The sequence below is a fragment of the Streptomyces sp. NPDC014882 genome (assembly GCF_043081325.1).
In the GTDB taxonomy this organism is placed as follows: domain Bacteria; phylum Actinomycetota; class Actinomycetes; order Streptomycetales; family Streptomycetaceae; genus Streptomyces.
Genome location: NZ_JBIBWL010000016.1, coordinates 76,059 through 132,358 on the forward strand (window position 1 = coordinate 76,059; position 56,300 = coordinate 132,358).

At 74.7% G+C, this 56,300-nt stretch carries 53 protein-coding genes, 1 pseudogene and 1 riboswitch (2 of these 55 cut by a window edge); of the genes and pseudogenes, 22 read left to right on the forward strand and 32 right to left on the reverse strand.

All coding sequences use genetic code 11. The annotated features are described in order from the left end of the window. From ACF09K_RS29275 to ACF09K_RS29290, 4 genes are all read right to left on the reverse strand, one after another. A protein-coding gene (locus ACF09K_RS29275; RefSeq protein WP_392248301.1) for a sensor histidine kinase crosses the window boundary here: on the reverse strand, positions 1-992 show its 5' portion. Its footprint begins 310 nt before the window's first position; only the first 992 of its 1,302 coding nucleotides appear in the window; its start codon is at positions 990-992; its stop codon lies off the left edge, out of view. Further along, positions 989-2,011 (reverse strand): hypothetical protein, encoded by a 1,023-nt coding sequence (locus ACF09K_RS29280; protein WP_392248303.1) that lies wholly within the window; start codon positions 2,009-2,011, stop codon positions 989-991. Before ACF09K_RS29280 ends, ACF09K_RS29275 begins: the two co-directional genes overlap by 4 nt. A gap of 111 nt (positions 2,012-2,122) precedes the next feature. Continuing rightward, positions 2,123-2,593 carry a GNAT family N-acetyltransferase gene (locus ACF09K_RS29285; RefSeq protein WP_392248305.1) on the reverse strand — a complete coding sequence of 157 codons (471 nt, stop codon included), beginning with the start codon at positions 2,591-2,593 and terminating at the stop codon, positions 2,123-2,125. A 3-nt stretch (positions 2,594-2,596) separates the two neighbouring features. Then, the gene (locus ACF09K_RS29290) at positions 2,597-3,370 is read right to left on the reverse strand and encodes an IclR family transcriptional regulator (protein ID WP_392248307.1); all 774 of its coding nucleotides are present in this window, start codon (positions 3,368-3,370) and stop codon (positions 2,597-2,599) included. A 144-nt stretch (positions 3,371-3,514) separates the two neighbouring features. On the opposite strand from ACF09K_RS29290, the gene ACF09K_RS29295 reads away from it, so the two are divergent. The 4 genes from ACF09K_RS29295 to ACF09K_RS29310 all read left to right on the forward strand — a co-directional run bounded on the left by ACF09K_RS29295 (position 3,515) and on the right by ACF09K_RS29310 (position 7,879). Next, positions 3,515-5,044, forward strand: a complete 1,530-nt coding sequence (locus ACF09K_RS29295; RefSeq protein WP_392248309.1) for an aldehyde dehydrogenase (NADP(+)) — start codon at positions 3,515-3,517, stop codon at positions 5,042-5,044. Positions 5,045-5,095: 51 nt separating this feature from the next. Next, positions 5,096-5,704 carry a DUF1349 domain-containing protein gene (locus ACF09K_RS29300; RefSeq protein ID WP_392248311.1) on the forward strand — a complete coding sequence of 203 codons (609 nt, stop codon included), beginning with the start codon at positions 5,096-5,098 and terminating at the stop codon, positions 5,702-5,704. Between the two features lie 253 nt (positions 5,705-5,957). After that, on the forward strand, positions 5,958-6,674 hold the full coding sequence (locus ACF09K_RS29305) for a DsbA family oxidoreductase (RefSeq protein ID WP_392248313.1): 717 nt from the start codon (positions 5,958-5,960) through the stop codon (positions 6,672-6,674). A 152-nt stretch (positions 6,675-6,826) separates the two neighbouring features. After that, positions 6,827-7,879 (forward strand): aminotransferase class V-fold PLP-dependent enzyme, encoded by a 1,053-nt coding sequence (locus tag ACF09K_RS29310; protein ID WP_392248315.1) that lies wholly within the window; start codon positions 6,827-6,829, stop codon positions 7,877-7,879. Between the two features lie 102 nt (positions 7,880-7,981). Here the strand turns inward: ACF09K_RS29310 and thpD are convergent, their stop codons facing one another. From thpD to ACF09K_RS29340, 6 genes and pseudogenes are all read right to left on the reverse strand, one after another. Beyond that, positions 7,982-8,884 carry an ectoine hydroxylase gene (thpD, locus tag ACF09K_RS29315; RefSeq protein ID WP_392248316.1) on the reverse strand — a complete coding sequence of 301 codons (903 nt, stop codon included), beginning with the start codon at positions 8,882-8,884 and terminating at the stop codon, positions 7,982-7,984. A 7-nt stretch (positions 8,885-8,891) separates the two neighbouring features. Next, positions 8,892-9,296, reverse strand: a complete 405-nt coding sequence (locus tag ACF09K_RS29320; protein WP_392248318.1) for an ectoine synthase — start codon at positions 9,294-9,296, stop codon at positions 8,892-8,894. A gap of 51 nt (positions 9,297-9,347) precedes the next feature. Continuing rightward, positions 9,348-10,619: a diaminobutyrate--2-oxoglutarate transaminase gene (gene ectB, locus ACF09K_RS29325; protein ID WP_392248319.1), complete on the reverse strand. Its 1,272-nt coding sequence runs from the start codon at positions 10,617-10,619 to the stop codon at positions 9,348-9,350. 131 nt (positions 10,620-10,750) lie between these two features. After that, on the reverse strand, positions 10,751-11,260 hold the full coding sequence (gene ectA, locus ACF09K_RS29330; RefSeq protein WP_392248320.1) for a diaminobutyrate acetyltransferase: 510 nt from the start codon (positions 11,258-11,260) through the stop codon (positions 10,751-10,753). Between the two features lie 294 nt (positions 11,261-11,554). Beyond that, positions 11,555-11,680 (reverse strand): annotated as a pseudogene (locus ACF09K_RS29335) (DUF664 domain-containing protein); the annotation flags it as partial. Between the two features lie 66 nt (positions 11,681-11,746). Next, the gene (locus ACF09K_RS29340) at positions 11,747-12,847 is read right to left on the reverse strand and encodes a pyridoxal-phosphate-dependent aminotransferase family protein (protein ID WP_392248403.1); all 1,101 of its coding nucleotides are present in this window, start codon (positions 12,845-12,847) and stop codon (positions 11,747-11,749) included. Positions 12,848-13,021: 174 nt separating this feature from the next. Here ACF09K_RS29340 and ACF09K_RS29345 point away from each other — a divergent pair, with 174 nt between their 5' ends. From ACF09K_RS29345 to ACF09K_RS29365, 5 genes are all read left to right on the forward strand, one after another. After that, a complete protein-coding gene (locus tag ACF09K_RS29345) occupies positions 13,022-13,873 on the forward strand; it encodes a transporter substrate-binding domain-containing protein (protein ID WP_392248322.1) in 852 nt (283 codons plus the stop codon). Next, positions 13,870-14,706 carry an amino acid ABC transporter permease gene (locus ACF09K_RS29350; protein ID WP_392248324.1) on the forward strand — a complete coding sequence of 279 codons (837 nt, stop codon included), beginning with the start codon at positions 13,870-13,872 and terminating at the stop codon, positions 14,704-14,706. The genes ACF09K_RS29345 and ACF09K_RS29350 overlap by 4 nt, the downstream gene beginning before the upstream one ends. Next, positions 14,703-15,494, forward strand: a complete 792-nt coding sequence (locus tag ACF09K_RS29355) for an amino acid ABC transporter ATP-binding protein (RefSeq protein ID WP_392248326.1) — start codon at positions 14,703-14,705, stop codon at positions 15,492-15,494. Before ACF09K_RS29350 ends, ACF09K_RS29355 begins: the two co-directional genes overlap by 4 nt. Before the next feature lie 29 nt (positions 15,495-15,523). Beyond that, positions 15,524-16,621 carry an amidohydrolase family protein gene (locus ACF09K_RS29360; RefSeq protein WP_392248328.1) on the forward strand — a complete coding sequence of 366 codons (1,098 nt, stop codon included), beginning with the start codon at positions 15,524-15,526 and terminating at the stop codon, positions 16,619-16,621. A 122-nt stretch (positions 16,622-16,743) separates the two neighbouring features. Beyond that, positions 16,744-17,691 carry an SCO1860 family LAETG-anchored protein gene (locus ACF09K_RS29365; RefSeq protein ID WP_392248329.1) on the forward strand — a complete coding sequence of 316 codons (948 nt, stop codon included), beginning with the start codon at positions 16,744-16,746 and terminating at the stop codon, positions 17,689-17,691. Positions 17,692-17,933: 242 nt separating this feature from the next. On the opposite strand, the gene cobC is transcribed toward ACF09K_RS29365, so the two are convergent. From cobC to cobM, 6 genes are read right to left on the reverse strand one after another with little or no spacing between them, the layout of a single operon-like run. Next, a complete protein-coding gene (gene cobC, locus ACF09K_RS29370) occupies positions 17,934-18,992 on the reverse strand; it encodes an Rv2231c family pyridoxal phosphate-dependent protein CobC (protein ID WP_392248330.1) in 1,059 nt (352 codons plus the stop codon). After that, positions 18,982-19,926: a sirohydrochlorin chelatase gene (locus tag ACF09K_RS29375; protein ID WP_392248331.1), complete on the reverse strand. Its 945-nt coding sequence runs from the start codon at positions 19,924-19,926 to the stop codon at positions 18,982-18,984. The genes cobC and ACF09K_RS29375 overlap by 11 nt, the downstream gene beginning before the upstream one ends. Beyond that, the gene (locus tag ACF09K_RS29380; RefSeq protein ID WP_392248332.1) at positions 19,923-20,537 is read right to left on the reverse strand and encodes a precorrin-8X methylmutase; all 615 of its coding nucleotides are present in this window, start codon (positions 20,535-20,537) and stop codon (positions 19,923-19,925) included. The genes ACF09K_RS29375 and ACF09K_RS29380 overlap by 4 nt, the downstream gene beginning before the upstream one ends. Then, complete coding sequence (gene cobJ / locus ACF09K_RS29385) at positions 20,534-22,216, reverse strand: precorrin-3B C(17)-methyltransferase (RefSeq protein WP_392248333.1); 1,683 nt, start codon at positions 22,214-22,216, stop codon at positions 20,534-20,536. Before cobJ ends, ACF09K_RS29380 begins: the two co-directional genes overlap by 4 nt. Continuing rightward, positions 22,213-23,478 carry a precorrin-6y C5,15-methyltransferase (decarboxylating) subunit CbiE gene (gene cbiE, locus ACF09K_RS29390; protein WP_392248334.1) on the reverse strand — a complete coding sequence of 422 codons (1,266 nt, stop codon included), beginning with the start codon at positions 23,476-23,478 and terminating at the stop codon, positions 22,213-22,215. Before cbiE ends, cobJ begins: the two co-directional genes overlap by 4 nt. Further along, on the reverse strand, positions 23,475-24,293 hold the full coding sequence (cobM, locus tag ACF09K_RS29395) for a precorrin-4 C(11)-methyltransferase (RefSeq protein ID WP_392248335.1): 819 nt from the start codon (positions 24,291-24,293) through the stop codon (positions 23,475-23,477). The genes cbiE and cobM overlap by 4 nt, the downstream gene beginning before the upstream one ends. A gap of 95 nt (positions 24,294-24,388) precedes the next feature. On the opposite strand from cobM, the gene ACF09K_RS29400 reads away from it, so the two are divergent. Further along, positions 24,389-25,117, forward strand: coding sequence for a ZIP family metal transporter (locus ACF09K_RS29400; protein WP_392248336.1), 729 nt, complete (start codon positions 24,389-24,391; stop codon positions 25,115-25,117). Between the two features lie 29 nt (positions 25,118-25,146). On the opposite strand, the gene cobI is transcribed toward ACF09K_RS29400, so the two are convergent. From cobI to ACF09K_RS29445, 9 genes are all read right to left on the reverse strand, one after another. Further along, on the reverse strand, positions 25,147-25,896 hold the full coding sequence (cobI, locus tag ACF09K_RS29405) for a precorrin-2 C(20)-methyltransferase (RefSeq protein WP_392248337.1): 750 nt from the start codon (positions 25,894-25,896) through the stop codon (positions 25,147-25,149). Further along, positions 25,893-27,431, reverse strand: coding sequence for a cobyrinate a,c-diamide synthase (locus ACF09K_RS29410; protein ID WP_392248338.1), 1,539 nt, complete (start codon positions 27,429-27,431; stop codon positions 25,893-25,895). Before ACF09K_RS29410 ends, cobI begins: the two co-directional genes overlap by 4 nt. After that, on the reverse strand, positions 27,428-28,036 hold the full coding sequence (cobO, locus tag ACF09K_RS29415) for a cob(I)yrinic acid a,c-diamide adenosyltransferase (RefSeq protein WP_392248339.1): 609 nt from the start codon (positions 28,034-28,036) through the stop codon (positions 27,428-27,430). The genes ACF09K_RS29410 and cobO overlap by 4 nt, the downstream gene beginning before the upstream one ends. Next, positions 28,036-30,042, reverse strand: a complete 2,007-nt coding sequence (locus ACF09K_RS29420; RefSeq protein WP_392248340.1) for a putative cobaltochelatase — start codon at positions 30,040-30,042, stop codon at positions 28,036-28,038. Before ACF09K_RS29420 ends, cobO begins: the two co-directional genes overlap by 1 nt. Continuing rightward, a complete protein-coding gene (gene cobN / locus ACF09K_RS29425; protein WP_392248341.1) occupies positions 30,039-33,695 on the reverse strand; it encodes a cobaltochelatase subunit CobN in 3,657 nt (1,218 codons plus the stop codon). Before cobN ends, ACF09K_RS29420 begins: the two co-directional genes overlap by 4 nt. Continuing rightward, positions 33,692-35,317 (reverse strand): cobyric acid synthase, encoded by a 1,626-nt coding sequence (locus ACF09K_RS29430; RefSeq protein ID WP_392248342.1) that lies wholly within the window; start codon positions 35,315-35,317, stop codon positions 33,692-33,694. The genes cobN and ACF09K_RS29430 overlap by 4 nt, the downstream gene beginning before the upstream one ends. Continuing rightward, a complete protein-coding gene (locus tag ACF09K_RS29435; protein ID WP_392248343.1) occupies positions 35,314-36,282 on the reverse strand; it encodes a cobalamin biosynthesis protein in 969 nt (322 codons plus the stop codon). Before ACF09K_RS29435 ends, ACF09K_RS29430 begins: the two co-directional genes overlap by 4 nt. Positions 36,283-36,382: 100 nt before the next feature. Further along, positions 36,383-36,515: riboswitch (cobalamin riboswitch) on the reverse strand. Between the two features lie 158 nt (positions 36,516-36,673). Further along, positions 36,674-36,895, reverse strand: coding sequence for a hypothetical protein (locus tag ACF09K_RS29440; RefSeq protein ID WP_366060508.1), 222 nt, complete (start codon positions 36,893-36,895; stop codon positions 36,674-36,676). A gap of 34 nt (positions 36,896-36,929) precedes the next feature. Then, positions 36,930-38,171, reverse strand: coding sequence for an anion permease (locus ACF09K_RS29445; protein ID WP_392248344.1), 1,242 nt, complete (start codon positions 38,169-38,171; stop codon positions 36,930-36,932). Positions 38,172-38,392: 221 nt separating this feature from the next. Here ACF09K_RS29445 and ACF09K_RS29450 point away from each other — a divergent pair, with 221 nt between their 5' ends. The 3 genes from ACF09K_RS29450 to ACF09K_RS29460 all read left to right on the forward strand — a co-directional run bounded on the left by ACF09K_RS29450 (position 38,393) and on the right by ACF09K_RS29460 (position 42,425). Further along, a complete protein-coding gene (locus ACF09K_RS29450; protein WP_392248345.1) occupies positions 38,393-39,085 on the forward strand; it encodes a class II aldolase/adducin family protein in 693 nt (230 codons plus the stop codon). Between the two features lie 594 nt (positions 39,086-39,679). After that, on the forward strand, positions 39,680-40,807 hold the full coding sequence (locus ACF09K_RS29455) for an alpha/beta hydrolase (protein ID WP_392248346.1): 1,128 nt from the start codon (positions 39,680-39,682) through the stop codon (positions 40,805-40,807). Positions 40,808-40,988: 181 nt separating this feature from the next. Then, positions 40,989-42,425: a hypothetical protein gene (locus ACF09K_RS29460; protein ID WP_392248347.1), complete on the forward strand. Its 1,437-nt coding sequence runs from the start codon at positions 40,989-40,991 to the stop codon at positions 42,423-42,425. A 322-nt stretch (positions 42,426-42,747) separates the two neighbouring features. Here ACF09K_RS29460 and ACF09K_RS29465 read toward each other — a convergent pair whose 3' ends face one another. Beyond that, the gene (locus ACF09K_RS29465; protein WP_392248348.1) at positions 42,748-43,638 is read right to left on the reverse strand and encodes a neutral zinc metallopeptidase; all 891 of its coding nucleotides are present in this window, start codon (positions 43,636-43,638) and stop codon (positions 42,748-42,750) included. Positions 43,639-44,165: 527 nt separating this feature from the next. Here ACF09K_RS29465 and ACF09K_RS29470 point away from each other — a divergent pair. From ACF09K_RS29470 to ACF09K_RS29480, 3 genes are all read left to right on the forward strand, one after another. Beyond that, on the forward strand, positions 44,166-45,764 hold the full coding sequence (locus ACF09K_RS29470) for an ABC-F family ATP-binding cassette domain-containing protein (protein ID WP_392248349.1): 1,599 nt from the start codon (positions 44,166-44,168) through the stop codon (positions 45,762-45,764). 334 nt (positions 45,765-46,098) lie between these two features. Next, positions 46,099-46,320 carry a helix-turn-helix domain-containing protein gene (locus tag ACF09K_RS29475; RefSeq protein WP_392248350.1) on the forward strand — a complete coding sequence of 74 codons (222 nt, stop codon included), beginning with the start codon at positions 46,099-46,101 and terminating at the stop codon, positions 46,318-46,320. A 117-nt stretch (positions 46,321-46,437) separates the two neighbouring features. Next, positions 46,438-47,241 carry an enoyl-CoA hydratase/isomerase family protein gene (locus ACF09K_RS29480; protein ID WP_392248351.1) on the forward strand — a complete coding sequence of 268 codons (804 nt, stop codon included), beginning with the start codon at positions 46,438-46,440 and terminating at the stop codon, positions 47,239-47,241. Between the two features lie 58 nt (positions 47,242-47,299). On the opposite strand, the gene ACF09K_RS29485 is transcribed toward ACF09K_RS29480, so the two are convergent. After that, complete coding sequence (locus tag ACF09K_RS29485) at positions 47,300-48,034, reverse strand: nucleopolyhedrovirus P10 family protein (RefSeq protein WP_392248352.1); 735 nt, start codon at positions 48,032-48,034, stop codon at positions 47,300-47,302. A gap of 87 nt (positions 48,035-48,121) precedes the next feature. Between ACF09K_RS29485 and ACF09K_RS29490 the strand changes: the two genes are divergently transcribed. The 5 genes from ACF09K_RS29490 to amaP are packed head-to-tail and all read left to right on the forward strand — an operon-like array spanning position 48,122 to position 50,464. After that, the gene (locus tag ACF09K_RS29490; RefSeq protein WP_392248353.1) at positions 48,122-48,607 is read left to right on the forward strand and encodes an Asp23/Gls24 family envelope stress response protein; all 486 of its coding nucleotides are present in this window, start codon (positions 48,122-48,124) and stop codon (positions 48,605-48,607) included. 42 nt (positions 48,608-48,649) lie between these two features. Next, positions 48,650-48,835, forward strand: a complete 186-nt coding sequence (locus ACF09K_RS29495; protein WP_392248354.1) for a hypothetical protein — start codon at positions 48,650-48,652, stop codon at positions 48,833-48,835. Beyond that, positions 48,832-49,215, forward strand: a complete 384-nt coding sequence (locus ACF09K_RS29500) for a hypothetical protein (RefSeq protein WP_392248355.1) — start codon at positions 48,832-48,834, stop codon at positions 49,213-49,215. Before ACF09K_RS29495 ends, ACF09K_RS29500 begins: the two co-directional genes overlap by 4 nt. Further along, on the forward strand, positions 49,212-49,880 hold the full coding sequence (locus ACF09K_RS29505) for a DUF6286 domain-containing protein (RefSeq protein WP_392248356.1): 669 nt from the start codon (positions 49,212-49,214) through the stop codon (positions 49,878-49,880). The genes ACF09K_RS29500 and ACF09K_RS29505 overlap by 4 nt, the downstream gene beginning before the upstream one ends. Next, positions 49,877-50,464: an alkaline shock response membrane anchor protein AmaP gene (amaP, locus tag ACF09K_RS29510; RefSeq protein WP_392248357.1), complete on the forward strand. Its 588-nt coding sequence runs from the start codon at positions 49,877-49,879 to the stop codon at positions 50,462-50,464. The genes ACF09K_RS29505 and amaP overlap by 4 nt, the downstream gene beginning before the upstream one ends. A gap of 32 nt (positions 50,465-50,496) precedes the next feature. On the opposite strand, the gene ACF09K_RS29515 is transcribed toward amaP, so the two are convergent. The 5 genes from ACF09K_RS29515 to ACF09K_RS29535 form a co-directional block, all read right to left on the reverse strand. After that, positions 50,497-51,252, reverse strand: coding sequence for an SDR family oxidoreductase (locus ACF09K_RS29515; RefSeq protein WP_392248358.1), 756 nt, complete (start codon positions 51,250-51,252; stop codon positions 50,497-50,499). A 5-nt stretch (positions 51,253-51,257) separates the two neighbouring features. Next, positions 51,258-53,048: a glycoside hydrolase family 15 protein gene (locus ACF09K_RS29520; protein WP_392248359.1), complete on the reverse strand. Its 1,791-nt coding sequence runs from the start codon at positions 53,046-53,048 to the stop codon at positions 51,258-51,260. 167 nt (positions 53,049-53,215) lie between these two features. Beyond that, complete coding sequence (locus ACF09K_RS29525; protein ID WP_392248360.1) at positions 53,216-54,010, reverse strand: SURF1 family protein; 795 nt, start codon at positions 54,008-54,010, stop codon at positions 53,216-53,218. Positions 54,011-54,059: 49 nt separating this feature from the next. Beyond that, positions 54,060-54,293 (reverse strand): hypothetical protein, encoded by a 234-nt coding sequence (locus ACF09K_RS29530; RefSeq protein WP_392248361.1) that lies wholly within the window; start codon positions 54,291-54,293, stop codon positions 54,060-54,062. Positions 54,294-54,429: 136 nt separating this feature from the next. Continuing rightward, a complete protein-coding gene (locus tag ACF09K_RS29535; protein WP_392248362.1) occupies positions 54,430-55,413 on the reverse strand; it encodes a DEDDh family exonuclease in 984 nt (327 codons plus the stop codon). Between the two features lie 211 nt (positions 55,414-55,624). Here ACF09K_RS29535 and ACF09K_RS29540 point away from each other — a divergent pair, with 211 nt between their 5' ends. After that, on the forward strand, positions 55,625-56,300 hold the 5' portion of the coding sequence (locus tag ACF09K_RS29540) for a VIT family protein (RefSeq protein ID WP_392248363.1). 35 nt of this gene lie beyond the right edge of the window; only the first 676 of its 711 coding nucleotides appear in the window; it begins with the start codon at positions 55,625-55,627; its stop codon lies off the right edge, out of view.

Sequence of the window (56,300 nt, forward strand, 5' to 3'; positions counted from 1 at the left end):
ACGATGCGGTAGGCCTCGCGGGACACCGGCGGCGGCAGCGTCGCGACGTCGGCCGTGACCGTCGCGGTGATGCGGGGCCCGGCCGCGCGGGTGCGCCGCAGCAGGCCGTCCAGGTCGGCGGCGAGGGTCGGCGCGGGCGCGGTGCCGGTGGGGTCGCCGTCCCGCAGCACGCCCAGGACGGCGTCGAGTTCACCGACGGTGCGCCGGGTGGTGTCCTCGATCGCGGCGAGCGCCTCGCGCACGAAGCCGGGGTCCGTGTCCAGGACCCGCCGGGCCGCGCCCGCCTGGAGCATGACCGCGCTCAGCGCGTGCCCCACGGAGTCGTGCAGCTCGCGCGCCAGCCGGTTGCGCACGGCGAGGTCGGCGGCGCGTGCCTCGGCCGCCGCCAGCCGGTCCCGGGCACTCGGCCCGAGCAGGGCCGGCGCCCACCGGGCGAGCAGGGCACCGCCGCCGGCCGCGCACCCGGCGAGCGCGACCAGCAGGGCGGCGCCGGCCACCGGGGCGAGCGCCAGGACCCAGCCCTCCCCCCACACCTCCGGCATCCCGAACCGGCTGTGCCGCAGCCCCGCGGAGAACGGCAGCGCCATCAGCACCACGGCGAACGGCGGCACCGCCAGGGACAACCCGGCGACGATCGCGCCGATCCCCAGGTGCAGCGTGAACCAGGCGGCCGTCCGGCCCTTCTCGCCCCGGGTGCGGGCCGGGCCGTACGCCAGCAGACCCGGCCCGACCCCGCACAGCCAGCGCACCGCGCCCGCCTCCAGCGGTCTGACCGGCGGGAACAGGGCCGTGACGGCGGCGACCGGCAGGCCCGTCGCGAACGCCGCGAGTTGCAGGGGCAGCGAACCGAGGACGTCCGCCCAGCCGGTGACCGGCCCGAGGACGACCTCACCGGCCAGCACGTACGGCACGGCGAGCGCGCCGCCGAGGACCAGGTGGAGCCAGCGCAGCCGCGCCCGCCGGCCGAACAGCGGCCGGAGGAAGGCCGTCACGGCCCCGGCCGGCGCCGCGCCGCCGGGGCGGACAGCGAGCGGGCGTGGCGGACGGCGACGGTGGCGACCAGGATCCCGACGATCATCTGGCCAGCGTAGGTGAGCAGCGTCGACGACGTGGGCCGGTCCGCCGGATCGTCGGCGACGAGGACGGCGAGGGCCATCCAGCCGCCCCAGCACGCCACGGCACCGGACCCCGTCCAGGCGAGGGCGAGCGGCACCCGCACCGGCAGCCCCGGGCACCGCCGGAACGCCAGCAGCCAGCCGCCGGTGACCGCGACCAGCAGGAACACGACGTACAAGGACTCCAGGACGTGGAAGTCGCTGCTCCGGCCGGCGATCTGGCTCTCGCTCAGTCCGGTCGTGCCGCCACAGGCCCACAGCAGCCGCAGGGCCAGCGGGAACAGGGCCACCACGGCGGCGGCCACGGCGGCCGCCCGGTGCCGCGTGCCCATGAGGCCGGCCGGCAGGTCCCCCGTCCGGCCGCGCCACACGTGCCCCCAGCGGTCCCGCGCGTACAGCAGGCCGAGCGCGCCCAACGCCAGCCCCTGCACGATGAACCCGGCGTACACGAGGACGAACACCCACTCCCGCAGGAAGGGTTCGTCCGAGCCGCCCGAGGTGCCCCCGGCGCTGCCGCCGAACGCGCGCACCAGCATCTGGAGCGGATAGCCCGTCATGATCGGCGCGAGCAGCCCCGACGCGGCCCACAGGGGCGGCACGAGCAGCCAGGCCGGCACCCGCAGTCCCCACGGCCGGGTCAGCAGCAGGGCCAGCACGATCACCGCGCCGTCCATGAGGACGGTGAGGAGGTTGGCGGCCACCATGGCGGTCGGATGCTCCAGCAGCGGGCTGCCCGCCGGAATGCCGAGGCGCCCGCCGGCCACCCAGACGACCTTCAGGGTCAGGTACGGCAGACAGGCGGCGATCGTGACGGCGCGCAGCAGCCTGCGCGTACCCGAAGGCGTGGACCGGGCGGCGGGGTGCGCGACGGGGCGCGGGGTGAGCGACTGGGTCATGCCGCCACGCTCGCGCACGGACCGTCCCCGGCACATCGAGCGCGATGAGGATCAGCCTCCGCCGCGCGGGGGAGGAGCCCTCCTCCCGGAGGACGGCCCCCCTCCCGCGGGTCAGCCCTCCAGCACCAGGACGACCTCGTCGATCTCCGCACCGCGCGCCTGGGCGAACCCCGTGGCCCGCGCGGTCATCCGGAAGCCGCACTTCTCCAGGACGCGCCGGGAGCCGGCGTTGTCGTCGGCCGCGCGCGCGTACAGCGGGCGTTCGGGGACCTCGGCGAGGAGCACCCGCAGCGCGGCCGTGGCGATGCCGCGCCCCCAGTGGGAGCGGTCCACCCAGTACGTCACCTCGCGCTCGCCCGGTTCGCCGTAGACCGACGCGCTGCCCACCACGTCGCCGTCGGCCAGGATCGCGCGCACCACGGCGGTGGAGGCGCGGATCCGCTGCCAGTGGGCGTCGAAGGCGTCCCGGTCGGCCGGGTCCTTCGGGGTGAACGCGGCCATCCGCAGGGACTCGGGATCGTTCATCTGCCGGTAGAACACCGGCAGATCGCTGTCGTGGACCGGGCGAAGGGCGATCTCCATGCCTCAGAGCCTACGGGTCGCCAGTGTCAGCCGGTCGCGCGCGTCGAACAACGCGTCCTTCACCAGCTGCTCGTGCGCCGGCGTCAGCCGGGCCACCGGCACCGAGCAGCTGATCGCGTCGCGCGCGGGGGTGCGGTACGGGATCGCGACGCCGAAGCAGCGCAGCCCCAGCGTGTTCTCCTCCCGGTCCACGGCGAAGCCCTGCTCGCGGACCTGGTGCAGCTCCTCGATGAGCTTCTCGCGGTCGGTGAGGGTGTGCTCGGTCAGCGCGGGCAGCGTCTCCGGGAGCAGCTTGCGCACCTGCTCGTCGGTGTACGTGCTCAGCAGCGCCTTGCCCAGGGAGGTGGAGTGGGCGGGCAGCCGGCGCCCGACCCGGGTGAAGGGCCGCAGGTAGTGCTGGGACTGGCGGGTGGCGAGGTACACCACGTTGGTGCCGTCCAGCCGGGCCAGGTGGATCGTCTCGGTGGTGTCGTCCGACAGCCGGTCCAGCGTGGGGCGGGCGGCCGCGACCACCTCGTCGCCGTCGATGTAGGACGTGCCGACCAGCAGGGCCCGCACGCCGATGCCGTACCGCGTGCCCGTCGCGTCCGTCTCCACCCAGCCCAGCTCCACCAGCGTGCGCAGCAGCATGTAGAGGCTGGACTTGGGATAGCCGACGGCCTCCTGGACCGACGCGAGGGAGTGCATTCCGGGGCGGCCGGCGAAGTATTCGAGCAGTTCAACCGTCCGCACCGCGGACTTGACCTGCGCCCCGCCCCCCGTCTCGCCAGCCGACATCGCCCTTGACCCCTTCGTTCGACGGGAAATAGTCTCCGACAGCATATTCATCATCGGAGACAGCGTTCAGTATATCGAACATCCCTGGTGGTGAGGTAGAGACAGCGGCATTGCGATGCGGCGACGAACGTGGAGGGACCCGCGGTGGCAGCAGCACCAGTCTGGAGTGTCGACCCCCGAACCGGGAAGCAGCGTGAACAGGTCGCGGTGGAGGCCACGGCCCAGGAGGTGGACTCCGTCGTCCGCGCCGCGCACGACACCCGCGCGGCCCTCGCCGACCGCACCGTCCGCACCGCCTTCCTGCGCACCGCCGCGGACCGGCTGGAGGCCGCCAGGGACCAGCTCGTCGAGGTGGCCGACGCCGAGACCGCCCTCGGCCCGGTCCGGCTGACCGGCGAACTCGCCCGCACCTGCTACCAGCTGCGCGCCTTCGCCGACATCGTCGAGGAGGGCGCCTTCCTCGACGTCGTCATCAACCACCCCGACGACACCGCGACCCCGCCCGTGCCGGACCTGCGCCGCTACAAGGTGCCGCTGGGCGTCGTCGCCGTCTACTCGGCGTCCAACTTCCCCTTCGCGTTCTCCGTCGCCGGCGGCGACACCGCGAGCGCGCTGGCCGCGGGCAACCCGGTCGTCGTCAAGTCCCACCCCGACCACCCGGGCCTGTCCGAGCTGGTCGCCAAGGTGGTCCGCCGGGCCGCCGCCGAGCACGGCGTCCCCGGCGACGTGCTGGGCCTCGTGCACGGCTTCGAGGCGGGCGTCGAGCTGATCGGGCACCCGCTGATCGCCGCCGCCGGCTTCACCGGCTCGATCCGGGGCGGCCGCGCGCTGTTCGACGCGGCGGCCGCACGGCCCGTGCCGATCCCCTTCCACGGCGAGCTGGGCTCGCTCAACCCGGTGGTCGTGACCGAGGCCGCCGCCGCCGAGCGCGCGGAGGCCATCGGGACCGGCCTCGCCGGCTCCATGACGCTGGGCGTCGGACAGTTCTGCGTGAAGCCGGGCCTGGTCCTCGTCCCCTCCGGCGCGGCCGGCGACGGCCTCGTGAAGTCCCTGACCGACGCGGTCAGCGACACCGACGCGGGCGTCCTGCTCGACCACCGCATGCGCGACAACTTCCTCGCCGGCGTCACCGAGCGGGCGCAGCTGCCCGAGGTCGAGACGCCGGTCACCCCCGGGGCGGGCGGCGAGCACACCGTGAGCGCGGGCTTCCTGACCGTTCCGGCCGGGAAGCTCACCGAGGAGGGGGCGTACGACCTGCTCCTGGAGGAGTGCTTCGGCCCGGTGACCGTGGTGGCGCGCTACGACGACGACGACCAGGCGCGGTCCGTCCTCTCGCGGCTGCCCGGCAACCTCACGGCCACCGTGCACCTGTCGACGCGGGAGGCCGCCGGCGAGGGCCGCGGCGCCGAGATCCTCGCCGAACTCACCCCGCTCGCCGGCCGCGTGCTGGTGAACGGCTGGCCGACCGGTGTCGCCGTGGCCCCCGCGCAGCACCACGGCGGCCCCTACCCGGCGACCACCTCCACCTCCACCTCCGTGGGCGGCACGGCCATCGAGCGCTGGCTGCGCCCGGTCGCCTACCAGAACGCCCCCGAGGCCCTGCTGCCGCCCGAGCTGCGCGACGACAACCCGCTCGGCCTGCCGCGGCGCTTCGACAACCGCCTCGAACGCTGACCGGCGCCGGGTGACGGCCCGGCCGACACAAGGATCGGGAAGACTCCCCGCATGGACCTCGAACTGCCCGAACTGCCCTTCCCGCTGCGCACCTACGGGCCCGACGGGCACTGGAGCCACGAGGACGGGGTCCTCACCGCGTGGGCCGGTCCCCGCCAGGACCGGTTCGTGCCGCCCACCGCGGAGGCGCTGGACCCGGCCGGCGACGCCCCCAGGCTGCTGGGGGCGCCCGAGGGCGACTTCCAGCTCATCGCCCGGGTGACCGTCGGCTTCAACGGTGCCTTCGACGCCGGGGTGCTGTACGTCCACGTCGGCGAACGGGCCTGGGCCAAGCTCTGCCTGGAGTACTCCCCGGACGTGCCCACCGTCTGCACGGTGGTCACCCGCGGCCACTCCGACGACGCCAACTCCTTCACGGTGGAGGGTGGTTCGGTCTGGCTCCGGGTGAGCAGGACCGGCCGGGCGTTCGCCTTCCACGCCTCCCGCGACGGCAAGCGGTGGATCTTCGTCCGGCTGTTCACCCTGGGCGACGAGACGGAGACGGGCGCGGCCCTGGTCGGCTTCATGGCGCAGGCGCCGATGGGGGAGGGGTGCGTCGTCACCTACGACCATCTGGAGTTCCGCCCGAAGTGGCCGGACGACCTCCGCGACGGCAGCTGACCGGGGACCGTCACGGCCGCACCGGGCGGAGCGGGGCCGTGACGGTCCGGGCGGAGCGGGGCCGGGCGGGGCCGCGACGCAGCGGAGTCGGGCGGGGCGGGGTCCGGCGGAGCGGATTCGGACAGGACGGGCCGGACCGGCCGGACCGGCCGGACCGGCCGGGGCCGGGCGGGGAATGAACCGAACCGCTTGAACGTTCACGCAGTCGCCGGAGGGAGTCTCCGTACCCGCACGACCTGGAGAGAGCCGAGACATGCGCGTCGAGATCTGGAGCGACATCGCCTGCCCGTGGTGCTACGTGGGCAAGGCCCGCTTCGAGAAGGCGCTCGACGCCTTCCCGCACCGCGACCAGGTCGAGGTCGTGCACCGCTCCTTCGAGCTGGACCCCGGCCGCGCCAAGGGCGACGTCCAGCCCGTGCTGGCCATGCTCACCAAGAAGTACGGCATGAGCGAGGCCCAGGCCCAGGCCGGCGAGGACAACCTCGGCGTCCAGGCCGCCGCCGAGGGCCTCGACTACCGCACCCGCGGGCGCGACCACGGCAACACCTTCGACATGCACCGGCTGCTGCACCTCGCCAAGGAGCGGGGCCGCCAGGACGAGCTGATCCAGCTCCTGTACCGGGCCAACTTCGCCGAGGAGCGCTCCCTGTTCGACGAGGGCGACGAACGGCTCGTGGAACTGGCCGTCGAGGCCGGCCTCGACGCCGACGAGGCGCGCGCGGTCCTCGCCGACCCGGCCGCCTACGCCGACGAGGTCCGCGCCGACGAGCGCGAGGCCGCCCGGCTCGGCGCGAACGGCGTGCCCTTCTTCGTCCTCGACCGCACGTACGGCGTCTCCGGCGCCCAGCCCGCCGAGGTCTTCACCCAGGCCCTGACGCAGGCCTGGGGCGAGCGCTCCCCGCTCCGGCTCGTCGACCAGGGCGACGCCGAGGCCTGCGGCCCGGACGGATGCGCGGTACCGCAGCACTGAAGGGACCGAAGCACCGGAGAACCGGAGGGGCGGGCGCCCGGGCGCGGCCGGGGCCGAAAGACCAGCTCAAGCCCGACTCATAAGCGTTCCTTGGGGAAACCGGGCAGAAAGACGCGATGGACGTGGACTTCGCGGCACCGCACAGTGGAGCCATGGAGACCTTCGAGAACCTCGTCCGCACCGAGTTCGCCCCGAAGAACACCTACCTCAACACCGCGAGCAACGGCCTGCTGCCCGCCCGTACCGTCACCGCCCTGCACGAGGCGGCGCTGCTGCGGGCCGAGGGCAGGCCGCTGACCTCGCTCCACGCGGACGTCGAGGCGAGCCGGGCGGCCTATGCCCGGCTCGCCGGCGTCCCCGTCGGCCGGGTCGCGGCCGGCGCCTCGGTCGCCGCGCACACCGGCGTGATCGCCGCCGCACTGCCCGCGGGCGCCGAGGTCCTCACCGCGGAGGACGACTTCACCTCGGTGCTGAACCCGTTCCACGTCCGCGGCGACCTCAAGGTCCGCGCGGTCCCGCTGGAGCGGCTCGCCGAGGCCGTCCGCCCCGGCACCGCGCTCGTCGCGGTCAGCGCCGCCCAGTCCGCCGACGGGCGGATCGCGGACCTGCCCGCCCTGCGCGAGGCGGCCCGCGCCCACGGAGCGCGCACCTACGTCGACTTCTCCCAGTCCGCCGGCTGGCTGCCGATGGACGCCGGCGCGTACGACTACTCCGTGTCCGTCTCCTTCAAGTGGCTGCTCGGCCCGCACGGGGCCGCCTTCCTCGTGGTCCCGGAGGACTTCGGCGGACTCACCCCGCTGCTGGCCGGCTGGGTCGCCGCCGAGGCGCCGTGGGACAGCTGCTACGGCCCGGTCGCCGAACTCGCCCACTCGGCACGGCGGTTCGACCTGAGCCACGCCCTGTTCACCTACGCGGGGCTGCGCCGGTCCCTCGAACTGATCGAGGAACTCGGCGTCGCCGCCGTACGGGCCCACGACCTGGCCCTCGCCGACCGGTTCCGGGCCGGGCTCGCGGCGCTCGGCCACGAGCCCGTGCCCGCGCCCGGTTCGGCGATCGTCTCGGTGCCCGGCCTCGGCGTCCGGCAGCCGGAGCTGAGCCGCGCGGGCATCGAGGTCTCCGACCGCGCGGGCAACCTGCGCGCGGCCTTCCACCTGTTCAACACGGCGGCGGACGTGGACCGGCTGCTGGACGCGCTGTCGGGCTGAGCCCGCCGCCCGGAGGTCCGGTGGGCGGGCTCGGTCCGACGGCGGGTGGCGGCGTCGGCGCACCGGAGGGCGGTGGCGTCGGCGCACCGGAGGGCGGTGGCGTCAGCGCACCGGCGTGAAGTCGCGGGCGCCGATGAACTCGGGCCGCCGCACCGGCGCCGCGAACGGCTCCACCGCGGCGTTCTCCACGCTGTTGAACACGATGAAGACGTTGCTGCGCGGGAACGGCGTGATGTTGTCGCCGGACCCGTGCATGCAATTGCAGTCGAACCAGGTCGCCGAACCGGCCCGCCCCGTGAACAGCCTGATGCCGTACGCGGACGCCATCTCGGTCAGCGCCTCGTCGGAGGGCGTGCCCGCGTCCTGCATCTGGAGCGACCGCTTGTAGTTGTCCTTCGGCGTGGCGCCGGCGCAGCCCAGGAACGTCTTGTGCGAACCCGGCATGATCATCAGGCCGCCGTTGGTGTCGTGGTTCTCGGTCAGCGCGATCGAGACGGACACCGTCCGCATCCGGGGCAGCCCGTCCTCGGCGTGCCAGGTCTCGAAGTCGGAGTGCCAGTAGAAGCCGGAGGCGCCGAAGCCGGGCTTGACGTTGATGCGCGACTGGTGGACGTACACGTCGGAGCCGAGGAGCTGGCGGGCCCGCCCGACGACCCGCTCGTCGCGCACCAGCCGGGCGAAGACCTCGCTGATCCGGTGCACCTCGAAGACGGACCGGATCTCCTTCGACTTCGGCTCGACGATCGACCGGTCGTCGGCCCGGATCGCCGGGTCGGCCACCAGCCGGTCCAGCTCCCGCTTGTAGACGGCGACCTCGTCGTCGGTGAGGAGCCGGTCGACGGTGGCGAAGCCGTCCCGCTCGAACGACTGGAGGTCGAGCGGCTCGAACGGGCCGGGTGCGTCCGGGGCGCCCCAGACGACCGGGTCCTGGCGGGGGACGGTCACCTCGGTGGCGCCGCGGCTGGGGTAGAGATCGGTGACGGTGGTGCCGGTGACGGTGGTCATGGGGATGTCACACCTCCTCGGGCTCGGTGAGCAGGGGATAGACGCCGTTCTCGTCGTGGTCCTCCCGTCCGGTGACGGGCGGGTTGAACACGCAGATGCAGCGGAAGTCCTCCTTGACGCGGAGCGTGTGCCGCTCGTGCCCGTCGAGGAGGTACATGGTGCCGGGCGTGACGGTGTGCGTCAGCCCGGTCTCGTGGTCGGTGAGTTCGGCCTCGCCCTCCACGCAGACGACGGCCTCGACGTGGTTCGCGTACCACATCGACGTCTCCGTGCCGGCGTAGAGGACCGTCTCGTGCAGCGAGAAGCCGACCCTCTCCCTGGCGAGGACGATGCGCTTGCTCTCCCAGGTGCCGGACGCCGACTTCACGTGCCGGTCGGTGCCTTCGAGTTCCTTGAACGAACGGACGATCACGGTGGTGAGATGCCTCCCGGGTAGGGGACGGTGGTTTTCGGTGACGGACCGTCAGGCGGTCTCGCGGACGGCGCGGGCCAGGGCGCTCATGCCCTCGTCCACCTCCTCGGGCGTGACGGTGAGCGCCGGCAGCAGCTTGACGACCTCGCTCTCGGGCCCGGACGTCTCGATCAGCAGCCCGAGTTCGAAGGCACGGGCGGCGACCCGTCCGGCGCGGGACCTGTCGTGGAACTCCAGGCCCCACACCAGGCCGCGGCCCCGGTACTCCTTGACGTCGGCGAGGTTCTCCTCGGCGATCGAGACCAGCCCCTGCTCGACCTGCTCGCCGCGCTGACGGGTCTGCTTCTCCATCGCCGACCCGTCGGCCCAGTAGGTCTCCAGGGCGGCGGTGGCGGTGACGAAGGCCGGGTTGTTGCCGCGGAAGGTGCCGTTGTGCTCGCCGGGCTCCCACACGTCCAGTTCGGGCTTGAACAGGCACAGCGACATCGGCAGGCCGTAGCCGCTGATCGACTTGGACACGGTGACGATGTCGGGGGTGATGCCCGCCTCCTCGAAGGAGAAGAAGGCCCCGGTGCGCCCGCACCCCATCTGGATGTCGTCGACGATCAGCAGCATGTCCTGCCGCTCGCACAGCTCGGCCAGCGCTCGCAGCCACTCCGGGCGGGCCACGTTGATGCCGCCCTCGCCCTGCACCGTCTCGACGATCACGGCGGCCGGCTTGTTGAGGCCCGAGCCCTGGTCCTCCAGCAGCCGTTCGAACCACAGGAAGTCCGGGACCCGGCCGTCGAAGTAGTTGTCGAACGGCATCGGCGTGCCGTGCACCAGCGGGACGCCCGCCCCGGCCCGCTTGAAGGCGTTCCCGGTGACGGCGAGCGAGCCGAGCGACATCCCGTGGAAGGCGTTGGTGAACGACACGATCGCCTCGCGCCCCTTCACCTTCCGCGCCAGCTTCAGCGCGGACTCCACGGCGTTGGTGCCCGTCGGGCCCGGGAACATGACCTTGTACGGCAGGTCCCGCGGCCGCAGCACCAGGTCCTGGAAGGTCTGCAGGAAGGTCCGTTTGGCGACGGTGGACATGTCCAGCCCGTGGGTGACGCCGTCGCGCATCAGGTAGTCGATCAGCGCCCGTTTCAGCACCGGGTTGTTGTGCCCGTAGTTGAGCGACCCGGCACCGGCGAAGAAGTCCAGGTAGGAGTGGCCGTCCTCGTCGTGCATGCGGCTGCCCCGCGCCCGGTCGAAGACGACGGGCCAGCCGCGGCAGTAGCTGCGCACCTCGGACTCGAGGGTCTCGAACACGCTGAGGTCGGGCTGGGTGATGGTCACGGCGAAACGCTCCTCGATGCGGTGGGGTCGTACGGAGGGAGTCGTGCGGGGGAGTCGTGCGGAGGCCGGCGACGCGGGTGCCCGTGTCGCCGGGTGATCGTGCGGCCGGTGTCGCGTGCGGCCGGGGTGACTCAGGTGAGGGTCAACGGGCCTATGCGGTAAAGCACTTCGGGGTCGTGGGGGCCGTCCGGGAACAGGTCGGTGCCGAACAGGACCTCACGCGTGACGTCCGCGCCGTGCCGGGCGGCGTAGGAGGTGAACAGCCTCTCGGAGGCGGTGTTGCCCGGGGTGATGGTGGTCTCGACGGTGGTGAGGGGGCGCTCGGCGGCCACCCGGGCGGTCAGCCCGTCGAGCAGCGCGGCGGCCAGGCCGCGGCCGCGGTACGCGTCGTCGACCGCCACCTGCCAGACGAGCAGCGTCCGCGGCGCCTCGGGGCGGACGTATCCGGTGACGAACCCGACCGGTTCGCCACCCCCGGCGCGCGCCACCGCGGAGGTGTCGGCGAAGTCCCGGCACCACAGCAGATAGCTGTAGGAGGAGTTCAGATCGAGGTTCCCGGATTCCTTCGCGATACGCCAGAGAGCGGCCCCGTCCGCCACCGAAGGGCGGTCGATCCGCAGGTCTGCTTGTGTGGCAGTCATGCGCATTGAACTTACCGAGGGAAATTAAAAAATGCATGGAGAGGCAGCGGCGATTTCGTGATGCCCCCGTGTGTGCCTTCCGTTCTGTCCCGTTATGCACCGCGCATAACGGGACAGAACGCCAGCCCTGTGCAATGCGTCACGCGCCCGTAATGTGCTCGAAAAATCTCTGCGTTTAAGCCCTGGATGTGCGGGCAGGAGAACCAGGAAAAGTCATCCGGGGAATAGAGAGGGAAAAGGGGCAGGGAAAGGCGCCCGTAAAAGACGACGGGAAAAGGTCGTCATCGCCCGTGTTCAGGCTCCGGTGACTCCGTCGATCCGCTCCCGCAGAACGTCCGCGTGGCCGTTGTGCCGCGCGTACTCCTCGACGAGGTGGATCAGCACCCAGCGCAGACCGACCTCCGCGCCCGCCGCCGGGCCCGCCCGACCAGCCGCCGCCGGGCCCGCCCGACCGGCCGTCGCCGCCGGGCCGTCCCCCGGCCGCCCTCACCGCCAGGCCTGCTCCGCCGCCCGCAGCGCGCCTGTCAGGTCCACGTCCAGGCCCTTCTCGGCGAGTGCCGCGCCCAGGGCCGTGAGGCTGCCGCGGACCGCCCCCGGCGTCGCGTCCGCCCCGTAGTGGTTGACCCGGATCATCTCCTCGGCCAGCGCGCCCCCGCCCGCGGCCAGCGGCACCGCGGGGTCGCTCGCCAGCGCCCGCGCCACCAGTTCCGACGCCACCACGCCCGAGGGCGCCCTGAGCGTGGTGGCGACGGGCGCCGCCTCGCGCGCCTCGTGCACGTACGGCTCCAGGCCGCCCCCCAGCGCCAGCGCCCCCGCGCGCGTCGCGGCGGCGGCGGACGCGTGCCGGGCCATCACGGTCTCCAGGCCCTCCGCCTCGATCCGCTCCACGCACGCCTCGAGCGCCAGCATCTCCAGCTGCGCCGGCGCGTGCAGCAGGGCCTTGCGGCCGCCGTCGATCCACCGCTCCTTCCAGTCCAGCAACGACAGGTAGGAGCGGCGCGGCGCCCGCGGGTTGGCGGCCATCCGGGCCCACGCCCGCTCGCTCACCGACACCGCCGACACGCCCGCCGGCCCGCCCATCGCCTTCTGCGCGCCGATCACGCACAGGTCCACGCCCCAGGCGTCCGGCAGTACCGGCTCGGCGCCCACGGAGGCCACGGCGTCCAGGTAGAACAGCGCGCCGTGCTCCTTCACCACCTCGCCGATCTCCGCGACCGGGTTGGTGTTGCCGGTGGCCGCCTCGGCGTGCACCAGCGACACGAAGTCGATCCCCGGGTGCTCGGCGAAGGCCGCGCGGACCTGCTCGGCGGTGACCGTCGTGTGGAAGGGCACCGCGAGGTCGATCACGGTGGCGCCGCAGTCGCGCAGCCAGTCGCCGAAGGTCTGCCCGTACGGGCCGGTGATCACGTTCAGCGCGGTCGTGCCCGGTCCGGCCGTCCCGCGGATCGCGCCCTCCAGCGGCAGCAGCGCCTCGCCCTGCGTGATCACGACGTCCTGCCGGGTGTCCAGCAGCCGGGCCACCCGGTCCTCGACGGAGGCGAACCGGGCGGCGGTCAGCGGAGCGAGATCCAGGAAGGGGTGCGTCACGGCGGTGCTCTCTTCACTCACGGGGTAGGGGTGACGAGGGTAACCAACGTGACCCCCGTCCCCCTGACCGGCGACTTCTTAGGCGGAACGACCCGGCTGCCAAGGGTTTGATTTGAGAGCCTCAAACTTCTCCTTATAATCGGAACCTCCAGTTCCCCCACAGGAAGGCCCGCCGTGAACACGCTCCTCGGGCGTCGCACCCGTGTCCTGGCCGCCACCACCGCTGCGGCCGGGCTGATGCTCGTGGCCGCCTGCACCTCCAGCGACGACGGCGGCAGCGGGTCCAAGACCGCCGCGGGCGGTGTGGAGCTGGTCAAGGCGGGGCAGCTCACCACCTGCACCCACCTGCCCTACCCGCCGTTCCAGTCGGAGATCGACGGCAAGGTGCAGGGCTTCGACGTCTCCCTGATCGACCTGGTCGCCAAGGACCTGGGCGTCGAGCAGGAGATCCGCGACACGCCGTTCGAGAACTTCAAGACCGGCGCCTTCCTCAACTCCGGCGAGTGCGACCTGGCCGCGGCCGGCATGACCATCACCGAGGAGCGCAAGAAGAACGTCGACTTCTCCGACCCCTACTTCGACGCCACGCAGGCCGTCCTGGTCGCCAAGGACGCCGGGGTGGACTCCCTCGCCGAGATCAAGTCGAAGAACGTCAAGCTCGGCGCGCAGGCGCAGACCACCGGCGAGGACTACGTGACGAAGCAGGGCTTCGACCCGGTCTCCTTCGAGTCCTCCGACGCCGTCCTCAACGGCCTGCGCACCGGCCAGGTCAAGGCCGTCGTCATCGACTACCCGGTCGTCCAGGGCTGGCTGAAGGACAAGGCCACCGCGGACGCCTTCGAGGTCGTCGACAACCTCAACACCGGCGAGCAGTACGGCTTCACGGTGAAGAAGGGCAACACGAAGCTGGTGGCGGCCATCGACAAGGCGATCGCCGACGCCAGGGCCGACGGCACGTACAAGAAGCTCTACGAGCAGTGGATCGGCCCGTACGACGCCGCCGCGGCCTCCCCGTCCGCCTCATGAGCGACGCCACGAAGCTCGAAGTCCCGCCCCGGCGCAAGGGGCTGACGCGGACCCAGAAGCGCAGGCTCTCGCGGGGTGCCCAGTACGTCGTCTTCGTCGCCGCCCTGGTCGCGTTCGCGCTCTCGGCGGACTGGGGCCGGCTGAAGAACCAGTTCGCGCAGGCGGACATCGCCGAGCAGATGTTCCCGGACGTCATCACGCTGGCGCTGAAGAACACCGTGCTCTACACGCTGTCCGGCTTCGCCGTCGGGCTGGCCCTCGGCATGGTCATCGCGCTGATGCGGCTGTCCTCCGTCGGCCCCTACCGCTGGCTCGCCGGGATCTACATCGAGATCTTCCGCGGTCTGCCCGCCCTGCTGATCTTCATCTTCATCGGCGTCGCCGTGCCCCTGGCCTTCCCCGGCACGGAGATCGTCGGCGGCACGTACGGCAAGGTCGCCCTGGCCCTCGGCCTGGTGGCGGCGGCGTACATGGCCGAGACCATCCGCGCGGGCATCCAGGCGGTGCCCAAGGGGCAGCTGGAGGCGGCCCGCTCCCTGGGCTTCTCGCCCGCCCGCGCGATGGTCTCGATCATCATCCCGCAGGCCTTCCGCATCATCCTCCCGCCGCTCACCAACGAACTGGTCCTGCTGTTCAAGGACTCCTCACTGGTGCTGTTCCTCGGCGTCACCCTCGAGGAGCGCGAACTGTCCAAGTACGGCCGCGACCTGGCCAGCACCACCGCCAACTCCACCCCCATCCTCGTCGCCGGCCTGTGCTACCTGCTGGTGACGATCCCGCTCGGCTTCGTCGTGCGCCGCATGGAGGCCAAGGCCCAGGAGGCCGTGCGATGAGCCGACCCGAGATCGAGGTCCGCGCCCTGCACAAGGCGTTCGGCGACAACGAGGTGCTGCGCGGCATCGACCTGGAGATCGGCCGGGGCGAGGTCGTGTGCGTCATCGGCCCGTCCGGCTCCGGCAAGTCGACCCTGCTGCGCTGCGTGAACCTCCTGGAGGAGCCGACCGCGGGCCGGGTGGTCGTCGGCGGCGTCGAACTGACCGACCCCGACGTCGACATCGACGCCGTGCGCCGCCGCATCGGCATGGTCTTCCAGCAGTTCAACCTCTTCCCCCACCTGACGGTGACCGAGAACCTGACGCTGCCGCAGCGCCGGGTCCTGCGCCGCGGCAAGGCGGAGGCGGCCCGGGTCGCCGCCGAGAACCTGGAACGGGTCGGCCTGTCGGAGAAGGCGGCCGCCTACCCCTCCTCCCTCTCCGGCGGCCAGCAGCAGCGCGTGGCCATCGCCCGCGCGCTGGCGATGGGCCCCCAGGTGATGCTGTTCGACGAACCCACGTCGGCACTCGACCCCGAACTGGTCGGCGACGTCCTCGCGGTCATGCGCATGCTCGCCAACGAGGGCATGACCATGATGGTCGTCACCCACGAGATGACCTTCGCCCGCGAGGTCGCCGACCGGGTCGTCTTCATGGACGGCGGAGTGATCGTCGAGGACGGCTCCCCCGCGCAGGTCATCGGCTCCCCCCGCCACGAACGCACCCGCCACTTCCTCTCCCGCCTCCTCGACCCGGCGATGGCCGACGTGGAGGAGGAGACCTCGGACCAGGTGGGCGGCGGCGCCTGAGCCGGACGGCAGGCCCTAAGGTGCCGTGCATGAGCGACGACACGGTGCTGCACGTGAAGGGCAGGGTCCTCGCCGGACCGGGCGAGGACCAGGTCCGCGACGAACTGTGGGTGATCGACGGGAGGGTCTCCTACGACCGCCCCACCGGCGCCCGCGACATCCGCACGGTGACCGGCTGGGCCCTGCCCGGCCTGGTCGACGCCCACTGCCACGTCGGCCTCGGCGCCCACGGGCCGGTCGACGCCGACACGGCCGAGAAGCAGGCGCTCACCGACCGCGACGCCGGGACCCTGCTGATCCGCGACGCCGGTTCGCCCTCCGACACCCGCTGGGTCGACGACCGCGAGGACCTCCCGAAGATCATCAGGGCGGGCCGGCACATCGCCCGCACCCGCCGCTACCTCCGCGGCTACGCCCACGAGATCGAGCCCGCCGACCTCGTCGCGTACGTCGGCCGGGAGGCCCGGCGCGGCGACGGCTGGGTGAAACTGGTCGGCGACTGGATCGACCGCGAGGCGGGCGACCTGACGGCGTGCTGGCCGCGGGACGCCGTCGAGGCGGCGATCGGCGAGGCGCACCGGCTGGGCGCCCGGGTGACGGCGCACTGCTTCGCCGAGTCGTCCCTGCGCGACCTGGTCGAGTCGGGCATCGACTGCGTCGAACACGCCACGGGCCTCACCGACGACCTCATCCCCCTGTTCGTCTCCCGCGGCGTCGCGATCGTCCCGACCCTGGTGAACATCGCGACGTTCCCGCGGCTCGCGGCCGGCGGCGAGACCAAGTACCCCGCCTGGTCCGCCCACATGCGCCGCCTCCACGCCCGCCGCTACGACACCGTCCGCAACGCCCACGACGCCGGGATCCCGGTCTTCGTCGGCACCGACGCGGGCGGTTCCCTGCCGCACGGACTGGTCGCCGCCGAGGTGGCGGAACTGGTGAAGGCGGGCATCCCGCCGCTGGCGGCCCTCGCCGCGGCCACCTGGTCCGCCCGCGACTGGCTCGGCCGCCCCGCGCTGACCGAGGGCGCCCCGGCCGACCTGGTCGTCTACGGACAGGACCCGCGCACGGACGTACGCGTGCTCGGGACGCCGGCGCGGGTGGTGCTGAACGGGCGGATCGTGGGCTGAATCCGTCGAAGGCGTGTGCGGGTGCGCCACGTTGGGGTGAACCCGTCCCGGGGCGCCCTCGAACGGGCGGCGGTGCGACATCCTTTCGAGGTCCCAAGCTTTCTCTCCGGGGGTCCCACACCTTGAACGGCCACACCTTCCGCATGCCCGCACGCCGTTGCGCCACCACGCTGGCCGCCGCCGCCCTCGCCGCCGGTCCCGCGGCGCTGGCCGGCGCACCCGCCGCCCACGCCGCCGAGGAGGGGAGCGCGAGCGCCGTGGTGCTGCGCACCGGCCTCGACGTGGCACTGCTCGACAAGACCGTCGACGTGCCCCTCACCGTCTCCCTCAACGAGGTCCGGGCGCCGCAGAGCGCCGGGCGGACCGCGCTGGCGGCCGAACTCGACGGCGTCGACGGCGGCCGTCCCTTCAGCGTGCTGCGCGCGGACGTGGCCGAGGCGAAGGCCACGGTCGAGGGCGGCAGGGCCGAGGCCTCCACCCGGCTCGCCCACGCCAGGATGCACGTCCCCGGGCTGCCGCTGCTCTCCCTGATCGAGATCGAGGCCGTCTCCGCGAAGGCCGTCTGCGAGGCGGGGAGGACACCCGTCGCCACCTCCCGCCCGGTCGGCGCGGTCACCGTCCTCGGCAAGCGGGTGACGGTGTCGGCGGGCGGTCCCACCGACGTGAAGGTGCCGGGGGTGGGGGAGGTCCGGCTGGACCTCGCGCGGCACACGACGACGTCGCGCACGGCCGCCGCGACGGCGCTGCGGCTCACCGTCTCCGTCGACCCGCTGAACCTCAACGTCGCCGAGGTCACGGGCACGGTGACGCTGGCCGAGGCCACCTGTGAGACACCCGCGGCGCCGCGCGAGGAGGCTCCCCCGAGCGCCGGCCCCGCCGAGCCGGCCGCGCGGGCCGGATCCGCCGAGCCCACCGGATCCGCCGGGGACGTCAGGGCGCAGGGCGCCCCCGCGGAGGCCGGCCTCGCCGAGACGGGCGGCAGCTCGACGACGCCGTACCTCGTGGGCGGCGCGGTCGCCCTGCTCGCGGCGGGCGGCGGAGCGGTGGCCCTGGCACGGCGCCGCGGCTGAGGACGGGATGCCGCCCCGCCGCCCTTTCCCGACCCGGACCCGGGGGCTCCGCCCCCGGACCTCCGGCCTGTGCCCACCCACCACCCGACTCGGTGGGTCGAACGGCGACGGTCGGGCATCTCAGCCCGTCCGGCGCTCGAGGACGAGGCGCGAAGCGCCGACAGGGGGTCCGGGGGCGCAGCCTCCAGGGACGGGTCGGGAAAGGGCGGCGGGGGCGGAACACCCCCGCCGCCGGCCCCGCGTCACCCCGCCGCCCCCACCACCGTCCCCACCGCCCGCAGGAACCCGTCCACCGTCCCGCGGTCCCGCACCGCGACCCGCAGCCACTCCTCACCCAGTCCGGGAAACGTGTCCCCGCGCCGCACCGCGTACCCGAGGGCACGCAGCTCCCGCCGCACCGCCGCCGCCGCGGGCACCCGCACCAGCACGAACGGCCCCTCCGCGGGACCGGCCACCCGCACCCCGGCCCCGGCGAACCCCGCCAGCCCGGCCACGAGGTGCGCCCGGTCGGCGGCCACCCGGCGCGCCGCGTCCGCCGCCTCGGCCAGCGCCCGCGGCGACACGCACGCCTCGGCCGCCGCCAGCGCGGGCGTGGACACCGGCCACAGCGGCTGGGCACGCTCCAGTTCGCCGATGACGTCCGGCGCGGCCAGGACGTACCCGACGCGCAGCCCCGCCAGCCCCCACGTCTTCGTCAGGCTGCGCAGCACCACCAGACCGGGCACGTCCGTCCGCCCGGCCAGGGCCTCGCGCTCGCCCGGCACCGCGTCCATGAACGCCTCGTCGACCACCAGGGTCCGCCCGGGCCGGGCGAGCCCGGCGACCGCGGCGGCGGGGTGCAGCACCGACGTCGGGTTCGTCGGGTTGCCGACCACCACCAGGTCGGCGTCCTCGGGGACGGCCGCCGGATCGAGCCGGAAGCCGTCCTCCTCCCGCAGCAGCACCCGGTCGACGCCGTGCCCCGCGTCCCGCAGCGCCGCCTCCGGCTCCGTGAACTGGGGGTGCACCACGACCGGCCGGCGGACCTTCAGGGCGCGGGCCAGCAGCACGAACGCCTCCGCCGCGCCCGCCGTCAGCAGCACCCGCTCGACCGGCAGCCCGTGCCGTGCCGCCACCGCCGCCCGCGCGGCCCGCCCGTCGGGGTAGGCCGCGAGCCCGGCCAGGGACGCGGCGAGGTGCTCGCGCAGCCACGCCGGGGGCGTGTCCGCGCGGACGTTGACGGCGAGGTCGACCAGCGCCGAGCCGTCGTCGCGCACCTCCGCGTCCCCGTGGTGCCGCAGGTCGTGCCCGTCAGTGTGCATGGGAGTGCGCGTGCCCTCCGTGATGGTGGTGACCGGGGCCATGACCGTGGCCGTGGTCGTGGCCCTCGTCGTCGGGGTGGAAGTGCGGCTGCTGCGGCTGCCCCACCTTGTCCTCGAAGCCGGGCAGCGCGATGCGGTACACGCACGAGTCGCAGTTCATCCGCAGATCGCCCTTCACGGCCTCCGCGTACCGCTCCATCACCAGGTCCAGCAGCTCCGGCTCGGGCCCGATGACGTCCGCCGACCGCACCTCGGCCTCCGGGTGCGCGGCCGCCCACTCCTCGGTCTGCCGCCGCACCCGGTCCGGCAGGATCCCGGTGAACAGGAAGTACGGCAGGACGACGATCCGCCGCGCGCCGAGCCTGAGGCACCGGTCCAGCCCGCTCGGCACGTCCGGCGCGGCCAGCGACACGAACGCGGTCTCGACACCGGCGTACCCGCGCCCCTCCCACAGCAGGCGGGCCGCCTTGTGCACCTCGGCGTTGGCGTCCGGATCGGTCGAGCCGCGCCCCACGAGCAGCACGGTCACGTCGGCCGGGTCCTCGGACGCGCCCCCGCCGCCCAGCGCCTCGGCCAGCCGACGCTCCAGCACGTTCAGCAGCGCCGGGTGCGGACCCAGCGGACGGCCGTACGCGTACGAGATCCCCGGGTGCCGTTCCTTCTCCCGGGCCAGCGCCGCGGGGATGTCCCCCTTGGCGTGACCGGCGGACACCAGCATCAGCGGGACGGCCGCGAACCGTCGTACGCCGCGCTCCACCAGGTCCGTCACCGCATCGCCCAGCGGCGGCGGGGACAGCTCGATGAAGCCGCCCGCGACGGGCAGTTCGGGGTGGCGGCGGCCCAGCTCCCGGACGAAGTCACGGAACGCCTCGGCTCCGGCCTCGTCCCGGGTGCCGTGGCCGGCGATGAGCAGGGCGGGCGGCGGGGTGGTCACTGTTTCTCCTCGGCGTGCGGATCGGAGTGCGGATCGGAGTGCGAAAGGGGGGTGTACAGCAGGGCGTTGAGCGCGGCGGCGGCGACCGCCGAGCCGCCCTTCTCGGACACGTTGCTCACGGCGGGCAGGCCGCTCTCGCGCAACGCGGCCTTGGACTCGGCCGCGCCGACGAAACCGACGGGCAGACCGATGACGAGAGCGGGGGAGGCGTCGAGGGTGAGCAGCTCCTCCAGGGCGGTCGGCGCGCAGCCGATCACCCACAGGGCGCCGGGCCCGACCTGCTCGTACGCCAGCCGGACCGCGTGCGCCGAACGCGTCAGGCCGGGACCGGCGACGGCGTCCCGGAGCCGGCAGACGGTCTCCCGCCGGGTGATGCCGGCGGCCACCATCTCCACGTCCACGACCACCGGCGCCCCGGCGTGCAGCGCGGCGTGCGCCTTCTCCAGGGCGACCTCGTCCGTGACGAGGTCGCCCGCGTACTCCAGGTCGGCGGCGGAGTGGATCACCCGCTCCACCACCGCCCGGGTCAGCGGCGGGAAGTGCGAGGTGTCCAGGCGGGCACGCAGCCGCCGGAAGGACTCCTGCTCGATCGGGTGGACCACACGGTTCACTTGGGTTCCTCCTGCCAGCGGTAGCCGCGCGGCGTCACCATGCGGCCGGCGATGTCCCGGGTCGCCGTGTTGCCCACCGTCACGACCGTCATCATGTCCACCGTCGCCGGGTCGAGCAGCGCGAGCGTCGTCACCCGCGCGGTGCCGTCCGGGCGCGAGGCGTTGCGCACGACGCCCACCGGGGTCGCCGGCTCCCGGTGCCCGGCGAGGATCGCGAGCGCCTTCGGCAGCTGCCAGTCCCGGCCCCGGCTGCGCGGGTTGTAGAACGTCACCACGAGGTCCGCCTCGGCCGCCGCCCGCACCCGCCGCTCGATGACCTCCCACGGCGTGTGCAGGTCGGACAGGCTGATCGACACGTGGTCGTGGCCCAGCGGCGCGCCCAGCAGCGCGGCGGCGGCCAGCGCGGCGGTCACCCCCGGCACGCCGACGACGTCGATGTCGTCGGACGCCTCGGCCAGCGCGGGCGAGGCCATGGCGTACACGCCGGCGTCCCCGCTGCCGATCAGCGCGACGGCGTGCCCGCGCCGGGCCTCGGCGACGGCCGTGCGGGCCCGCTCCTCCTCCGCGCCGAGCCCGGACTCCAGCACCCGGGTGCCGGGCCGCAGCAGGTCACGGATCTGGTCGACGTACTGGTCGAGGCCGACGAGCACCGAGGCGCGCCGCAGCTCGGCCTTCGCGCGCGGGGTGAGCAGGTCGCGGGCGCCCGGCCCGAGCCCGACCACCGCCAGCCGACCGCGTCCGGGCCGCCGTACGACGGCACAGGTCGCCGTCGCGGGGACGCCGGCCGACTTGCGCTTGGGCACGAGGAGTTCGCCGCCGCCGGCCAGGGCGGCCGCCTCGGCGACGGACGGGGTGCCCACGGCGGCCAGGGGCGCGTCGGAGGGGTTCGGCACCGGCACCGCCGCCAGCTCCCCGGCCGGGTACGTCACCAGCGGCACGCCGAGCCGCCCGGCCGCCCCCACGATGCCCGGCTCCTCGCGCTTGGCGTCCACGGTGGCCAGCTCGGCGACGCTGCGCGCGGACAGGCCCGCCTCCCGCAGCGCCGACTCGATCACGTCGACCACTTCGTCCACCGGAGCGCCCTTGGACGCACCGACCCCCACCACCAGCGACGGCGGACGCAGCAGCACCTCGCGCCCGGCGGGCTCGACGGCCCGGTCCGTGAGGCGCACCGTCCAGGCGCCCTGTCCGGCGAACGGCACCGGCGGCAGCGGCCACACCACCTCCGCGCGCAGCGCGACCGGCTCCCCGTCCAGCAGGGCCCGCGTCACGCCCGCCACGTCGCCCTCCACGGGCATGCCGAGGGTGTCGAGACCGGGGATGCCGGCGGAGTCCGTCGCCGTGGTCACCGCGGGCACCGCGCCCAGCGCCTCGCCCACCTCGCGGGCCAGGTCGTTGGCGCCGCCCGCGTGCCCGCCGACCAGCGGCACCGCGAACCGGCACGCCTCGTCGACGCACACCACACCCGGGTCGGACGCCTTGTCGGACAGCAGCGGCGCGACGAGCCGCACCACCGCGCCCGTCGCCAGAAAGCACACGAGCTGCTCGCACTCCGCGAACGCCCGCCGGACGGCGTCCCCGACGGGCCCGTCGTACACGCGCGTGCGGTCCGGCCACGCCGCGGCCAGCCGGTCGCGCGCCGCCGCCCCCGCCGCGGTGGCGGAAATGAGGCCGATCACTGGGCAACTCCTTCGTCAGGGACTTCTTCGGGAACGGGGGTCCTGGACCCCCACAGCAGGAAAACGGGATTGGTCGCCGCCAGCCGGGTCACGTCCCCCGGCAGCGGGGCCAGCCGCGAGGACTGCAGCAGGACGCCGTCGACGGCGAACCCGGCGTCCGCGAGGGCGGCCCGCGCCGCGGGCACCCGGTCCAGCGCGGCCAGCGCGACGACCACGCTCCGCCGGGCCCGGTGCGCGCACGCCCCGACGATGCCGGGCAGCTCCCGCCCGCCGCCGCCGACGAACACCGCGTCCGGATCGTCGAGCCCGTCCAGCACCGCGGGCGCCTCACCGTGCACCACGTGCACGTCGACGCCGTGCGCGGCCGCGTTGGCGCGGATCCGCCCGACGCCGTCCCCGGACCTCTCCACGGCGCTGACCGCCGCGCCCAGCCGCGCGCACTCCACGGCCACCGACCCCGAACCGGAACCCACGTCCCACACCAGGTCGCCGGGGCGCGGCCCGAGCCGGGCCAGGGCCAGCGCCCGCACCTCGAACTTGGTGATCATCGAGTCGCGGTGCGCGAAGTCGCCCTCGTCCAGCGCCCACCCGGCGGGCCGGCGCGCCGGCCCCGCCAGCGTCCGCACGGGACCGGACGCCCGCGCCTCGTCCAGGCACAGCACGACGCTCACCGCCGTCCCCCAGTCACGGGCCGCCGCCTCGGCGGGCGTGACCCGCTCCACGCGCTCGCGCGCCGGGTCGCCCAGCGCCGAGGCGACGACCAGGACCCGGCCGGGAGCGGTCCGGGCCAGCGCGGCGCCCAGCTCGGCGGGACCGGCACCGGGCCCGGTCAGCACGGCCACCTTCGGATGCGCCCGGCACACCTGGACCGCCGTCCGCGGCTCCCGCCCGTGCGCGCTGACGACGACGGCGTCCTCCCAGGTCAGCCCGAGCCGCGCGAACGCGGTGGCGACCGAGGACACCCCCGGCACCACCTCCAGCCGGTCCGCGCCGAACCGCTCGGCGAGCGCCCGCACGATCCCGAAGAACCCCGGGTCCCCGGACGCCAGCACCACCACCCGCCGCCCCTCGGCGACGTACCTGCCGATGCCGTCGAGCGCGGGCGCCAGCGGACCCAGCACGATCCGCCCGGCGCCCTCCGGCAGCTCCACGGCGTCCAGGTGGCGGCGTCCGCCGACCACGAGGTCCGCGCCCGCCGCCACCGCCGCGGGGACGGGCGCCCCGGTCCCCGTGCCGACGACGGTGATCGCAGGACGGCTCACGTACGGGCACCCCGTTCGCGCAGGGCCCTGCGGGCCTCGGGGTCGGCCCTGCGGTGGCCGTGGAAGTGACCGGGGTGGTACAGGTGCGAGCGGGTGCCGTGCGCGGCGAGCGCCGGGCCGACCAGGAACAGCGTGTGCTTCCACAGTCTGTGCTCCTTGACGGTCTCCTCCAGCGTGCCGATCGTGCACCGCACGACCAGCTCCTCCGGCCAGGTGGCCTGGTGGGCGACGACGACGGGCGTCGAGGTCGGGTAGCCGCCCTCCAGCAGCTCCCGCACCAGCTGTCCGCTGCGCGCGGCCGACAGGAAGAGCGCCATGGTCGTGCCGTGCCGGGCGAACTCCCGCACCTCCTCGCCGGGCGGCATGGGCGTCTTGCCGCCGCCGAGCCGGGTGAGGATCACCGACTGCGCCACCTCGGGAATCGTCAGCTCGCGCCCGGCCAGCGCGGCGACGGCGGAGAAGGAGGACACCCCGGGCACGATCTCGGTGGCGATGCCGATCTCGTCGCAGCGGTCGGCCTGCTCCTGCGTGCCGCCCCACAGGGCGGGGTCGCCCGAGTGGATCCGGGCGACCCTGAGGCCGTCCCGGTGCGCCCGTTCGTAGACGGCGACGACGTCCTCCAGGGACATGGCCGCCGAGTCGAGGATCTCCGCGTCCTCGCGCGCGTGCTCCAGCACCTCCGCCTGGACCAGGCTCGCGGCCCAGATCACGACGTCGGCCTCGGCGATGGCACGGGCGGCACGGAAGGTCAGCAGGTCGGCGGCGCCGGGACCGGCGCCGACGAAGGTCACCTTGCCGGCGGGGGCGTCGGCCATGGTTTCGGGTCCTCTCATGACGGGGTGGAGTGCGGGACGGGACACGGGCGGTGGCGAAGGTGCGTGGCCGGGGCCCGATCGGATACGAAGGGCACATGGCGGTGCTCGTCGCGCTCGGCGCGTTCCTGATGACGTTGGCCGGCGGCTGGACCGCACAGCGCGTGACCGACCGCCGTCACCTGGTGCTGGGCCTGGCGGGGGGCCTGATGCTCGGCGTGGTCGGCCTGGACCTGCTGCCGGAGGCACTGGAGGCGGCCGGCGCGGAGGTCTTCGGCGTGCCCGCCGCGCTGCTGCTGTTCGTGGCGGGCTTCCTGCTGGCCCATCTGGTGGAACGTCTGCTGGCCCACCGCCAGGCCGCGCACGGCGCCGGCGAACACGGCGGCCGCAGCCCCCGGGTGGGCCTCACGGCGGCCGCGGCGATGGTCGGTCACAGCGCCATGGACGGCGTCGCGATCGGCGCGGCCTTCCAGGTGGGCGGCGGCATGGGCACGGCCGTCGCCCTGGCCGTCGTCGCCCACGACTTCGCGGACGGCTTCAACACGTACACCCTCACCAGCCTGTACGGGAACGACCGCCGCAGAGCCCTCACGATGCTGGTCGCGGACGCCGCGGCACCGGTCGTCGGCGCCGCCTCCACCACGTTCGTCACCATCCCCGAGCCACTGCTCGGCGGTTACCTCGGCTTCTTCGCCGGCGGACTGCTCTACCTGGCGGCGGCCGAGATCCTCCCCGAGGCCCACCACGCACACCCCGCCCGCTCGACGGTGCTGTGCACGATCGCGGGCGCGGCCTTCATCTGGCTGGTGGTGGGCGTGGCCCAGTGAACCGGCCGGTCCGGCCGGACCGGGGGGCCTCACAGCTTGCCGCCCCGTCCGCCGTCGCGCCGGGCGGGCGCGATGAGCGTCGAGAGGTAGGGGAGGGTCTCCCCGGCCAGCTCGGCCGCGGGCCGCACGGACTCCTCGGCCAGCCCGAGCGCCGACCCCCACACCGCGTCCTCGAGCCGCCCGGTCTCGCGCAGCGCCTCCGCGACCTCGGCGGCCTGCCGGCCGAACTTGTAGGCGACGACGGTGCCGGGTCCGGCCAGCGCCTCCTTCAGCACGGCCGACCCCGCCGTCACGGGCACCAGCGTCAACGGCTCGGTCCCCTCGGTCAGTACGGCCCCCGACCGCGCCGCCAGGTCCTGCATGGCGGTGATCCCGGGCACGGTCTCCACGACGGTGCCCGGCACCAGCTCCCCGACGGTGTGGGCGAGGTACGTGAACGTCGAGTACACGTTCGGGTCGCCGATGGTGGCGAAGGCGACGGTGCCGACCTGCGTGAGCAGCTGCGCCACCCGCTCCCCGGCGACGTCCCAGGCGGCCTCCCGCCGGCCCCGGTCGGTCCGCTCGTTCAGCGCGAACCCCACCCGGACGATCTTCTCCGCGGACACGTAGTGCAGCACGGTGGCCTCGGCACGCCCCCGCTCCGCGCCCGCCGTCCCGTCGGGTGCCGCCATCACCGGGACGACGACCACGTCGGCGGCCCGCAGCGCGTTGACGCCCTTCACGGTCACCAGCTCCGGATCCCCGGGACCGACCCCCACTCCGATCAGCCTGCTGCTCATGACGTCCGGCACCTCTCCACGAACCGACGGGCCGCACCGGGCGACGACGCCCAGTGCGTGTGCAGGTAACTCGCGTGCACACCGCGTTCCACAAAACCCTCGACCCGCTTCACGGGAGCGAGCACCCCCCACGCCGGAACCGTCCCGGCGCCCGGCTCGACGACGGTCCGGTGGAACTCGTGCCCCCGCATCCGCGTCCCCGCCGCGGCGAGCACGCTGTCGCCCACCGCGACGGCGTCCCGGTAGCCGAGGGTGAGCCGCCCGGTCATCCGGGCCGTGGCGTCCAGCACCCCGCACATGGGCAGCCCGTCCAGCTCCCGGCACAGGTACAGCAACCCGGCGCACTCGGCGGCGACGGGAGCCCCGCCCTCCGCGAGCGCGGCGACCTCCTTGCGGAGCCCCTCGTTCGCGGACAGCTCGGCGGCGTACACCTCGGGGAACCCGCCCCCCACCACCAACCCGGCCGTCCCCGCGGGAAGTCGCTCGTCCCGCAGCGGATCGAAGGTCACGACGTCGGCCCCGGCGGCACCGAGCAGCTCGGTGTGCTCGGCGTAGGAGAAGGTGAACGCGGCCCCACCGGCGACGGCGATCACCGGCGCGGGCCTCCCGGCCGCCCGGGCCGGGAGGACACGGTCGGGCCGGGCCGCGACCTCGGCTGTGACGACCTCGGCCGTGACCCCTGCCGTGACCTCGGTCCCGGCATCGGTATCGGTCTCAGCCACATCCCCGGCATCGGCCCCAGCCCCGGCCTCGACCCCAGCCGCGGCTCCGGTCACGGCCCCAGCCCCGACCCCGGTCACGGCCTCAGCCGCGTCCCAGGCCACGCCCGGCAGCTCACCCGCACCCCGCGCCAGCGCGGCCAGCGCCTCCAGGTCGCACCCGGCCGAGACCTGCGCCGCCATGGCGGCCACCGCCTCCACCGCCCGCGCCCCGCGCTCGGCCACCGGCACCAGCCCCAGGTGCCGCGACGGCGTCTCCACCGGCGCGGCCCGCCGCAGCGCGCCCAGCACCGGCACCCCGACCGACTCCAGCGCCTCCCGCAGCAACGCCTCGTGCCGGTCGGAGGCGACCTTGTTCAGGATCACGCCCCCGATCCGCACCCCCGGGTCCCACGACACGAACCCGTGCACCAGCGCCGCCACCGACCGCGACTGCGACGACGCGTCCACCACCAGCACCACCGGCGCCCGCAGCAGCTTCGCCACCTGCGCCGTGGACGCCAGCTCGCCCTGCCCCGCGGCCCCGTCGTACAGCCCCATCACGCCCTCGACGACGGCGATGTCGCACCCGCGCGCCCCGTGCAGGAACAGCGGAGCCACCAGCTCCGGCCCGCACAGGTACGCGTCGAGGTTGCGCCCCGCCCGCCCGGTGGCGAGCGCGTGGTACCCGGGGTCGATGTAGTCCGGCCCCACCTTGTGCGGGGACACGGCGAGCCCCCGCGCGGCGAACGCGGCCATCAGCCCCGTGGCGACGGTGGTCTTGCCGCTGCCCGACGAGGGCGCGGCGACGACCAGCCGCGGGACGGAGGACGTCACCACTCGATGCCCCTCTGCCCCTTCTGCCCCACGTCCATGGGGTGCTTGACCTTGGACATGTCGGTGACGAGATCGGCGAAGTCCACGAGCTTCCCCGGCGCGTTCCGCCCGGTGATCACGACGTGCTGGTTCCCCGGCCGCTCCCGCAGCACGGACACCACCTCGTCGGTGTCGATCCACCCCCAGTGCATCGGGTACGCGAACTCGTCCAGCACGTACAGCCGGTACGTCTCGGCGGCCAGGTCCCGCTTGACCTGCTCCCAGCCCTCGCGGGCCTTCTCCTCGTTGGTCGCGTTGTCACCCTGGATGCCCCGCTGCACCCAGGACCAGCCCTCGCCCATCTTGTGCCAGGCGACCGACCCGCCCTCGCCGGAGTCCCCGAGCACCCGCAGCGCCCGCTCCTCGCCGACCTTCCACTTCGCCGACTTGACGAACTGGAACACCCCGATGGGCCACCCCTGGTTCCAGGCCCGCAGCGCCAGCCCGAACGCGGCCGTCGACTTGCCCTTGCCGACCCCGGTGTGCACGACGACCAGCGCCCGGTTGCGCCGCTGACGGGTCGTCAGCCCGTCGTCCGGTACGACACTCGGCTGTCCCTGCGGCATTACGCGGCCCTCCTCGAAGTCCCCTGCACGTCCCTGACCAGCCCGGCGATCGCGTCCGCCCGCAACTCGTCGAGCGTGACGGCGCTGCCGCCCAGCTCGGCCGCGAGCCGCCCGGCGAGCCCCAGCCGCACCGGCCCCGACTCGCAGTCCACGACCACGGACGCGACCCCGTCGGCCGCGAACAACCGGGCCGCCCGCCCCGCCAGAGCGACGGGCTCGGGCCCGCCGGTCGCCCGCCCGTCTGTCACCACGACCACCAGCGGCCGCCGGACGGAGTCCCGCAACCGCTCCACCCGCAGCACGTCGTGCGCCCTGAGCAGCCCGGCCGCCAGCGGCGTACGCCCGCCGGTCGGCAGCGACTCCAGCCGGGCCGCCGCCGCGTCCACCGACGACGTCGGCGGCAGCGCGACGTCCGCGCCCGACCCCCGGAACGTCACCAGCCCCACCTTGTCCCGCCGCTGGTAGGCGTCCAGCAACAGCGACAGCACGGCGCCCTTGACGGCGCCCATCCGCTGCCGCGCCGCCATCGAACCGGAGGCGTCGACCACGAACAGCACGAGATTGCCCTCACGCCCCTCCTTCACCGCCTGCCGCAGATCGTCCCGGCGCACGACGAGACCGCGCCCCGCACGCCCGCGCGCCCGCTGGTGCGGCGCCGCCGCCCGCACGGTCGCCGCCAGATGCAGCTTCGTCAGCGCCCCCCGAGGCCGCCGGGCCCCGGTGGTCCGCCCTTGCTCGGTCCGCGCCCGCGACCGCCGCCCGGCGGCGCCCTCCCCGACACCGGGCACGCTCAGCGCCTTGGTCCGGAAGGGCTCGCCGGCCCGCGCAGGCTGCTGCTCACCGGCACCGGCCCCCGAGGTCTGCGGCTCACCGCTCTCCCCGGCCTCGGGCCGCGCCCCGGCGTCACCGCCCTCGGGCCCCTCCGACGGCGGCTGCCCGCCGCCCCCGCCGGGCCCGTCCGGACCGGGGTCGGGGTCGGGGTCCTCGTCGTCGGACCCGCCGAACTCCTCCAGCGTCTCGTCGAGCTTGTCCTCGTCGAGCCCGGGCGCGTCGAAGGGGTTGCGGCGCCGCCGGTGCGGCAGCGCGAGCAGCGCGGCCTGCCGCACGTCCTCCGCGAGCACCTCGGTCCGCCCGGCCCACGCCGCCAGCGCCGTCGCCGTACGCGCCATCACGATGTCGGCCCGCATCCCGTCGACCTCGAAGGCCGCGCAGGTCGCCGCGATCTGCCGCAGCGCACCGTCACCCAGCCGCACCGACGGCAGCAGCTTGCGCGCCGCCGTGATCCGCTCCCGTACGGCGGTCTCCTCGTCGGCCCACCGGGCGGCGAAGGCGGCGGGGTCGTCGTCGTGCGCCAGCCGCCGCCGGACCACCTCGACCCGCTGGTCGGGCTCACGTGAGGCGGCGACCTCCACGGTCAGCCCGAACCGGTCGAGCAGCTGCGGCCGCAGCTCGCCCTCCTCCGGGTTCATGGTCCCGACGAGCAGGAACTTCGACGCGTGCCGCACGGACACGCCCTCGCGCTCCACGTACGACGCGCCCATCGCCGCCGCGTCCAGCAGCAGGTCGACCAGGTGGTCGTGGAGCAAATTGACTTCGTCGACGTACAGGATCCCGCGGTGCGCGTCGGCGAGCAGACCGGGCTCGAAGGCCTTCACCCCCTCCGCGAGCGCCCGCTCGATGTCGAGCGCGCCCACCAGGCGATCCTCGGAGGCGCCGACGGGCAGCTCGACCATCCGCGCCGGGCGTTCGGCCCCGGGCCCCGGCTCGTGCGGCCCGTCCGGGCACGCGGGGTCCGGCGCCGCGGGATCGCAGGAGAACCGGCAGCCGGGGACCACGGCGACCGCCGGCAGCAGCACCGAGAGGGCCCGCACGGCGGTGCTCTTCGCGGTGCCCTTCTCGCCGCGCACGAGGACACCACCGACGGCTGGGCTCACGGCGTTCAGCAGCAGCGCGAGCCGCAGGTCGTCCTGGCCGACGACGGCCGTGAACGGGAACGGATTACTCACTGGTCGTCGCCCTCCAGGTCGCCTTCCAGCTCCAGGTAGGTCGCCCGGAGCCGCTCGATCGTGTCCGCGTCCGGCTCCGCCCACAGCCCGCGGTCGGCCGCCTCCAGCAGCCGCTCGGTGATGCCGCGCAGCGCCCACGGGTTGGACTTCCTCATGAAGTCCCGGTTCTCCGGGTCGAAGACGTACTCGGCGCTGAGCTTCTCGTACATCCAGTCGTCGACCACGCCCGCCGTGGCGTCGTAGCCGAAGAGGTAGTCGACGGTCGCGGCCATCTCGAAGGCGCCCTTGTAGCCGTGCCGCCGCATCGCCGCCATCCAGCGCGGGTTGATCACTCGCGCCCGGAACACCCGGTGGGTCTCCTCGCCCAGCGTCCGCGTCTTCACCTGGTCCGGAGTGGCCGAGTCGCCGACGTACGCCTCGGGGGAGGCGCCTGTCAGATGGCGCACCATGGCGACCATGCCGCCGTGGTACTGGAAGTAGTCGTCCGCATCCGCGATGTCATGTTCACGTGTATCCACGTTCTTCGCGGCGACCGCGATCCGCCGGAACGCCGTCTCCATGTCCCCGCGCGCCGCCCGACCGTCGAGCCCGCGCCCGTAGGCGTAGCCGCCCCACACCGCGTACACCTCGGCGAGGTCCGCGTCCGAGCGCCAGTTGCGGGCGTCGATCAGCGGCAGCAGTCCGGCGCCGTACGCGCCCGGCTTGGAGCCGAAGACGCGGGCCGTCGCGCGGCGCCGGTCGCCGTGCTCGGCGGTGTCCTCGTCGGCGTGCGCCTTCACGTAGTTCACGTCGGCCGGCTCGTCCAGCTCGGCCACCGCCCGCACCGCGTCGTCGATCAGCCCCACGACGTGCGGGAAGGCGTCGCGGAAGAACCCGGAGATGCGGACCGTGACGTCGATGCGGGGCCGGCCCAGTTCCGCCGCCGGCACGATCTCGAAGCCGGTCACCCGGCGCGAGGCGTCGTCCCACACCGGGCGGCAGCCCAGGAGCGCGAGGATCTCGGCGATGTCGTCGCCCTGGGTGCGCATGGCCGAGGTGCCCCACACCGTCAGGCCGACCGACTTCGGGTACGCGCCGGTGTCCTGGAGGTACCGCTGCACGAGGGAGTCGGCGAGGGACTGGCCGACCTCCCAACTCAGGCGCGACGGGATGGCCTTGGGGTCGACCGAGTAGAAGTTGCGGCCGGTCGGCAGGACGTTGACCAGCCCGCGCGTGGGCGAGCCGGACGGACCCGCCGGGACGTAACCGCCGTCCAGGGCCTTGAGGATGTGCCCGATCTCGTCGGTGGTCCGCTCCAGCCGGGGCACGACCTCCGTGCAGGCGAACTCCACCACCGCGACGGCGTCCGGGAGTTCGGTGCCCAGCACCTCCCGGACGAGCGCGCGGCTCTCACCGGCCGCCCAGCCCCGCGCCTCCATGCCCTCCGCGATCCGCCGGCACAGCTGCTCCAGCAGGTCGATCGCGTCGGCGGCGCTGCGGGCCGGCCCCGGCACCAGGTCGGTCAGCTCCACGGGCACCTTGACCGGCGCCCCCGGCTCGGCGAGCAGCTCCTTCTCGGCCAGCCCGAAGTGCTCCGCCAGGCAGGCCCGCAGGCCGGGCAGCGCGTTCGCCCGCCCGCCCCACACCTGCGAGGCCCGCAGCACGGCCAGCACCAGGTTCACGCGCGCCTCGTCCACCGGCCCGCCGCCCAGGACGTGCAGGCCGTCGCGGATCTGCACGTCCTTGATCTCGCACAGGTAGCCGTCGATGTGCATGACGAACTCGTCGAACGCCTCGTCGTCCGGCTGGTCGTCGACGTGCAGGTCGTGGTGCAGCTCGGCGGCCTTCACCAGCGTCCAGATCTGCGCCCGCACGGCCGGCGCCTTCGCCGGGTCCAGGTCGGAGACGAGCGCGTACTCGTCGAGGAGCTGCTCCAGCTTGGCCAGGTCGCCGTAGGTGTCGGCGCGCGCCATCGGCGGCACCAGGTGGTCGACGACGGTGGCGTGCCCGCGCCGCTTGGCCTGCGTGCCCTCGCCGGGGTCGTTGACGATGAACGGGTAGACCAGGGGGAGTTCACCGAGTACGGCGTCGGGGGCGCAGCCCCCGCTCAGGCCCAGCCCCTTGCCCGGCAGCCACTCCATCGTGCCGTGCTTGCCCATGTGGACGACGGCGTCGGCGCCGAAGCTGTTCTCCAGCCACCGGTAGGCCGCCATGTAGTGGTGCGACGGCGGCATGTCGGGGTCGTGGTAGATCGCGATCGGGTTCTCGCCGAAGCCGCGCGGCGGCTGGATCATCACGACGACGTTCCCGAACCGCAGGGACGCCAGCACGATGTCGTCGCCGTCGACGTACAGGGTGCCCGGCGGCTCGCCCCACGCGTCGAGCATGCCCTGCCTGAGGTCCGGGTCGAGCCGGTCGAACCAGGCCCGGTAGTCGGCCAGCGGCACCCGCGCGGGCGCGGCGGCGAGCTGCTCCTCGGTGAGCCACTCGACGTCGTGGCCGCCGGCCTCGATCAGCCGGTGGATCAGCTCGTCGCCGTTGTCGGGGTACGCGGTGAGGGAGTAGCCGGCCGCCTTGAGGGCGTCCAGGACCCGGACGGCGGAGGCGGGCGTGTCGAGGCCGACCGCGTTGCCGACCCGCGAGTGCTTGGTGGGGTAGGCGGTGAAGACGAGCGCGAGCTTCTTGTCGGCGTTCGCCTTGTGCTTCAGCCGGGCGTGCCGTACGGCGATCCCGGCGACGCGCGCGGCCCGCTCGGGGTCGGCGACGTAGACCGGGACGTCGTCCGGGCCCTGCTCCTTGAAGGAGAAGGGGACGGTGATCAGCCGCCCGTCGAACTCGGGGATCGCGACCTGCATCGCCGCGTCCATGGGGGAGAGGGCGGCGTCGGAGGCGTCCCAGGCGGCCCTCGACGACGTGAGGCACAGCCCCTGCAGCACCGGCACGTCGAGATCGGCGAGCGCCCCGATGTCCCAGGCCTCCTCGTCGCCGCCGGCCGAGGCCTGCGAGGCGTGGGTGCCGCCCGCGGCCAGCACGGTGGCGACCAGGGTGTCCGCCGTGCCGAGGATCCCGTACAGGCCGGGGTCGGCGTCGCGCAGCGAACCGCAGTACACGGGGAGGGCGTTGGCGCCCCTCGCCTCGATCGCGTCGCACAGCGTGTCCACGAAGGCGGTGTTGCCGCTCAGTTCGTGCGCCCGGTAGAAGAGCACGCCGACGGTCGGCCGGCCCTCCCGGAGCTCCCGGTCGCCGTGGACGCCGTGCGCGGGCATCGGCCGCGGCTCCTCGAAGCCCTCGCCCGTCAGCAGGACGGTGTCGGAGAGGAACCGCGCCAGCTCGGTGAGGTTGGCGGGCCCGCCCTCGACGAGGTACCTGAGCGCCTCCGCCACCACGCCGGCCGGCACGGACGACTCGGCCATCAGCTCCGCGTCGGGCACGGTCTCCCCGCCGAGCAGGACGGTGGGGATGCCGGACGCCTTCAGCGCGGCGAGCCCGTCCTCCCAGGCCCGCTTCCCGCCGAGCAGCCGTACGACGGCGACGTCCGAGCCCTCGATCAGGCCCGGCAGGTCCTCCGCGACGTCCACGCGGGTCGGATTGCCGATCCGGTACGAGGCGCCGCCGGCGGCCCGGGCCGCCAGCAGATCGGTGTCGGCGGTCGACAACAACAACACTGTGCTCATGCGGGCGCTCCCGGTGGAATGAAAGGCAGTCCTTGCGGCGCGCCCGACTCGATGAGCCGCCACAGCGCGTCCGTGTCCGCGTGCTGTTCGATCAGGTCGCCGAGCCGGTCGAGCTGCTGCTCGCGCAGCGCGGCGAAGGAGGTGTCGGCGGCCGGCACGAAACGGCGGCCCGCGGCGGCCGCCACCTCCCGCAGGAACGCCCGGCGGAAACCGTCCGACTCCAGCGAGCCGTGCCAGTGGGTGCCCCAGGTCTGGCCGACCCGGCAGCCGTCCAGGCCGTGCCCCTCGTCATCGCGGATGAACGCCTCGCCCCCGGTGACGTCGGCGACCCCGTGGTGGATCTCGTACCCCTCGACCCGCTCGCCGAGGGCTTCCCCCACCGGCCGGGTGAGGGTCTTCTCGCGGGCGAACCGCACCCGGACGGGAAGGACGCCGAGCCCCGCGACCTCGCCGGCGCGCGACTCGACCTCGTCCTCGATGTGCTCGCCGAGCATCTGGAAGCCGCCGCAGACGCCCAGCACGGGCCGCCGCTCGGCGACCCTGCGCAGGATCGCGTCCGCCAGCCCGCGCTCCCGCAGCCACTCCAGCGCCCGGACCGTCCCCCGGGTCCCCGGCAGCACCACGAGGTCGGCGTCGGCCAGTTCCTCCGGCCGGTCCACGAACCGCACGACGACGCCCGGTTCGGCGGCCAGCGCGTCCACGTCGGTGAAGTTGGACATCAGCGGGACCGCGCAGACGGCGACCCGCAGCACGTCCTCGCCGACGGGCGCGGAGACGGCCGACTCCCGGACGGCGCCCCGCAGGGAGACCGCCATCCCGTCCTCCTCGTCGATGCCGAGCCCGTGCCGGAACGGCAGCACCCCGTAGGTCCGCCGCCCGGTCAGGCCGTGCAGCATGTCCAGGCCCGGCTCCAGCAGGGAGACGTCACCGCGGAACTTGTTGACGAGGAACCCGGCGACCAGTTCCTGGTCCTGCGGCGAGAGCAGCGCGACGGTCCCGAAGAAGGAGGCGAAGACGCCGCCGCGGTCGATGTCGCCGACGACGAGCACGGGGAGGCGGGCGTTGCGGGCGATCCCCATGTTCACGATGTCGGTCCGCCGCAGGTTGATCTCGGCGGGACTGCCCGCCCCCTCACAGATCACCGCGTCATACGTGCCCCGCAACTCGGCGAGACAGTCCAGGACGGTCCCGAGGAGTTCCTCCTGCCGTCCGCCGCGCAGCCTGCTCCCGGGGGACGCCCCTGCGGCCCCTCCGCTTTCCCCGGTCCCTCCGGTCTCTCCGGTCTCTCCGGTCCCTCCGGTCTCGCCGAAGAAGCCGCGCGCGCTCATCTCGCCGACCGGCCTGCCGAGCAGCACGACCTGGCTGCTCCGCTCGCCGCCCGGCTTGAGCAGCACCGGGTTCATCAGCGCCGTCGGCTCGATGCGGCAGGCCTGCGCCTGCATGGCCTGCGCGCGCCCGATCTCGGCGCCCTCACGGGTCACGAACGAGTTGAGGGACATGTTCTGCGCCTTGAAGGGCGCCACCTTGACCCCCTGCCGCACCAGCCACCGGCAGATCCCGGCCGTGACGACGCTCTTGCCGGCGTCCGAGGTGGTGCCGGCGACGAGGAGACCCCCGCTCATGACGTACGCCCCTTCGCTCCCGCCGCGAGGACGCTCGCGGCCACGGCGCGCGCGGCGACGGTGACGCCGAGCGCGAGCAGGCCGACGCGGCGGGAGAGCCGCGCGGCACGTTCGATGTCCCGGACCACGACGGGCCGGCCCCGCTCCCCGTTCAGCACCGGCCGGTGCTCGACGCGCCCGCCGTACGACAGCGTCCCGCCCAGCCGCACCCCGAGGGCGCCGGCGAACGACGCCTCCACGGGACCGGCGTTGGGGCTGGGGTGCCTGCGCGCGTCGGCCCGCCAGGCCCGCAGCGCCCCGCGCGGATCGTCGCCGGCGACGGCGGCCAGCACGGCGGTCAGCCGGGCCCCCGGCCAGCCGGCGACGTCGTCCAGCCGGGCCGACGCCCACCCGAAGCGGAGGTGGCGCGGCGAGCGGTGACCGACCATCGCGTCCAGGGTGTTGACGGCCCGGAACCCGAGCAGTCCCGGCACGCCGCCGACGGCTCCCCACACCAGGGCGCCCACGACCGCGTCGGAGGTGTTCTCGGCGACGGACTCGACGACCGCGCGGGCGATCCCGTCGGCGTCCAGGGCCTGCGGGTCCCGTCCGCACAGGTGCGGCAGGCGCGCCCGCGCGCCCTCGACGTCCCCCGCCTCCAGGGCCCGCCCGACGGCCCGGGCCTCCCGCACCAGCGAGGTCCCGCCGACGACGGCCCACGCGGCGGCACCGGTCAGCGCGACGGACGCGGCGGGGGAGCGGCGTACGGCACGCGAGGCGAGGGCCCCGAGGGCCACGGCGCCACCGGCGCACACGGCGGTGTGCAGCGCGCCCCACCCGCGGTGGTCCCGCCACAGCACCCGCTCCACGCCGGCCGCGGCCCGCCCGAACACGGCGACCGGATGCCCCCGGCGCGGATCGCCGAGGAGCAGGTCCCCCAGGAGGCCGGCGGCGGCACCGTACGCGTATCGGCGATCGGCACCCATCGGCTCAGCCGGCCGACGGGCCGGGCAACGACCTGGTGCTGTACCTCGAACGGCAGCCGAGCATGGCGATATGTCCTCACTCAGGGTGTCCACGCCCTGGTTCGACGAGACCGGCGACGAGAGTTCCTGGCTCCCGGGGGTGTCTACCCCGGTGACAGTGGCGGGACCGCGCCGGATTCACACCGGCTTCCTCTTCTGTCGCCGTACATGGCCCCGGCAGTCCACCACGGGCCCGGAAGGGCCGTCAACTCACTGTTGACCTGCGCCGGGACAGTGTGCAGAAGCCCACACGCCGCCGGCCCCGCATCACCGGTCACGGCCGTCACACGCGCGTGGGGCGCGGGACGGTGGTCCGTCCCGCGCCCCACGCGCGCGTGTGCGTGCCGATCCGTCAGGCGACGATCAGCGAGATCCCGTAGGCCACCGCCCCGGCGCACGCCGCGAAGCACGCGTACGCGCCGGTGACGGCCAGGGTGGCGGAGCCGCCCTGGGCCGCGGCCCGCTCGCGGCGGGAGAGGCCCATGATGCCGAGGGTGAAGAGGGCCACGAGGGCCACGGTGACGACGAGACTGACCCCGAAGACGGAGCCGAGAGCCGCCCAGTCGATCTTCATGCTGCTTCTTCCTTCGTACCGGTGGGGGCGGGACTCAGACGGTGGTGACGGTGGGGGCGGCCGACGGGGCCGGCTCCGGCGCCGGGACGGTGGCCGTGAGGTCCTCGGTGACCGTGCCCGCCGGGGGCGGGGTCACGGCGGCGATCGCGGTGGTGACCACGCCGGCCGGCTCCTCGTCCCCGCCGACGACGTGCGTGTGGTCGATGACCTCGCGCCGCGAGATCTTCCAGATCGCCGCGCTGGAGGCGATGAGGAACACCGCGACGAGCGCCGTGCCCCAGTCGCCGAAGCCGGTCACGTACTCGGCGAGGGCGCCGACCAGGGCCGCGGCCGGCAGCGTCAGGCCCCAGGCCACGAACATCCGGGTGGCGGTCGACCAGCGGACGACGCCGCCCTTGCGGCCCAGGCCCGCGCCCATCACCGCGCCGGACACCGAGTGCGTGGTGGAGAGCGAGAAGCCGAGGTGGGAGGAGGCCAGGATGACGGTGGCCGCGCTGGTCTGGGCGGCGAAGCCCTGCTGCGGCTGGAGGTCGGTCAGGCCCTTGCCCATGGTGCGGATGATGCGCCAGCCGCCGAGGTAGGTGCCGAGCGCGATCGCCAGGCCCGCGGACAGGATGACCCACAGCGGCGGGTCGGAGTCGGGGGCGACGGCGCCGCCGGCGACCAGGGCGAGGGTGATGATGCCCATCGTCTTCTGGGCGTCGTTGGTGCCGTGGGCGAGCGAGACCAGGCCGGCGGAGGCGATCTGGCCGGTCCGGTAGCCCTTGGCGGCGGCCTTGCCGTCGGCCTTCCTGCCCAGCGCGTACGACAGCCGGGTCGCGAGCATCGCCGCGACGCCCGCGACGATCGGTGCGGCGATGGCCGGGATCAGGACCTTGGTGACGAGCACGTCGCCGTGGACCGCGCCGGCGCCGGCCGAGGCGATGGTGGCGCCGATCAGCCCGCCCATCAGGGCGTGCGAGGAGCTGGACGGCAGCCCGACCAGCCAGGTCAGCAGGTTCCAGAGGATCGCGCCGACCAGGGCGGCGAAGATGACCTCGGGACGGATGCCGGTCTCGTCGACGAGACCCTTGGAGATCGTGTTGGCGACCTCCACGGAGAGGAAGGCGCCCACAAGGTTCAGCACGGCGGACATGGCCACCGCGACCTTGGGCTTGAGTGCACCGGTCGAGATGGTGGTGGCCATCGCGTTGGCGGTGTCGTGGAAACCGTTCGTGAAATCGAACGCGAGTGCGGTTACTACCACAATCGCGAGGATCAGCGAGAAGCTTTCCATTTACCCAGGCAATCGTTCGAGGTCATTGGCTGGATGAACGTAGGCAACCTGGGTGAACGGAAGATGAACTGGGACGGGCTTCGTGGTGTCCACAATCGGGGGGAGTGATTCCGCTCCGCCGCGACGCCCCGGACGCCGCACGGGCCCGGATCCCGCGCTCCCCTCTCCGAGGGTCCCGAAGAGCGGTGAAAGAGATGTTCGTCACCTGGCAGGATCGCGGCATGGCAGAGCAGCGACGCGACACCGGTGACGGCCTCCACGACCTCCACGGCGGGGAGGTCGCGCACGCCTGGGAACAACTCGTGGCGACGGCCCGCCGCACCGTCGCCGACCGGCTCGTCGTCGGCACCTCCGGCAACGTCTCGGTCCGCGTCGGGGACCTCGTCCTGGTCACCCCCTCGGGCGTCCCCTACGACCGCCTCACCCCCGGCGACGTCACCGGCGTCGACCTCGACGGCCGGCAGGTCCTCGGCACCCTCACCCCGACCAGCGAACTGCCCATGCACCTCGCCGTGCACCGCACCACCGACGCCCGCGCCGTCGTCCACACCCACGCCGTGCACGCCACCGCCGTCTCGACCCTCGTGAGCGAACTCCCGTCCGTCCACTACATGACGGCCGCGCTCGGCGGCCCCGTCCGCGTCGCCCCCTACGCGACCTACGGCACCGAGGAACTCGCCCGCAACCTCCTGCACGCCCTCGCCGGCCGCACCGCCTGCCTCCTCCAGAACCACGGCACCCTCACCCACGGCACCACCCTCGACGAGGCCTACGACCGCACGGCCCAGCTGGAGTGGATGTGCCGGCTGTGGCTGACCGCCTCGTCCGTCCCGGGCCGCACCCCGAACCTGCTGACCGACGACCAGCTGGGGGAGGTCGCGGAACGCCTGCGGGGCTACGGACAGCAGCGCTGAGGCGGCGCCCCGGGCCCGCGGCCGCCGCCTCCCGAGGGGGCGGCGGCCGCGCCGGCACGCGACTGCGCCGCCCGGACCCGGCGCGGGCTCCGCCGTACGGGCCGGCCACCCGGCTCCGCCGTCCGGGCCGACGGCACGGGGCCGCCCCGGGCAGCGGCTCCGTGCCGTCGCCGAACGGCCCGGCCGCGCGGTTCCGCGGTGCGGGCGGACACGCGGTTCCGCCCCCGAGGCCTGCCATGCGGCCCGAGCACGCAGCTCCTCCGTACGGGCCCGCGGTGAGCTGTGCGGCACGGGGACACGCGGCTCCGTCCCGCGGGCCGACCGCGCGGGCCTGCCAAGCGGCCCGAGCATGCGGCTCCGTCGTGCGGGCCTGCCATGCGGCCGGTGGGCCGGCGGCTCACGCGGCCCACCCCCCGGCCCCGTGCGCGGCCCGCCGCCCGGACCTGCCCGGACCCGCCCGGCCGTGGTGACGGTGGCTCACCGGGCGGCCGTCGCGGGCCCGCAGGCCGCCGAGGGGGCGGCCTGCGGCCGTTCGCCCCACCCCCGGTGCTCCCACCGCTGGCCCTCAGCGGGATCGGCCGGGACACTGGACGGGTGCGCACCGTCACGGCGACCGCCGTCACCGCAGCCGCGGCCCTGGCCGCCGGCGCCGCAAGCGTGGCCGCGGGCCGCCTCGCCAGCGACGCGGCCCTGAAGGCGTCACCCGGCCGCCCCCTGCCCACCGAACCCCGGCTCACCGTGCACGGCACCGCCGCCGGCCAGGTGACCCTCACCCGCGACCTCGCCGCCCTGCGGCCCGGCACCTACGGACTCGCCGGCGACGGCTCCCACGCGGTCGTCGGCCCCGTCCTGGACACCGCCCCGCACTCCGCCGACACGGTCGTACGACGTCTGGAGCGGGTCACCCACGGCGCCCTGGAGGCGGGCGACGCGGTGTGGCTCACCCCGAACCTGTACGTGGGCAACCCGACCACCGCGCTCGGCCTCGACCACGCCGACGTCGACGTGCCCGGCGAGCTGGGACCGCTGCCCGCCTGGTTCGTCCCCGGCGCCCGCCGCACCTGGGTGATCGCCGTGCACGGCCTGGGCACCACCCGGGAACACGCTTTGAACCTGACCGGCTTCCTGCACCGCCGCCGTTTCCCGGTCCTCGCCCTGTCCTACCGCGGCGACCTGGGCGCGCCACGCTCCCCGGACGGCCTCCACCACCTCGGCGAGAGCGAGTGGCGCGACCTGGACGCGGCGATGAGGTACGCCGTCCGCTACGGCGCCGAACGCCTCGTCCTGCTCGGCTGGTCCACCGGCGCCACCATGGCCCTGCGCGCCGCCGCCCGCTCGGGAGTGCGCAACCTCGTCTCCGGGATCGTGCTGGACTCCCCGGTCCTCGACTGGCAGGCCACCCTGCGGGCCCTCGCCGCCGCCCGCCACACCCCGGGCGCGCTGCTGCCGCTGGCCGTCCGCGCCGCCGAGGGCCGCGCCCGCCTGGGCACCGACCCCGTCGACGGGACCGCCGCCCCGGCCGCCCCCCTCGTACCGACCCTGATCGTCCACGGCCCCGGGGACACCGTGGCGCCCTGGGCGGCCTCCCGCCGCTTCGCCGACCGCCACCCCGGCCCGGTCACCCTCCACACCGTCCCGCACGCCCCGCACGCCGCCATGTGGAACCCCGATCCGGCCGCCTACGAGGAAGTGCTGCGCCGCTTCCTGACCCCCTTGATGTGACGCGCGGCGCGACGTGCCGCGGCGGACCGCGCCGGACGGGCCCGCAGGTTCCGTTTAAAGCCGGACCGTTGGCCTGAACAAGCCTCCCCACCCCTCCCCGCACCCCGTGCCCCGACCGGTCCCGCGGCCCGTCGTGACGTTCCGTTTGGGATTTCGGACCGTCAACCGGAAGACTGCACCCGTGACGTCCCGTATCCCGCGCGACTCCAGGCTTCGACTCGTCCGCCCACGACCCCTGGCCGCCGCCCCCTCAGCTGTGAACCAGCGGCGCCAGCGCCGCCCCGCACCCCGCCCTCCGGAGGGCACCCCCGCCCCGGCGGAGCTGGCCAGAATGGCGCGCTCCGGGCTGGCGGCCGCGGCCCGCGTCGCCCGCTGGGCCGACAACGCCCTCGGCCCCGGCCGGGACGCGGCCACCGACGACGGCAAGGCCACCCTCTCCGAGGCGACCGCCGAACGCGCGGCGGCCGACCTGGGCCTGACCGCGGCTCAGGTCCGCGCCGACTGGGACACCGCCCGCCTCGCCGGCCTCGTCGAGGTGCACGGCGACAGCGCCCGCCCCGGCTGGCGGCTGCGCGCCTGGAACCGTGACGACAGCGCCGTCCTGCGCGGCTGGGTCGCCCTCTTCGACGCCTGGTCGCTGGCCACCCCGGAACCCGCGGGCCAGGAGCCCGGCGCCGTCGCCGAGGTCGTCTCGGCCATGCCGCAGGTGCTCTCCTTCCTCCAGCTGTCCGCCGGCCCCGTCCCCGTGGACCAGCTCCTCGACCTGCTGCGCCAGCGCGTCACCGAACTGCGCACCGAACGCTGCGAGGTCTCCTACGGCCCCGAGGACGCCGCCGCCCCGGGCCCCCGCCGCCCCGGCCCCTCCGCCGACGCCGACCCGGCGGAACCGGCCCGCGCCGCCGAACTCGCCCCCCTCCTCGACTGGGCCCTGCACGCCCTCGCCTCGGTGGGCGCGCTCACCTACGGCGACGGCCAGGCCACCCTGACCCCGCTCGGCAACTGGGCGGTCTGGGTCAAGCTGGAGCAGATCTGCGTCGCCGCGCAGAGCCCCGCCGGCAACATCGAGGTCGCGGCCGAGGAGATGCTGCGCGGCTGCGCCCAGCTCCGCCCGAACGCCGCCCGCGCCGAGTACCGCGCCTGGCTCGCCGCCCGCACCGTCGGCAGCGCCGTCGGTGAACTCCTCACCGCCGCCCGCGGTGAGGACGCCCTGCTGCGCGGCCTCGCCTTCGAGGCGCTGCGTGTCGTCGGCGCCCCCGCGGAGCCCGACGTGCGCGCCGTCGTCGAGGAACCCGCCCTGCGGCCGTACGCCCTGCTGTGGCTGGCCGAGCACGACGGGGTGGACCCCGAGGACGCCCACGAGGTGCTCACCCGCGAGGAGGCCACCTGGCTGTGGGTGGACACCGCCGCGGCCGTCGCCGACCACGGCGAGGCGCCGATGCTGGTGCGCCACCTGGAGTCCGCGCTCCAGCCGACCGTGCCGGCGCTGCTGGCCGAGGTCCGCTCCGCCGGGCACCCGCGCACCGTGCAGGTCCTGGTGGCGCTCGCCGCCGCACACCCCGACCCGGCGCTGGCCAAGGCCGTGCGCAGGGCCGCCTTCCAGGTCCACACCGGAGGCTGAGACCGGCGCCGCGGGCCGTCCCGCGTCTCGGGCGCGTACGCCCTCCGGGCGCGTACGCGCCGAAGCCGCCGAAGCCGCCTGAGCTCCGGACGCCGCCCCGGCGCCGCGGGCCGTGCGGCCCCGCGGGGCCGGGCCTCCGGTCCGCCGGGGTCGTGCTCCCGGTCCGCCGGAGGCGTACGACCGGGGTGTCAGGACCTCCGTGCCGTTCCCGCCGCGAACCTCACGGCACGGCCCCGGCCGGCGGCGCCCGCCGGCCGGGCCTGCCGGCGACGCCCGCCGGCCGGGCTCCGCGGAGCGTGCGCGGGCAGCGGGCACCGCGCGGTCAGCGGAAGGTGTCGCACCGCGCCATGTCCCCGCTCCGGTACCCCACGTCGAACCACTGCTGCCGCTGCGCCGCCGAACCGTGCGTCCACGTCTCGGGCGTCACCCGTCCCTGGAACCGCTCCTGGATCCGGTCGTCGCCCACGGCCGCCGCGGCGTCCAGCCCGTCGGCGATGTCCGCGGAGGTGAGGTCGGTGATCAGCGGCCGCCCGGTCGACTCGTCCGGCGTCGTGGTGGCGTGCCGGGCCCACACGCCCGCGTAGCAGTCGGCCTGCAGCTCGACGCTCATCGCGGCGCTGCCGGCGCCGGTCCGCCCGTCCTGCGAGCGGCCCAGGGTGCCCACGAGGTCCTGCACGTGGTGCCCGTACTCGTGCGCCACGACGTACGCCTGCGCGAAGGGCCCGCCGCTCGCGCCGAACGTCGACCGCAGTTCGTCGAAGAACCCCAGGTCCAGGTAGACCTTCCGGTCGCCCGGGCAGTAGAACGGCCCCACCGCCGAGGTCGCCGTCCCGCACGCCGTCCCCACCCGCTGGGCGAAGAGCACGGTGGACGAGCGCGTGTACGTGCCGTCCCGCCGCCGGAGCTCCCCGTCCCAGAAGTCCTGCACGCTGTTGACCACCGCCACGATCCGGCAGTCGTCCCGCGTGTTCGCGTCCTGCCCGGTACGGCAGTCGCGCTGCACCTGCGCGAGCCCCGACGAGGTCGCCGCGGGCTCGTCGCCGCCCGAGGAGAGCCCGAGCTGGTCCGGCCCGACCCCCAGGAACAGCGCCAGCAGCAGCGCGACCAGCCCGGCGACGCCGCCGCCCACGGTCGCCCGTCCGCCCGGGATCCGGCTCCCGCGCACGTCCTGCACCTCGGACGTGTCCAGTCTGGCGTCGTCGTCGAACTGCACGGGCCACCTCCGTCTGTGCCGCCCTCGGCCGTCATCCTCACCCCCTGCGCGCCCCCACCCGTGTGGGGCCCACGCCCGCGGGCGGACCGCACCGGGAGGCGGGTCGGCAGTCAGGTACCCCCGCGTCCCGTTGTTGCACGTGCCGCCCCGACCGCCGCGCGCCCCGCCGCTTCCAGCCAGGGCTGCCCGCCCGCGCTCCGCCCGCGCCCCGCCGCTTCCAGCCAGGGCTGCCCGCCCGCGCTCCGCCCGCGCCCCGCCGCTTCCAGCCAGGGCGGCCCGTCCGCGCTCCGCCCGCGCTCCGCCCGCGCTCCGCCCGCGCTCCGCCCGCGCTCCGCCCGCGCGCGGCTCGCGCGACGTGGCCCGCGCCGGACCGGGCACGCGATCCGCGCGGAGATCGAACACGCGCGCTCAGGAAAAGTGCTTGCACGGCCCCGTTAGAATGACTTCATGGCCATTCTCCTCGCGCATTAGACGGCGGGAACGTCCTCAGCCGCCCATCCCGCCCCCACCCGCTCTGGAGTCTGTCCGTGATCTCCGCCTCCGGCATCGAGCTGCGCGCCGGCGCCCGCATCCTCATCGAGAACGCCTCCTTCCGCATCGCCAAGGGCGACCGCATCGGTCTGGTCGGGCGCAACGGCGCCGGCAAGACCACGCTGACGAAGGTCCTCGCCGGTGAGGGCATCCCCGCCGCGGGCCAGGTCACCCGGTCCGGCGAGGTCGGCTACCTCCCGCAGGACCCCCGCACCGGAGACCTCGACGTCCTCGCCCGCGACCGCATCCTCTCCGCCCGCGGTCTCGACGTGCTGATCCGCAAGATGCGCGACAACGAGCAGCGCATCGCCAACGGCCAGGGGTCCACCCGCGACAAGGCCATGCGGCAGTACGAGCGCCAGGAGACGGAGTTCCTCACCAAGGGCGGGTACGCCGCCGAGGCCGAGGCCGCCACCATCGCCGCCGCGCTCAACCTGCCCGACCGCGTGCTCGGACAGCCCCTGCACACGCTCTCCGGCGGTCAGCGCCGCCGGGTCGAGCTGGCCCGGATCCTGTTCTCCGACGCCGACACCCTGCTCCTCGACGAGCCGACGAACCACCTGGACGCCGACTCGATCGTCTGGCTGCGGGACTACCTCAAGACCTACCGCGGCGGCTTCATCGTCATCTCCCACGACGTCGACCTGGTCGAGACGGTCGTCAACAAGGTGTTCTACCTGGACGCCAACCGCTCCCAGATCGACGTCTACAACATGGGCTGGAAGCTCTACCAGCAGCAGCGCGAGGCCGACGAGAAGCGCCGCAAGCGCGAGCGGCAGAACGCCGAGAAGAAGGCCGCCGCCCTCCACTCGCAGGCCGACAAGATGCGCGCCAAGGCCACCAAGACGGTCGCCGCCCAGAACATGGCCAAGCGGGCCGACCGGCTGCTCGCCGGACTCGAGGCCGTACGGGCCTCCGACAAGGTCGCCAAGCTGCGCTTCCCGGAGCCCGCCCCCTGCGGGAAGACCCCGCTGATGGCCGAGGGCCTGTCGAAGTCGTACGGCTCGCTGGAGATCTTCACCGGCGTCGACCTGGCCATCGACAAGGGGTCCCGCGTCGTCATCCTCGGCCTCAACGGCGCCGGCAAGACCACGCTGCTGCGCCTGCTCGGCGGCGTGGAGAAGCCCGACACCGGCGAGGTGCGCCCCGGCCACGGGCTCAAGCTCGGCTACTACGCCCAGGAGCACGAGACCCTCGACCCCGAGCGCTCGGTCCTGGAGAACATGCGCTCCGCGGCCCCCGACCTCGACCTCGTCGAGGTCCGCAAGGTCCTCGGCTCGTTCCTGTTCTCCGGCGACGACGTCGACAAGCCGGCCGGCGTCCTGTCCGGCGGCGAGAAGACCCGGCTGGCCCTGGCCACCCTCGTGGTCTCCTCGGCCAACGTGCTGCTCCTCGACGAGCCCACGAACAACCTCGACCCCGCCAGCCGCGAGGAGATCCTCGGCGCGCTGCGCACCTACAAGGGCGCCGTCGTCCTCGTCACCCACGACGAGGGCGCCGTGCAGGCCCTCCAGCCCGAGCGGATCATCCTGCTGCCCGACGGCGTCGAGGACCTGTGGGGCTCCGACTACGCGGACCTCGTCGCCCTGGCGTGACCGAACGCCTGATCCACGGCGTATGGATCATTCGGCCCACCGGTGATCCATCATCTGTGTGAGATCTCCTCGTATCGAGGTGTGTCCTCCACCGATTTCACGGCCGGCCCCCGACCCGTCGGGGGCCGGCCGTCGTGCGTCCCTGACCTGGCACTTCGCGGAAGAACCCGTTCGGCCGTACGAACGCCCGGCACCGGAATCACGCATTCCGATCGTGGAGACATGCTCCTGTCGTCACGACCCTGTCGCACGGACCTTGCCGAATGGGTGGCCATCGGGGCCGGAAGGGGTGATCATGAGGGGACCAGAGCGCACTTCCCATGAGGAGGCACGGGTGGCCGAGACTCTGAAGAAGGGCAGCCGGGTGACCGGCGACGCGCGCGACAAGCTCGCGGCAGACCTGAAGAAGAAGTACGACTCCGGTGCGAGCATCCGGGCGCTGGCCGAGGAGACCGGCCGCTCGTATGGCTTCGTGCACCGGATGCTCAGCGAGTCGGGCGTCACGCTCCGTGGGCGTGGCGGAGCGACCCGCGGCAAGAAGGCCGCCTCGTCCTGATCCGGGCGGCCCATCGAATCCGATGGTGGCCACCCGGCCGGTCTTCCGATCGACCGGGTGGTTACTGTGCAGTCACTTAGCCGACCGCTAGCTGACCGCACCCATCGGAGGCGCCCCATGACCACGTCCGGCCAGGAACTCGTTCCCCTGCTCGACAAGGACGGCGTACGGCTCACCGTCGACGGCGCGCTCGCCACGGTGACGCTGACCCATCCGGCCAAGCGCAACGCGCAGAGCCCCGCGATGTGGCGCGCGCTGGCCGAAGCGGGCCGGCAGCTGCCGGGCTCCGTCCGCGTGGTCGTGCTGCGCGGCGAGGGCAAGTCCTTCTCCGCCGGCCTCGACCGGCAGATGTTCACGCCCGAGGGGATCGAGGGCGAACCCTCCTTCGTCGACCTCGCGCGCAGTGGCGACGCCGAACTCGACGCCGCCATCGCCGGGTTCCAGGAGGGGTTCACCTGGTGGCGGCGCAACGACCTCGTGTCGATCGCCGCCGTCCAGGGCCACGCCATCGGCGCGGGCTTCCAGCTGGCCCTCGCCTGTGACCTGCGCGTCGTCGCCGACGACGTGCAGTTCGCCATGCGCGAGACCGCCCTCGGCCTGGTGCCGGACCTCACCGGCACGCACCCCCTCGTCTCCCTCGTGGGGTACGGCCGCGCCGTCGAGATCTGCCTGACCGGCCGCTTCGTGCACGCCGAGGAGGCGGTCGCCACCGGCCTCGCCAACGTCGCCGTGCCCGTCGCCGAACTGGACGCCACGGTCCGCGAGCTGGCCGCGGCCCTCCTGGCCGCGCCGCGCGACGCGGTCGTCGAGACGAAGACGCTGCTGCGCGGCGCCGGCGACCGGACGTACGACGAGCAGCGGGCGGCCGAACGCGCCTCCCAGGCCCGCCGCCTGCGCGACCTGGCCGGCCTCGGAGAGTGACACCGACGGCCGGTCCGGACCGGGCGGCCGATCCGGACCGGGTGACGGCGGTGGGCGTTCAGTCCGCCGCCGTCACCAGCACCGCCACCGTCGGCTGATCCGCCAGCGCCTCCGACACCGCCGCGCGGACCCCCCGGGCGACCTCCAGCGCCCGGTGGTCCGCGCGCACCGCGATCTCCACGCGCGCGTGCCGTCGCGGCAGCGCGGCCGTCACGTCCCGCCGCTCCTCCAGGCGCACCGCGCGCCCGAGCGCGTCCGTCAGCGCGGACACCCCGGGCACCGACAGGGCGGCCTCGGCGACGCGCGCCTCGTCGCCCTCCCGCGCCGCCGTGGCCGGCCGGGGCGGCCGCCCGGACTCCGGCCCGGATCCCGAACCGGGCGCCGGCCGCTCCTCCTCGCCGTCGAGCAGCGCCGTCACCCGCAGGTCCACCTCGGCCACCACCAGCCCGAGCCGCTCCGCCGCCGCCACCGCCAGCGCCGTGCGCAGCCGGGACGCGGTCGTGGGCAGCGGCGCGGAGGCCGCCGCCGCGAACTCCGCCGTCACCCGCAACGGCCCCGGCGGCAGCGCGCTCGGCGGCGCCGGCACCACCGGCTCGTACGTCGCGCCGGGATCCGCCACCGCGATCCGCAGCGCGCCCAGGCGCACGCCGGGCAGTTCCCGCGCCGCCCGCCGCAGCACCGCCCCCGCCGCGTCCTCCGCGATCCACGCCCCGTCCCGTGGTCCGCCCAGAGGGAGCAACCGGCCCATTGCGAGTTGTTCGCGCACCACGCGCGTCCATCCGTCCGACGTCATTCCTCCAGCCTGCCGCATCCCCGGAGCGAGGACGGCCCACCGCGCTTACGGTGGCAGGAGGACGACGACCGAAAAGGACGTACGGCGATGAGCGAGACGAGCGAACAGAGCAGGACGCAGCTCCCGGACGGCGGCACCGAGCCGGTGTCGACCCGCAAGGCGACCAGGCGCGGCGGCGGCGACCCGGGGTCGCGCGGACGCACCACCATCGCCGACGGCGTCGTGGAGAAGATCGCCGGAATGGCGGCCCGCGACGTGGTCGGCGTGCACGCGATGGGCAGCGGCATGAGCCGTACCTTCGGCGCGGTGCGCGACCGGGTGCCCGGCGGCAGCACGAAGTCCGTCACCCGCGGCGTCAAGGCCGAGGTCGGCGAGGTGCAGACGGCACTCGACCTGGAGATCGTGGTCGACTACGGCGTGTCCATCACCGAGGTCTCCCGGGACGTGCGCGAGAACGTCATCGCGGCCGTCGAGCGGATGACCGGCCTCGAGGTGGTGGAGGTCAACATCTCGGTCAGCGACGTCAAGCTGCCCGAGGAAGAGGACGAGGAGCCGGAGTCCCGGCTCCAGTGACACACCGGCCACGGGCGACCGGGCCGCTGAGGGGAGTGCACCGTGAACATGGCCGTGGTGGGCATGATCGCCGGCATGGCGCTGGGCTTCGCCGGATACTTCGGCGGGTTCGGGGCCTTCCTGCTGGTGGCGGCGCTGGGCGCCGTCGGGTTCGTCGTGGGCCGGTTCCTCGAAGGGGACCTGGAGATCGGCGACTTCTTCCGCGCACGCGACGACCGGCGCCGGTGACGTCCGTGACCGAGGGACCCGGCGTGCCCGGCACCCGCCCGGCCGCGGTCCCGCCCGGGGAGCGGGGCGCCACCAGGATCGCCGACCGGGTGGTGGCGAAGGTCGCCGCGCAGGCCGCGCGCGAGGCGGTGGGACCGCTGCCCGCCGACGCCGCCCGCCCGCACGCCACCGTGGTCGTCCACCACGACGCCGCTCACATCCGCGTCCACCTCGAACTCGGCTATCCGACCGACATCGGCCCCCGCTGCCACGCGGTGCGCCGTCATGTCACGGAGCGGGTGGGCACGTTGGTGGGAATGGAGGTGCCGGAGGTCGCCGTCCAGGTCGAACGCCTGCACCTGGTGGCGGAACACGGCGTGGCACACGGGAGGACGCCATGAGCGAGCCCCTGGGCTCCGAGGGCACCACACGACGACTGCCGGTCCTGGAGAAGGCACCCGAGGACGACGGCCCCCGGCCCGGGCCCCCGCCCGAGCCCGGCCCCGACCCCGCCTCCGCGCCGAGCAGCGGACGCTTCTGGTCGGCCCGCCGCGTCCCGGCGGCCGTCGTCGCGCTGCTGCTCGCCGCCCTCACGGGCGTGCTCCTCTACGACATCGCCGCGGTGCGTGCCGACCGGCCGGCCCTGCACGCGCGCCGGGAACTGGCACGGCAGCTCGCCGAACGGCCCCTGGACGACACCTGGGTCCTGGTCGGCGCGGGCGTCGCCGCGGCCCTCGGCCTGTGGCTGGTCCTCCTCGCCGTCACGCCCGGGCTGCGCGACCTGCTGCCCATGCGGCGTCCCCACCCCGACGTCCGCGCCGGACTGCACCGGGGCGCCGCCGCCCTGGTGCTGCGCGACCGGGCCATGGAGGTCGCCGGCATGCAGTCGGTCCACGTCCGCTCCGGGCGCCGCCGGGCCGACGTGCGGGCGGTCTCCCACTTCCGCGACCCGGACGAGGTGCGCGCCGACCTGGACGAGGTGCTCGGCGACGCCGTCCGCGGCCTGGGGCTCGCCCGGCCGCCCGCCCTGTCCGTGCACGTGCGCCGGCCCGGCAAGAAGGGATGACGACGATGCTCAGGACCGTCAACCGCGTGGCACTGGGACTCGTGGGCCTCGTCCTGCTCGCCGTCGGCGGCGCCGTGCTCGCCGTCGGTCTGGGAGCGCGCCCGCCCTCCTGGTGGATCCACCACGACCGGCACGACGTGCTGCTCAGCACCGCCGAGCGCACCCGCTGGCGGGACGAGGGCTGGTGGTGGCCGGTCGTCCTCGCCGTGCTGGCGGTGCTCCTCCTGCTCGCCCTGTGGTGGCTGGTCGCGGTCCTGCGCCGGCGCCGCCTCGGCGAGGTCCTCGTCGACACCGGCGACGGCGCCGGCGCCCTGCTGCGCGGCCGGGCCCTGGAGAACGTCCTGGCCGGCGACGCGGCCCGGCTGGACGGCGTGTCCCACAGCCACGCCCACCTCACGGGCCGCAGGAACGCCCCCGAGGCCCACGTACGGCTCCTGCTGGAACCGCACGTGGACCCGGCCGTGACGCTCGACGGGCTGACGCACGAGTGCCTGGCCCACGCGCGGGAGTCGGCGGCGCTGACGTCGCTCCCGGCGGAAGTGCGTCTCAGGACGCACAAGCACAAGGCGGAACGGGTCAGTTGACGCCGGCCGGTCCCGAGCCGGCCGGCGGCCCCTCAGAACCCGTGCCGCATCCCGCCGTCCACCGGCACCATGAGGCCGGTCAGGTAGGAGGCGGCCGGCGACAGCAGGAAGGCCGCCACCCGCCCGAACTCCCGCGGCGCCCCGTACCGCCGCAGCGGGATCCGGGACTCGTTCGCGGCCCGGGTCGCGTCCGGATCGGCCGACAGCGCGTCCAGCTCGCGCACCCGGTCGGTGTCGATCCGCGCGGGCAGCAGCCCCACGACCCGGATCCCACGCGGCCCCAGCTCGTCGGAGAGCGACTTCGCGAACCCGGCCAGGCCCGGCCGCAGCCCGTTGGAGATCGTCAGCCCCGGGATCGGTTCGTGCACCGACCCCGACAGCACGAACCCGATGACGCCCCCCGCCTCCAGCTCGGCGGCCGCCGCCCGCGCCAGCCGCACCGCGCCGAGGAACACCGACTCGAACGCCGCCAGCCACTGCTCGTCCGTGTTGTCCGCGACGAACCCGGGCGGCGGCCCTCCCACGCTCACCAGCACACCGTCGAAGCGGCCGAACGCCTCCCGCGCGGCCGCGATCAGCCGCGCGGGCGCCTCGGGGTCGGCGTTGTCGACGCCCACCCCGACCGCGCCCGGCCCCAGCTCCCGCGCCGCCTCGGCGGCCCGCTCCGCGTCCCGCCCCGTGACGACCACCTTCGCGCCGTCCGCGACCAGCTCGCGCGCGGCGGCGTTGCCGAGGCCGCGGGTGGCCCCGGTGACGACGTACACCCGGTCCTTCAGTCCAAGATCCATGGTCCCTATCCTGCCTGGCCGTCGCCGTACAGGGTGAGGGCGGTGTTGACGAGGCCGATGTGGCTGAACGCCTGCGGGTAGTTCCCCAGGTGACGGCCGGCCTTCGGGTCGTACTCCTCGGCCAGCAGCCCCACGTCGTTGGCCAGGGCCACCAGGCGGTCGAACAGCTCGCGCGCCTCCCCGGTCCGGCCCGTCAGGTGCAGGGCGTCCGCGAGCCAGAAGGAGCACGCCAGGAAGGCGCCCTCGTCGCCGGGCAGGCCGTCGACGGTCCGCCCGGCGGTGCTGTAGCGGCGCAGCAGACCGCCGTGCCCGAGTTCCTCGCGGACGGCGTCGACGGTGCCGATCACCCGCGGGTCCTCGGGGGGCAGGAAGCCGACGCGCGGGATGAGCAGCAGGGCGGCGTCCAGGTCGCGCGAGCCGTAGTACTGCGTGAAGGTGTTGCGCCGGGGGTCGTAGCCCTTCTCGCACACCTCGCGGTGCACCTCGTCGCGCAGCGCCCGCCACCCCTCGAGGTCGCCGCTGAGCTGCGGATACCGCTCCAGCGCGCGGACGGCGCGGTCGGCGGCCACCCACACCATCACCTTGGAGTGCACGAACTGGCGGCGACCGCCGCGCACCTCCCACAGCCCCTCGTCCGGCTGCCGCCAGTTCTCGGACAGCCAGTTCATCAGCGCGCACTGGAGCGACCACATGTGCGGCTTGGGCGTCATCCCCGCGGTGCGGGCCAGTGACAGCGAGTCCATCACCTCGCCGTACACGTCGAGCTGGAGCTGGCTCACGGCGCCGTTGCCGACGCGCACCGGACGCGAGCCCGCGTAGCCCGACAGCCACGGCAGCTCGAACTCGGGCAGCCGGCGCTCGCCCGCCAGCCCGTACATGATCTGGAGGTCCGCCGGGTCGCCCGCGACGGCGCGCAGCAGCCAGTCGCGCCAGGCCTCGGCCTCCTCCTCGTGGCCGGCCGCCAGCAGGGCACCGAGGGTGAGGGTGGAGTCGCGCAGCCAGCAGTAGCGGTAGTCCCAGTTGCGGACCCCGCCCAGCTCCTCGGGCAGGGACGTGGTGAGTGCGGCGACGATGCCGCCCGTCGGCACGTAGGTGAGGGCCTTCAGGGTGATGAGGGAGCGGATCACGGCGTCCCGGTGGGGTCCGTCGTAGCGGCAGCGCGCCGACCACGCCCGCCAGTCCGCGACGCTGGCCCGCAGCGCCTCGTGGGGATCGACGAGCGGCGGGCGCGCGTGGTGCGAGGGGTGCCAGGTCAGCACGAACGCGACCGTCTCGCCCGCGGCGACGGTGAACTCCGCATGCGTGCTGAGGTTCTCGCCCCAGGTGCGCACCTCCGGCTCGCTGCGCAGCCACACCGAGTCCGGGCCGGCGACCGCCACCCGGTGGCCGTCGACCCGGCGCATCCACGGGACGACCCAGCCGTAGTCGAAGCGCAGCCGCAGCGCGCTGTGGACGGTGACCCGCCCGCGCAGTCCCTCGACGATCCGTACGACGTCGGGGGCCCGGTCGCGCTGCGGCATCAGGTCGGTGACGCGGATCGCGCCCTCGTCGGTCTCCCACTCGGTGTCCAGGACGAGCGTGTCCGGACGGTAGGCGCGGCGGGTGCAGTACGCCCCGTCGGCGCCCTTGGGCGCGATGCGCCAGTGGCCGTTGTCCTCGTCGCCCAGCAGGCGCGCGAAGCAGGCCCCCGAGTCGAAGCGGGGCAGGCACAGCCAGTCGACCGAGCCGTCCCTGCCGACCAGGGCCGCGGTCTGTTCGTCGCCGATGACGGCGTAGTCCTCGATGCGGGGGTGCACGGGGTGCGGGTTCCCGGCAGTGCGGCAGGGCAATCCGGGCGGGAGCCGGGCGGGTGACACGGCGTCGGGACGGCCGGCCGGGCGGGGTTCCGGCGGTTCGGCCGGGCGGTGCTCCGGCGGTGGGGCCGGGCACGGCCCCTCGTGGTGGGGCGGCCGGGCGGGGGGCCTCAGACCGCCGCGGGCTGTGCCTCCGCCGGCTTCCGCGCGGCGGCCGCCTCCCTGCGGTCGCGCAGCTCGCGCCGGACCAGGACCACCCAGCCGACCGGCACGCCCGCGGAGAACAGCCACCACTGGATCGCGTAGGCGTAGTTGAGCGCGGCGTCCTCGTTGCCGGGCCTGCCGACCAGCTGGGGGGTGCCCTTCGCGGGCTCGGGCGCCGTCTGCGCGATGTAGCCGCCGAGGACCTGCGCGTCCAGGCGCCGCGCCTCCTGCGCGCTGTTGATCAGCATGACCTGCCGGTCCGGCAGCCCCTGGAGGTTCTTGATGCCGCTCGCCGCGGTCGTCTCGTCGGGCATCAGCCGCCCGGTCACGGTGACCTGCCCGGCGGGCGGCGCCGGGACCTCGGGGAACGCGGTCTGGCTGGGGGCGTCGGCGGGGATCCAGCCGCGGTTGACCAGCAGCACCTTCCCGTCCTTCAGGACGAACGGGGTGACGACGTGGAAGCCGACCTCCTCGTCGCCGTTGACGCGCCGCCGGACCACGATCTCCCGGTCGGTGTCGAAGCGGCCCACGGCGGTCACGGAGCGGTACCGCTCGCCGGTGCTGACGGCGTGGCCCGGGGAGGTCAGACTCTCCACCGGCACGGGGTCGGCGGACAGCGCGTCGGAGACCAGCTGGTTGCGGGCGGTGCGCTCGTCGTAGCGGTGCATCTGCCAGATGCCCAGCCTGATCATCGTGGGGATCAGGAGCAGGGCGACGAGCGTGATGATCACCCACTGCCGGGACAAAAGGAAGCGGTACACCCCACGACCGTACCTCTCGGCCGTGGGGTGTCCTGACGTGGGGCCCGCTTCAGGCCCGGTCGACGATGCCCGCCTTTCCCTCGGCGCGGGCGCAGTGGGCGCCGCAGTACCAGCGCCCCTCGGCCTCCACGCCCTGGCCGATGATCTGCACCCGGCAGTGCTCGCAGATCGGGGCCATGCGGTGGATCGCACAGGAGAAGCAGTCGAAGACGTGCACCGCGCCCTGCGCGTGCACCTCGAAGGTCATTCCGTAGTTGTTGCCGCAAACCTCACATGTCGCCATGGGCCACAGGGTGGGCCGTCGGTGCGGCGCGGGCGAGACGGCGCCGGGCGAGTCGCGCGGCAATCACCCGTCCGTACGGTCGGCGCGGCACGGCGTGCTCACCGCAGCACGGCACGGTCACCGCGGCACGGCACGGTCACCGCGGCGCGGCCGGCTCGACATCGCGCAGCAGCTGGCCGAACGCCGCCTCGTCCACCACCGGCGTGCCGAACTGGCGGGCCTTGACCACCTTGGAGGTGCCCGAGTCGGGGTCGTTGGTGACGAGCAGGCTGGTCAGCCGGGAGAGCGACGTGGCGACGTGCAGTCCGGCCTCGGTCGCGCGGTCCTCCAGCAGCTCGCGCTCGACCGAGGTGTCCCCGGAGAACGCGATGCGCATGCCCTGCTTGAGCCGTTTCCCGTCCTCGTAGCGCCCCGGGTTGGGGTACGGGCAGGCGGGCCGCTTCCGGGCCGGACGCCAACCCGTCGGCCGGGGGGCGCCGGTGTGCTGCCCGAGCCGCGGCGCGGGACGGTCCTGCCACTCCGTCAGCGGCCGGCACTCGTGCAGCGGCAGCCGCACACCGCCCGCCGCCGCGGCCCGCAGGCTCGGCCGGAACGCCTCCGCCAGCACGCGCGCGTCGTCGAGGGCGTGGTGCGCCCGCCGCTGGACGACACCGAAGTGCGCGGCCAGCGACTCCAGCTTGTGGTTGGGCAGCGGCAGGGCCAGCTCCTTGGCGAGCGCGATGGTGCACAGCCGCTGTCGCACCGGGGCCTCGCGCTGCGCGCGCGCGTACTCGCGGGCGATCATCTGCCAGTCGAACACCGCGTTGTGCGCGACCAGCACCCGGCCGTCGAGCCGGTCCGCGAACTCCTGCGCCACGTCCCGGAAGAGCGGCGCGCCCTCCAGCACCTCGCTCGTCAGACCGTGGATCCACACCGGGCCCGGGTCGCGCTCCGGGTTGACCAGCGTGTACCAGTGGTCCTCGACCTCACCGCGCGCGTCCAGCCGGTACACGGCGGCGGAGATGATCCGGTCGTCGCGGGCCAGGCCGGTGGTCTCCACGTCGACGACCGCGTATCCCCGGGGATAGGCGGTCGGCCATTCCGTGGGGGAGGACGCTGCGGGCGTACGGTCTTCGAGCATGGTCATTGAGGATACGGGCCGCCACCGACAGCGGGCACCCGCCTCCACCCCACCGCCGGACGCCTCCGCTCGCGCACACCCGCACGCGCGTGCGGGACGACACCGGACCGGGGGGGCGCGACGGGCACGCCGGGCGCGGCGGGCACGCTTCGGCACGCGCGCGTGGAGCGTCGGCGCGGCGCCCCGCCGACCGGGATGCGATCCTCCCCGTGTGACGGAACCACCCCACGACGAGCCCCACGGCGGGTCGCTCGGAACCCGGCTCAACTGGCTGCGGGCCGCCGTGCTCGGCGCCAACGACGGCATCGTGTCCACCGCCGGCCTGGTGGTCGGCGTGGCCGGGGCCACCGGCGACCGCTCGGCGCTGCTGACGGCGGGCCTGGCCGGTCTGCTGGCCGGGTCGATGTCGATGGCGGCGGGGGAGTACGTGTCGGTGTCGACGCAGCGCGACTCCGAGCGGGCCGCCCTCGCGCTGGAACGCAGGGAACTGCGGGAACAGCCGGAGGCCGAGCTGGAGGAGCTGACCGGGCTGCTGGAGGAACGGGGCCTGACCCGCGAGGTGGCCCGGGACGCGGCCGTCCAGCTCACGCGACGCGACGCGCTGCGGGCCCACGCGCGCGTGGAGCTGGGCATCGACCCCGACGAGCTCACCAATCCCTGGCACGCGGCCTGGGCGAGCTTCCTGGCCTTCACGGTGGGCGCCCTGCTCCCGCTCCTGGCGATCGTGCTGCCCCCGCCCGGCCGGCGGCTGCCCGTCACGGTGGTGTCGGTCCTGCTCGCCCTGGCCTGCACGGGCTGGAGCAGCGCACGCCTCGGAGCGGCGGCACCCGCGCGGGCGGTCGTGCGCAACGTGGGGGGCGGGGCGGTGGCGATGGCGGTGACGTACG

Excerpts from the sequence above, each read along its gene's own strand:
- ACF09K_RS29280 (WP_392248303.1), bottom strand. The coding sequence starts at position 2,011 with ATGACCCAGTCGCTCACCCCGCGCCCCGTCGCGCACCCCGCCGCCCGG.
- ACF09K_RS29285 (WP_392248305.1), bottom strand. The coding sequence starts at position 2,593 with ATGGAGATCGCCCTTCGCCCGGTCCACGACAGCGATCTGCCGGTGTTC.
- ACF09K_RS29290 (WP_392248307.1), bottom strand. The coding sequence starts at position 3,370 with ATGTCGGCTGGCGAGACGGGGGGCGGGGCGCAGGTCAAGTCCGCGGTG.
- ACF09K_RS29300 (WP_392248311.1), top strand. The coding sequence starts at position 5,096 with ATGGACCTCGAACTGCCCGAACTGCCCTTCCCGCTGCGCACCTACGGG.
- ACF09K_RS29305 (WP_392248313.1), top strand. The coding sequence starts at position 5,958 with ATGCGCGTCGAGATCTGGAGCGACATCGCCTGCCCGTGGTGCTACGTG.
- ACF09K_RS29310 (WP_392248315.1), top strand. The coding sequence starts at position 6,827 with ATGGAGACCTTCGAGAACCTCGTCCGCACCGAGTTCGCCCCGAAGAAC.
- thpD (WP_392248316.1), bottom strand. The coding sequence starts at position 8,884 with ATGACCACCGTCACCGGCACCACCGTCACCGATCTCTACCCCAGCCGC.
- ectA (WP_392248320.1), bottom strand. The coding sequence starts at position 11,260 with ATGACTGCCACACAAGCAGACCTGCGGATCGACCGCCCTTCGGTGGCG.
- ACF09K_RS29350 (WP_392248324.1), top strand. The coding sequence starts at position 13,870 with ATGAGCGACGCCACGAAGCTCGAAGTCCCGCCCCGGCGCAAGGGGCTG.
- ACF09K_RS29355 (WP_392248326.1), top strand. The coding sequence starts at position 14,703 with ATGAGCCGACCCGAGATCGAGGTCCGCGCCCTGCACAAGGCGTTCGGC.
- ACF09K_RS29360 (WP_392248328.1), top strand. The coding sequence starts at position 15,524 with ATGAGCGACGACACGGTGCTGCACGTGAAGGGCAGGGTCCTCGCCGGA.
- cobC (WP_392248330.1), bottom strand. The coding sequence starts at position 18,992 with ATGCACACTGACGGGCACGACCTGCGGCACCACGGGGACGCGGAGGTG.
- cobM (WP_392248335.1), bottom strand. The coding sequence starts at position 24,293 with ATGGCCGACGCCCCCGCCGGCAAGGTGACCTTCGTCGGCGCCGGTCCC.
- ACF09K_RS29400 (WP_392248336.1), top strand. The coding sequence starts at position 24,389 with ATGGCGGTGCTCGTCGCGCTCGGCGCGTTCCTGATGACGTTGGCCGGC.
- cobI (WP_392248337.1), bottom strand. The coding sequence starts at position 25,896 with ATGAGCAGCAGGCTGATCGGAGTGGGGGTCGGTCCCGGGGATCCGGAG.
- cobO (WP_392248339.1), bottom strand. The coding sequence starts at position 28,036 with ATGCCGCAGGGACAGCCGAGTGTCGTACCGGACGACGGGCTGACGACC.
- cobN (WP_392248341.1), bottom strand. The coding sequence starts at position 33,695 with ATGAGCACAGTGTTGTTGTTGTCGACCGCCGACACCGATCTGCTGGCG.
- ACF09K_RS29430 (WP_392248342.1), bottom strand. The coding sequence starts at position 35,317 with ATGAGCGGGGGTCTCCTCGTCGCCGGCACCACCTCGGACGCCGGCAAG.
- ACF09K_RS29435 (WP_392248343.1), bottom strand. The coding sequence starts at position 36,282 with ATGGGTGCCGATCGCCGATACGCGTACGGTGCCGCCGCCGGCCTCCTG.
- ACF09K_RS29440 (WP_366060508.1), bottom strand. The coding sequence starts at position 36,895 with ATGAAGATCGACTGGGCGGCTCTCGGCTCCGTCTTCGGGGTCAGTCTC.
- ACF09K_RS29445 (WP_392248344.1), bottom strand. The coding sequence starts at position 38,171 with ATGGAAAGCTTCTCGCTGATCCTCGCGATTGTGGTAGTAACCGCACTC.
- ACF09K_RS29450 (WP_392248345.1), top strand. The coding sequence starts at position 38,393 with ATGGCAGAGCAGCGACGCGACACCGGTGACGGCCTCCACGACCTCCAC.
- ACF09K_RS29480 (WP_392248351.1), top strand. The coding sequence starts at position 46,438 with ATGACCACGTCCGGCCAGGAACTCGTTCCCCTGCTCGACAAGGACGGC.
- ACF09K_RS29485 (WP_392248352.1), bottom strand. The coding sequence starts at position 48,034 with ATGACGTCGGACGGATGGACGCGCGTGGTGCGCGAACAACTCGCAATG.
- ACF09K_RS29490 (WP_392248353.1), top strand. The coding sequence starts at position 48,122 with ATGAGCGAGACGAGCGAACAGAGCAGGACGCAGCTCCCGGACGGCGGC.
- ACF09K_RS29505 (WP_392248356.1), top strand. The coding sequence starts at position 49,212 with ATGAGCGAGCCCCTGGGCTCCGAGGGCACCACACGACGACTGCCGGTC.
- amaP (WP_392248357.1), top strand. The coding sequence starts at position 49,877 with ATGACGACGATGCTCAGGACCGTCAACCGCGTGGCACTGGGACTCGTG.
- ACF09K_RS29515 (WP_392248358.1), bottom strand. The coding sequence starts at position 51,252 with ATGGATCTTGGACTGAAGGACCGGGTGTACGTCGTCACCGGGGCCACC.
- ACF09K_RS29530 (WP_392248361.1), bottom strand. The coding sequence starts at position 54,293 with ATGGCGACATGTGAGGTTTGCGGCAACAACTACGGAATGACCTTCGAG.
- ACF09K_RS29535 (WP_392248362.1), bottom strand. The coding sequence starts at position 55,413 with ATGCTCGAAGACCGTACGCCCGCAGCGTCCTCCCCCACGGAATGGCCG.